This is a genomic window from Vulcanococcus sp. Clear-D1 (genome assembly GCF_014654725.1).
Taxonomy (GTDB): Bacteria; Cyanobacteriota; Cyanobacteriia; order PCC-6307; family Cyanobiaceae; genus Vulcanococcus.
Genome location: NZ_JACVZV010000024.1, coordinates 57,672 through 111,828, shown reverse-complemented (window position 1 = coordinate 111,828; position 54,157 = coordinate 57,672). Strand labels below are relative to the sequence as shown.

Below are 54,157 nucleotides of genomic sequence, written 5' to 3'. Positions count from 1 at the left end.
CAACGGCACCACCAGGCCTGCCACTGCACCGGCCACCACCAGCCGGGGCAGGTTGTGGCGCAACGGCACGCTGCCACTGGCCACGAGCATCGTGAGCGGCAACACAATCAGCCAGGCGCGCAGCAGCGGTGTGGCCAGGCCTCGATCCCCGTTGTGGGGCCACACGAAAAACCAGCTGGCCTGCAGCTCCTTGTATTGCTCCAGCGGCCGCTGCTCCCGCGGCACCGGGCACACCGTTGAGCTCAGGTCGCTGCTGCCGGCCATCGGGGCCCGGCCTCAGGCCGGCGAATCTTGCTCCGACCCTAGGTAGACCTCTTTCTCGCCGTGGCCCCAGAACGACTCGAGGTCGTAGTAGCTGCGCTCATCCGGGGTGAGGGCATGCACGATCACTTCGCCGTAATCCAGCAGGATCCAGCGCCCCTCCTTCTGTCCTTCTTTGCGTAGGGGCAGCCGTCCGCCGCTCTCCTCCTCAATCTTGTCCTCCACCGAGCGGGCGATGGCGCGCACCTGCACATCGGAGAAGCCGGTGGCGATCACAAACCAGTCGGCGATCGAGGAGATCTCCTCCACCCGCAGCAGCACGATGTCGGCCGCTTTGCGGTCATCGCAGGCATCAGCGGCCAGAAGCGCGAGCTGATGGCTGTCGTCGAGGTTGAGCCGGGGGCGGCTGGGGTCAGGACTGGGCTTCTGGGGGCTTACGGCCTCAGCCATACACGTTCTCGCTGCTCACGGATTGACGGGACCCCTGTTGCTGAGCCATCTCGGCCCGGGCCTTGCCTGCACTCTTGCGCAGCGCCTCCAGACGGTCTTCGTAGAAACCGCGTTTTTTCTTCTTGCGGGTCTGCTCCACCAGCTCCTTCAGGGCGCCGCCCAGGCTCTTGTACGCATTAGGCAGGCTGTAGCCAAAGCGGCAGGCCAGGTCGATGGCGCGCTCGTCGGCCGCGATCGCGTCCTGCAGGCGCTTTTCGGAGTTGTTTTTGAGGTAGAGGCGGTAGCCGGCGAAGCCGGAGAGGCCCAGGGCCATCAGCAGCAGCAGGCCGTCTTGCACCCACAGCTCGCCGATCGCTCCGCCGAGGCCGATCGCCAGCGCGGCCATTTCCCAGCCGTCGCGGGGTACGGCGTCGTTCTGGATCCGGCCCACTTCATGCCAGAACAGCAGGTTGCGGTGGTCGATCGCCAGGGCATCCCACTTCTGCAGATCCAGCTGGATCTCCACTTCGTCGCGGCCGATCTCCTCAATGGTGATCAGCGGCGGATCGGCCGAAGCGGCGGCTTCCACAAACACCCAGCTCTGCATCTCGGGAGGCAGCAGCCCCTTCAGGCGCTGGAGTTCGCTCATGCCGGCTTCATCGCTTGCTTGAAATCAGAGTAGCCGCGCCCGCGTGAGAGGGTAGGGAGGTTTGCCTGCCGGAAATCCGCCCATGCCCCGTCGCACGGATCTGCGTCGCATCCTGCTGCTGGGTTCGGGTCCGATCGTGATCGGGCAAGCCTGTGAATTCGATTACTCCGGCACCCAGGCCTGTAAAGCGCTGCGAGCCGAGGGATTTGAGGTGGTGCTGGTGAACAGCAACCCCGCCTCGATCATGACCGATCCGGACATGGCGGATCGCACTTATATCGAGCCGCTCACCCCGGATGTGGTGCGGCGGGTGATTGAGCAGGAGCGCCCTGATGCGCTGCTGCCCACCATGGGCGGCCAGACCGCCCTCAACCTGGCGGTGGCCCTCGCCAAGGACGGCACGCTCGAGCAGTACGGCGTGGAGCTGATCGGCGCCAACCTGCAGGCGATCGAAAAGGCCGAAGACCGCGACCTGTTCAAACAGGCGATGGAGCGCATCGGCGTGGCCGTCTGCCCCTCCGGCATTGCCACCACCCTCGAGGAAGCCGAGGCGGTGGGCGAGCAGATCGGCAGCTACCCCCGCATCATTCGCCCCGCCTTCACCCTCGGCGGAAGCGGCGGCGGCATTGCCTACAACCCCGAAGAATTCCGCGCGATCTGCCTGAGCGGCCTTGATGCCAGCCCGGTGAACCAGATCTTGATCGAGCAGTCGCTGCTCGGTTGGAAGGAGTTCGAGCTGGAAGTGATGCGCGACACCGCCGACAACGTGGTGATCGTTTGCTCGATCGAGAACCTCGATCCAATGGGTGTGCACACCGGTGACTCGATCACCGTGGCCCCGGCCCAAACCCTCACCGACCGTGAATACCAGCGCCTGCGCGACCAGGCGATCGCGATCATCCGCGAGATCGGTGTCGACACCGGCGGCAGCAACATCCAGTTCGCGATCAACCCCGCCAATGGGGACGTGATCGTGATTGAAATGAACCCGCGCGTGTCGCGTTCCTCGGCACTGGCGTCGAAGGCCACGGGCTTCCCGATCGCCAAGATCGCCGCCCGTCTGGCGGTGGGCTACACCCTCGACGAAATCCTCAACGACATCACCGGCAAGACGCCGGCCTGCTTCGAGCCCACTATTGATTACGTGGTCACGAAGGTGCCGCGCTTCGCCTTTGAAAAATTCCGCGGCAGCCCGGCGGTGCTCACCACGGCGATGAAGTCGGTGGGTGAAGCGATGGCGATCGGCCGCAACTTCGAGGAGTCGTTCCAGAAGGCGCTGCGCTCGTTGGAAACCGGCCATGCCGGCTGGGGCTGCGATCGGCCCGATCCCAGCCCCGAACGCTCGGAGCTCGATCGCACCCTGCGCACGCCCTCCCCTGATCGCATCTTTGCGGTGCGCACCGCGATGGTGAACGGCTACTCCGATGCCGACATTCACCGCATCTCGGCGATCGATCCCTGGTTCCTGGCCAAGCTGCGGCGGATCATCGAGGCGGAGCAGCGGTGGCTGAAGGGCTCGCGCCTGGAGGATCTCGATGCGGATGCGCTGCTCGCCCTCAAGCAGTTGGGCTTCTCCGACCGTCAGATCGCCTGGGCCACGGGAGCCCAGGAGCTCGCGGTGCGCAACCAGCGTCAGCGCCTGGGGGTGAATGCGGTGTTCAAAACCGTCGACACCTGCGCTGCCGAATTCGCCTCCACCACCCCGTATCACTACGCCACCTACGAGCGGCCGATTGAGCGGCTGCGCGATGACGGCTCGCTGGAGCTGATTGCCCCTGAAAGCGAGGTGCAGCCTGAAACACGCCGCAAGGTGATGATCCTGGGCGGTGGTCCCAACCGCATCGGCCAGGGCATCGAGTTCGACTACTGCTGCGTGCACGCCTCCTTCGCGTTGCAGGCCGAGGGCTTCGCCACGGTGATGGTGAACTCCAACCCCGAAACGGTGTCGACCGACTACGACACTTCCGATCGCCTCTACTTCGAGCCGCTCACCTTTGAAGACGTGCTCAACGTGATCGAGGCTGAGAAGCCCGAAGGCGTGATCGTGCAGTTTGGCGGCCAGACACCGCTCAAGCTGGCGATCCCGCTGCTGCGTTGGCTCGAATCCCCAGCCGGCCAGGCCACCGGCACCCGCATCTGGGGCACCTCCCCCGAATCGATCGACACGGCTGAAGACCGCGAGCAGTTCGAGGCGATCCTGCGCAAGCTCGACATCCGCCAGCCCCGCAATGGCCTGGCCCGCAGCGAAGCCGAAGCGCGTGTGATCGCCGAGCGCGTCGGCTATCCGGTGGTTGTGCGTCCGAGCTACGTGCTCGGCGGCCGCGCCATGGAGGTGGTCTACGGCGAAGAAGAGCTCAACCGCTACATGAGCGAGGCGGTGAACGTGGAGCCCGATCACCCGGTGTTGATCGATCAATACCTGGAAAACGCCACCGAGGTGGATGTGGATGCCCTCTGCGACGCCACCGGCCGCGTGGTGATCGGCGGCCTGATGGAACACATCGAGCCCGCCGGTGTGCACTCCGGTGATTCTGCCTGTGCCCTGCCGGCGGTGAGCCTTGAGCAGCAGGCCCTGGCCACCATCCGTCAGTGGAGCGAAGCGCTGGCGCTGGCGCTGCAGGTGAACGGCCTGATCAACCTGCAGTTCGCGATTAAAGACGGCGACGTCTACATCATTGAGGCCAACCCCCGCGCCTCCCGCACGGTGCCCTTCGTGGCCAAGGCCACCGGCGTGCCCCTGGCGAAGGTGGCCAGCCAGATCATGTCGGGCAAAACGCTCGAGCAGATCGGCCTCACCACAGAGCCCGTGCCGCCACTACAGGCCGTGAAGGAAGCGGTGTTGCCGTTCAAGCGCTTCCCCGGCGCCGATTCCATCCTGGGCCCGGAGATGCGCAGCACCGGTGAGGTGATGGGCACCGCCACGGGCTTCGGCCTCGCCTACGCCAAAGCCGAACTCGCCGCCAGCGAAGCCCTGCCCACCAGCGGCACCGTCTTCCTCTCCACCCACGACCGCGACAAGCCGGCCCTGCTGCCGGTGGCCCAGCGCCTGGCAGCTCTCGGCTTCCGCCTGGTGGCCACCGAAGGCACGGCCCGCTGGCTCTCTGATGCCGGCCTCAGCGTGGAGCCCGTGCTCAAGGTGCATGAGGGCCGCCCCAACATCGAGGACGCGATCCGCTCCGGTGAGATCCAGCTGGTGATCAACACCCCCGTTGGCCGTCAGGCCGCCCACGACGACAAATACTTGCGCCGCGCCGCCATCGACTACGCCGTCACCACCGTGACCACCCTTGCCGGTGCCCGCGCCGCCGTGGAAGGCATTGCCGCTCTTCAGGGCCAACAGCTGCAGGTGAATGCCCTCCAGGACATTCACGGCTGAAGGGGCAGCCACCGAGCTCAACCCCGTAGCCTGAATCCACCTGCCTTGTTGCCGTGACCGTTGCCCCCAGCCCTGCTGTGCTCACTGCCGGCAGCGATTGCACCGCCGCGTTCCGCGCTGCTTACGAAAACCGTTACACCTGGGCCCCGGGCTTCGCTGGTTACAGCGGCCGTTGTGTGTGGGAGCAGGGCGACCAGCGCGTGGAGGGCACTTTCAAAGTGGGTGCTGATCTGAAGGCCCAGGTGGAGGGCATCGACAACGAGGAGATTCACAAGGCAATCGCCTCCCAGCTCTGGGAGGTGTGCATCCACCGGGTGCGCCGCAGCTTTGAGCAGACCCACGGCGAGAACACCTTCACCGCCGGCGACACCGATGCGGTGGGCACTGAGGTGATCGTGGGCGGCAAAAACGCCGGTGATCGCTATCGCATCAAAGATGACGTGGTGACGATGGTGCACCGCCACATCCACGGCACCGTGGTCACGATCTTCACCGAAAGCACCACCGATACCGGCAGTGGCTATCTCAGCCACAGCTATACCAGCCAGTACGCCGATCCCGCCACTGGCGCCGCCCGCGGTGGCAAGAGCACCTTCACCGACACCTTTGTGCCCCTCGCTGGTGAAGGCCCCTGGGTGTTGAGTGAGCGTGTGGTGGAGACCGAGGCCTTTGGAGAGTCCCCGGCTGGCCGTCAGGTGTTCCGTTTCGAAGCTCTCAGCCCTAACAGCTGAGTTGCGGCGGATGTGACACGATCCCGCAAGTTTTTGCCGCGGGAGGCCCGTTGAAAGACCTGCTGGATCAAATCAATGGCGTGGTGTGGGGACCGATCACCCTCTGGTTGATCGGTCTCACCGGCCTCTATCTGATGCTGGGGCTGCGGCTGATGCCCTTGCGGCAGATCGGTTTTGCCGTTCGCCAGACCCTGCGCTCCATTCGCCACTCCGGTGGTGAAGGTGATGTGAGCGCGTTCGAGTCGTTGATGACGGCGCTGGCCGCCACCATCGGCACGGGGAATGTGGCCGGCGTCGCCGGTGCCATCGGCGTTGGTGGCCCGGGGGCGGTGTTCTGGATGTGGCTGATCGCTCTGGTGGGTATGGCCACCAAATACGCCGAGTCGCTCCTCGCCGTGCATCACCGAGAGGTCGACGAGCTCGGTGAACACGTAGGCGGGCCGATGTATGTGATCCGCAACGGCCTCGGCAAGGGCTGGAATTGGTTGGCGGTGTTGTTCGCCCTGTTTGGCACCCTCGCAGGTTTTGGCATCGGCAACGGCGTGCAGGCCCATGAGCTGGCCAAAGCGCTGAACATCTCCATGGGGATTCCGCCCCTGGCGACAGGCGTCGTGTTCGCTGCGATCACCTTTGCGGTGATCATCGGCGGCATTGAGCGCATCGGCCGCGTTGCCTCCGCGGTGGTGCCGTTCATGGCGGTGATCTACGTGGGTGGCGCGGCCACGATCCTGTTGGCTCACATCAGTGAGATTCCTGCAGCCCTTTCGCTGATCTGCCGTGATGCCTTCAGTGCCCAGGCCCTGGCTGGTGGTGCCATTGGCGTGATGATTCAGAAGGGCATCGCCCGCGGAGTGTTCTCGAACGAGGCGGGCCTCGGCACGGCCCCGATTGCTCAGGCCGCGGCCAAGCCCGGCGATCCGGTGCTGCAGGGTTCAGTCGCCATGCTCGGAACCTTCATCGACACGATCATCGTTTGCACGATGACGGCGCTCGTGATCGTGACCAGCGGCGCCTGGATGCCGATCGAGGGCGCCGATACCCCCACGGGTGTGGCCCTCACCATGGCTGCATTCGATTGGGGTCTACCCGGCGGTGCCTGGCTGGTGACCTTCGGCACGGTGTTCTTCACCGCTACCACGATCCTGGGCTGGGGCTACTACAGCGAGCGCTGCCTCGAATTCCTGGTGGGTGTGAAGGGGATCAAACCCTTCCGTCTGGTGTGGGTGGCGGTGGTGGTGATCGGCGCAGTCGCGAGTTTCGATCTGGTGTGGACCGTGGCCGACATCCTCAACGGATTGATGGCGATCCCCAACCTGATCAGCCTGCTGTTGCTCAGCGGCACCGTGTTCCAACTCACCCGCCGCTACGACTTCAGCGCTGCTCGCTTCCGCGACTAAAGCAACATCGTGCTTGTGCGGTGTGAATGGCTGTTGACCCTGCAGCAGCACGTGGCTAACCACAAGGCAGCACACCGCTACAAGGGCGATGGTTCAGTCGGTTCCGCATCGGCACCGCGCGTCACTCACCGATCGATCGATCCGGGCCGATGAGGCCACGGCCCGGATCGCACTCGGGGCGCTGCTGGGGGTGGCTCAGTTCTGTGCCGGAGGCTCGGCGATCGACCCGGCAGAACGTCGCACGATCGAAGCGATTCGCGATCACCTGGCCCACCAACCCCAGATCGATCTCGACACACTCACCCTCCTCAGTCCCGAAGACCTTGCTGATCAGCTGAGCGATCCGATCTGGCGAGCCCGCATCCTGCGGGGCATGACTGTGGTCGCCCTGATGGATGGTGAGCTCAGCGAGGAACGTCTCGCCTACCTGCGCCGTGCAGCCCGGGTTTTTGGGGAGGGTGACGAGGTGGTGAACACCTACGCCAACCTCGTGCATGAACGCATGGGCCTAGTTCGGCTGGATATGGCGCGTCGCGGCTTCATTGCAGGAGCCTTACGCGATTTTCTAGGCCGTGGCCGGCTTCAAGCCGCCATGGATTTGGCCCACTACGTGCTCAAGCAGAACGATCAGGCTGAGGCGGCCCGTTACCGCGCCCTCGGAGACTTACCGGAGGGAACACTGGGCCATGCCTACATCCAGTTCATCAACGCCAACGGTTTTTCCGTGCCCGGCGAGCCTGGTGGTCCTCCCGGCACGCTCGCCCGCCACGATTGCCTCCATGTGTTGGGCAACTACGGAACCACGCCAGCAGAAGAAGGTGGGGTGGCTGGCTTGCAGGCGGGCATGAGCCGCAACAGCGATCCCTTCTTCTCGATTCTGCTCGTCTTGGCTGAATTCCAGTTGGGGCGCTCGGTTGTGCCGATTGAAACCGGCGACCATCAAAACGATTTCGATCCTGCAGTGCTGTTTGACGGTGTGGAGCGTGGATTGCAGATGAACCACAACCTCATCGGCGACTGGGATCTGTTCGCCGATGCCGCCGTGCCGGTGCACGAGCTCCGCCAGCGCTATGGCATCCCGCCACGGCAGCACTGATCTTCCATTCCCTCGCTGATTGTTTGCTATGAACGAGCGCTTTCATCCAGCCTCGCCGTTGGGCAAGGCCATCTTCTGGCTCTGTCTGATGGCCTACGGGCTGCACGTGATCGAGGAATACGACTTGGGCTGGAAGCCCTGGGCTGAACAGGTGCTGGGCCTACCCGTGACCTGGGGCGACTTCTACATCACCAATGGCTTCGGGGTGATTCCGCTCGGTTTGTTGGCGGGCGGTGTGGGTTGGCAGGTGCCAGCGGCGGCCTTGCTGCTGCCAGGCTTGATGTTGGTGAATGCCGTGGGCTTTCACGTGCTGCCCGCCCTGCGCACCGGTCTCTATTCGCCCGGGCTGATCACGGCAATCCTGTTGTTCTTTCCTCTCGCGGGCTGGTGTGTGATCACCGCTTACCGGCACCACCGCAAGGCGCTGTTCATTGCCATGCCGCTCTCGGTGTTGTTCATGGCCTTTCCGGTGGTGATCCTCTTGCTCAAGCCGGTGCTCGGCTACAGCTGAGCGGCCGAACTCACACCTCAAGGTTGCAGCTCACCGCCAGCTCAAACGGCACGCAGCTGTTGGGCAGCTCCAGCAATTGGGTGGTGAGCGCGGCGATGTCGCCCGGTTGGCTCATCGCCTCTTTCGGCATGGCATTCACGGCGGCGGCCATGTCGGTATTCACCCAGCTGGGACAGATCGCCGTCACGCGGATCCCCTGCTCCCAGCCCTCATTGCGCATCGTTTGGCAAAGACCCATCAGGGCAAACTTGCTGGCGGTGTAACCGGCGAGGCGACCCTTGGAGCGTTTGCCGCTCATCGACACCAACACCACGATTCGCCCGGAGCCATGGGCGGCAAGCTCAGGCCACGCGGCACGGGTGAGCCACCAGGGACCCATCACATTCACATCCCAGAGCTGTTGGATGTCGTGTTCCTGGCCGCTCTCGAACAGCAGCGGAACCCTTGAGAACACACCGGCGCTGTGGACGAGTGAGTCGATCGCGCCGAAATGGCTCAGGCTCTGCGCCACCCAGGCTTCGGCCGAAGCGGGATCTTCAGCGTTGTAGGGGTGCAGCAGCACGCGGGGGAGGCCCTGCTCATCCACGCCAGCGCAGGTCGGGTCCAGTGCGGTGCCATCGAGGGCCGCCGGGTTGCGTAGTCCCAGGCTGAGCCGATGACCAGCGGCGAGCAGGTGTTCGGCGATGGCGCGGCCTATGCCACGGCTGGCGCCGCTGATCAGAATGGTGCGGGTCGATGAGACAGGCATCAGCGGCGGCACCGGCTCAGTTCGGCATGGTGACGAACTCTTCCGCCACGGTGGGATGCAGAGCCATGGTGCGATCGAAGTCGGCCTTGGTGGCTCCCATGCCGATGGCGATTGCCGCCATCTGAATGATCTCGGCGGCGTGCTCGCCAACCATGTGGCAGCCCACCACCTTGCCGCTGGCCTGATCCACCACCAGCTTCAGCAGCACCTTCGGGTCGCGTGCCGGTAGCGCCTGGCTCATCGGCCGGAAGCGGGCCCGGTGCACCTTCACCCCATCGGCCCCGTAGCGCTCGATCGCGGCTTCTTCGGTGAGCCCCACCCCGGAGAGTTCCGGCTGGGAGAACACGGCACTGGCGATCAGTTCGTGATCCACCAGACGTGGCTTGCGGCCCCAGATCGTGTCGGCCAGGGCCCGGCCTTCATCGATGGCAACAGGGGTGAGGTTCACCCGGTCGGTCACGTCTCCAACGGCGTAGATGTTGGAGACGTTGGTGGCTTGATCGGCAGTCACCGGGATGCGATGACCCTCGATCGCCACACCGGCGGCTTCCAGGTTCAGGCCCTGCAGGAAGGGGCGGCGGCCGGTGGCCAGCAGTACGCCGTTGCAGGGCAGGCGTTCGCCGCTCTGCGTGATCACACTGAGATCCCCCGGCGTTCCCTCGATCGCGGCGGGACTGTGGGCGAAGCGAATCTCGATGCCATCGGCTTCCATCGCCTCCTGCACGGCGCGGCTCGATTCGAGGTCGAAGCCGCGCAGCAGGTGGTCGCCGCGCACCAGTTGGGTCACCTGCACGCCGAGGCCGTTAAGGATGCAGGCGAACTCGCAGGCGATGAAGCCGGCGCCCACCACCACCACCCGCTCCGGCAGGCGTTCGAGGTTGAACAGGTCATCGCTCACCCAGCCCAGCTCAGCGCCGGGGATGGCGGGGCGGTGGGGGCGGCCGCCTACGGCGATCAGGATCCGCTCGCCCCGCAGGAGCTGCAGTTCAGATCCGCTTGGGTCCACCACGCTCACGCTGTTGGCATCGGCGAAACGCCCCCAGCCGCGGACAAGTTCCACTCCCGCTTTCTCTAAGAAGCCGATGTGCAGTTGATTGAGCCGGTCCACCTCGGCGCGCACCCGTTGCAGCAGCTCGGCGCTGTTATGGGAGACATCCCCCACGCTCCAGCCGTAGCTGGCGGCGTCGTGGAGGTGATGGCGCATGGCCGAGCCGTACACCATCAGCTTCTTGGGCACACAGCCGCGGATCACGCAGGTGCCGCCCACGCGATCCCCCTCCACGATCGCCACCCGGGCGCCATAACTGGCGGCGCGCTTGGCGGCGGCCAGGCCGCCGGATCCGGCGCCGATCACCACCAGGTCGAAATGCTTACTCATGCCGAAGGGTGGCGGATGGCCAACAGCGATCGCTTAAGCGTAACTGTATGGCGATTGACGCATAAGCCGGTGTTGTTGTCTCTTTGGGGTGCGCCGCGCGGGTCACTCCCCTAAGGCTTCCGCCACGGCGCTCTGGAACACGGCCTCCTCTGGGGTGATGCCTGTCCAGCGCTCGAAGATCTGCATCGCCAGCTGCACCAGCATCTCCACGCCGTCCACCACGGGGCAGCCGTGCTCGCGAGCGGCGGCCAGGAAGGGTGTGATGCGGGGGTTGGTGATCACGTCAACAGCGATGCAGCCCGGTTCCACGCTGGCCCAGTCCACGGGGACCGGTTCGAGTTCAGGAGCGCAGCCCAGGTGGGTGGCGTTCATCAGCAGATCGGTGCCGGAGGGCACCTGCAACGGCGCCTGCCAGCTCTGCCACGTGCAGGGCACGCCGCTGGCCTGCTGCACCAGCTCCGCCACCTCGCGGCCGTGGGCTTCGCGGCGGGTGATCAGCGTCAGCTGCGCGGCGCCGGCCCAGGCGATCTCCACCGCCATGGCGCGGCCCGCGCCGCCGGCGCCGAGCATCACAACCTTGCGGCCCTTTAGCGGAGCAACCTTCTCGATCGCCTTCACCACACCCTTGCCATCGTTGTTGTGGCCGATCAGGCGCCCCTGCTCGATCGTGATGTAGTTGGCGGCGCCGATGGCGTGCACGTCGTCGTCGACGGCATCGAGCATCGGAATCACAGCCACCTTGTAGGGCACGGTGATCGCCATTCCCTGGTATCCGAGGGGACGCAGGGCGGCGATCGCCTTGGCGAGATCGTGCTCAGACGCGATGTCGTTCTTCCAGAACTGCCACTGCAACCCGTAGTGGGCATAGACCGCGTCGAACATCCGATCAATCGGGTTCTCAGCCACCGGATGGCCGAGCATGCCGGTCATCTGTTTCTGGGGAGGGATCACGGCAGCGGCAGCCTTGGCCTCTCCAGGCTGCTCAGGCCTCGGGTGGCCGGCAACCCTGCGGGGGCTTTGCAGGTGTTCGAGGGTTGTGGGGGTGCCTCACCTCTTAGAGGATGGCGGCCAGGGCATTGAGCTGTTGGCGGCGCGAGGCGAGCATCAGTTTCTCGGCCTGGGCCATCAGCTTGAACACCGCCTTGTCGTTCACCTCGTAAAACACCAGGGAGCCCTGGGGTCGTCGCTGCACGACGCCGGCGATGGTGAGCAACTTCAGGTGCTTCGACACCAGCGCTTGGCTCAGGCCCGTTTTGTCCACCACCGCGGTGACGTTGAGGGGCCCGTTGCGGAGGGCCTCCAGCACGGCCAGACGATTCGGCTCTGAGAACACCTTGAAGTACTCGGCCAGGTGCTCCATAGGGGTGATCAGCGTGTGGGCAGCGTAGCCCTTGCCTGTGTTTTCAAGATCCTGTGATTGCGAGAACTGCGTCAACACGATTCCGTTGCATCGGCCTCAACGGCTCAGCCCTTCAGCGACGCATGGCGTGTTTGAGCGATGCTGGACCCATGCATCCACCCGCCCCATCGATGGCCCTGGCTGAGCCCTTGAGCTGGCAGCAGCTGGAGGAGCAGTGCGATCCCTGCAGCGAAGCAGAGCTGCAGCAGCGGCGAGTGGAAGGCCCCACGAATGCTCAGGCCCGCCTGCGTCTGTTCGGGCGGCCGGAATCCGAGGTGCGCGTCACCCTCTATCGCGATCACCACGCCTGGTGCCCTTATTGCCAGAAGGTGTGGCTGTGGCTCGAGGAGAAGCGGATCCCCTATCGGATCCGCAAGGTGACGATGTTCTGCTACGGCGAAAAGGAGCGCTGGTTCAAGCAGATCGTTCCCTCGGGGATGCTGCCCGCCCTTGAGCTCGATGGTCACCTGATCACCGAAAGCGATCTGATCCTGCAGGCACTCGAGGAGGCGTTCGGCCCCCTGGGCGAGGGGATGCAGAACCCTGATGTGTTTGCGCTGCGCCAGCTGGAGCGGCGCTTGTTCCGCGCCTGGTGCCAGTGGCTTTGCTACTGCGAGGGAGAGGGGCCGCAGACGGCGCCGGCGGAGCAGCATTTCGCGCGCATGGCCGGCCTGGTGGAGGAGGCATTGGAGGCCACCCCGGGCCCCTTCTTCCGGGAGCACTTCGGTACGGCCGATGTGATCTTCGTGCCGTACCTGGAGCGGATGAATGCTTCACTCGCCTACTACAAGGGATACGGCCTGCGCACGCAGCACCCGGCGATCGATCGCTGGTTTGCCGCCCTTGAGCAGCGCAGTACCTATCTCGGCACCCAGAGCGACATCCACACCCACGCCCACGACCTGCCGCCCCAGATGGGTTGCTGCCTGGCCAGCGGCAGCGCCGAGCAGCAGCGCGTGGCGCGCCTGATCGATCAGGGCCCCTGGCCCACTGATCACGCCGCCCACCCCGCTGTGGTGGAGACCCGCCAGAGCCCGCCGTCCACGGCTGTTCAGGAAGCTCTGGCCCGCATGCTCCGCCACAAGCAACGGTTGCTGGAGGTGAACCCCGAAGGTGCGCGCCGCAGCGCCGCTGCCGGCCTTGCCCTTGATCAGGCCCTGCGCTGCGCGCTCACCAATCTGCTGCGCGATGCTTCGCTCCCCCCGCTGGCCCCGCCGCCGGGTACGGCCGCGGGGCTGCGCTACTGGCGTGATCGCATCAGCGTGCCGCGCGACATGAGCCTGCACGCCGCCCGGCGGATGCGCAGTGCCCTGGAGGCCACAGCTGCGTTGGCCGGTGATCAGCAGGGGCCTGAACTGCCACGGCAACACCGCCGTGATCAGAACCCACAGCCGTTTTTGCAGGCGGTCTGAGGATCAGCGCAGGTTGTGGCCTTCGCGTTTCGCCATTAGATAGCGCACCAGCTCCTCTTGGAGGGTGAGCAGCTCACGGGTGCAGCCGCGGAAGGCGGCGCGATGGCGGATCTCGTCGTGGCGCGTGTTCAGGTCGCGCAGCATCAGGTCGATGGCGTCGAGTTCAGCTCGGTTCATCGATCCGGCAGACAAGCTTCCTGACCCTATCAACGGCCTGAACCGCCGCTACCTTGCGCCCAGCTGATGCTGGCCGGATGGCAAACCCCTGGATCGTGCCCGCCCTGGTGGCTGCGCCCCTCGTGGCCGTGCAGGTGGTGTCCGCACCTGTTCAAGCCCTCGAGCTTGATGGTCAGACCTGGTTTGCGCGCCCCCCTTGGAAGGTGACGTTCACCAACTACTACGCCTATGTGGGGCAGACGGCCGCCATCTATTACTTCACGATCACGTTGCCGGATGAGGCCGGTGCGGGGTTGGGCGCTCTGGTTATCCAGCAGACCCGCGGTGTGGACCGCAGCTTCCAGTTCGCTCCGGCGCGCACCCAGGCGTTCGTGGGGTTGCCGCGCCGGGAGGGAGCGGCGATTCCTGTGCAGGCCAGCTTTGATCCGCAGGCCCGCCGCATCACGGTGCAGTTCCCTCAGCCGCCGCAGCCGGGGCAGACGATCACGGTGGCGCTCAAACCCTGGAACAACCCGTTCCAGGCCGACACCTACATGTTCTCAGTCCAGGCCTTGCCGGCAGGCCCCAACCCCGTGCCCGCCTCCCTGGGTTTTGCCACGATGCCGATCTTCGATGGCATCAGGCTCTGAACTGTGCCTGCTCGGTTGTGCAGGCTCTGGTGATTGATGCAGATTCGGTATAACGCGCAATCTTGTGTTGTGCCTTACCACTTCAGGCTCAGCTGTTGCGTAGGTTTCCACTAACGCACTAATGCCCCGGCGGTGGAATGGCGCCTCACTCCCTCATGCTTGCGGCCTCGACGGCGGATGCAGGGGTGATGGCCGAGCTGGCGGCCTACGTGGCTGAGCATTACGCCAGCCCGCTACGCATGGCGGATCTGGCCCGCCATTGCCATGTGAGTGCGCGCACGCTGCAAAACCTCTGCCATGCCCACTGCGGTGAAGCGCCCCTGAAGGCTCTGCGCCGCTTTCGCTTGCAGAAATTGCATGGCCAAATACACAGCAGGCCTTGGACTCCGCTGCGCCAGCACTACCTCAATTGTGGTCTCACCGGATCGCTGGCAGATCGCGATCTGTTCCTCGAGATGTATGGCTGCACGGTGCGTGAGCACCAGGATGCCTGCCGCTACAAGAGCTCCAGCGAACCGCGTGTTGCTGAGCTCAGCCAGAGCGCTTAAACGCTGGGCATCAGCGAGGAATGGTGGTGCTGAATCAGCCAGCGGCCATCGCTGAACACATACACAAACGTGTAGCGGGCTTGCACCTGATGGCCATCGGCGAAACGAAAGCTGTAGGTGCCGGCTGCCATCGCTTCGTTGCAGCCCAGCTGAATGCTGCGGCTGTCGATGTGCCCCTGCGGCTCGCCGGCCAGGAAGCCTGTGAAGTAGTCGCGGATGCCGGCGGGGCTCGTGCGGGGCTGGCTCGAGAGGGTGGGCAGCAGCAGGGCGTCGTTGCTGTACAGCGCCTCCACCTGATCGGGATCGCCGCTGCGCAGGGCTCCGTTCCACTGATCAAACAGCTGCGCCACTCCCCGGGCATCCATCGGCGCGCAGGCTTCGGCGGCCCGAACCGGCAGCGCCCAGCCCAGCCAGAGCAGCACGGCCAGGCAGGCGCTGAGCCACGCCCTGGCAAATCGGCTTAAGGTCAGCCGATGGCGTTGCGGTTGCCCCCCTACCAACCGTTGCCGGCTCCCACCGGTGATGAGGCTGATCTGCTGGAGGTGCCGTTGCAGGCGCTGCAGCCCACCCAGCTGTGTGTGGGCATGGCTGAGATCCGCAGCCGCCAGCTCGATTTCGCCGCCGACGATGCCAAGCAGCGGCGCCGCTACCTCAAGCGCAAGCCCACGCCGCTGGTGCGCAGTGCCGCCGGCGAGTTGTGGATGGTGGATCGCCATCACCGGCTGCGGGCCTTGCTCGAGCTCGATCCCAACGCCACCGCCTTCGGTTATGTGGTGCTGCAGCTGGAGGTGTCGGAGCGCCACGCGGTGCTCGAGCAGTTGCATCAACGCGGCTGGCTCTACCTCTATGACGGCCGCGGCCTGGGGCCGCTCCACCCCACGGCTCTGCCATCCAGCCTCAGCGGCACCCAGGACGATCCCTACCGCAGCCTCGTCTGGAAGCTCAAGCGCGAGGGCCTGGTGGCCGCTGCTCCGCTGATCCCCTTCCATGAATTCCGCTGGGGCGCCTGGCTGCGCAGCCGCAATCTGCCACCGTTCAGCTCGGAGCGCTTGGATCCCGCCCTGCCGGCGGCGCGGGCGCTGGTGCGCTCCCAAGCGGCTTCCCATCTGGCTGGTTGGATCGCTGCTTAGTACCTAGCGTTTTGGTGAAGGCCGCGCTGGGGTTGCCATGGTTCGTCATCTCCTGGTGCCGATCGACGGCTCCGATCTCTCCGATACAGCGGTGCGTGCGGCATTGGCGTTGGCGAAGCAGAGCGGCGCGCGGGTGAGTTTCTTCCATGTGCAGCCGAGCTACTACGGCCGGCCGGATGTGGCGATCTACGGCGAGGGTTTGGTGCTCGATCCAGCCCTCAGTGAGCAGTTCAGCCAAGCCAATGCCCGCTTCGCCGCCACGATTTTGGACAAGGCGCTCGAGCAGGCCCGGGCCGAAGGGGTGGAGGCCAGCAGCGACACCTGCGTGAGCCCGCTGGTGCATGAGGCGATCCTCGAGGCCGCTGAACGGTTGGGCTGCGACCTGATCGCCATGGCTTCCCATGGCCGCCGCGGTTTGGCCGGCTTGTTGATCGGCAGTGAAACCCAGCGGGTGCTCACCAAGGCGCGGCTGCCGGTGTTGGTGATTCCGGCTCAGAGCTGAGCCTGCAGCTGGCTGGCCCGGGCGATCAGGCCATCGGCGGTGGCGCGATACACCGCTTCGGCTTCCTCGGCGCTTCTGCCGATGCAAGTCATCCCGAGCTTGCCGTATTCCGACAGGCAGCCCAATAGATGAAACACGCTGCCCCGCAGCCGAGCCGGGTCGTAGTGCAGATCGGCCTCAGCCACGATGTCGATCAGATCAGCGGGCAATAACCCCCGCAGTTGCGGAGCGGTGAGGTTGTCGGTGGCGGTGTAGTACACCGCCTGGCCGGTGGGTGCCATGAACAGGCCCGTGGCTGGATCCAGCCGCCCGGTGGTGATCGCCCGCAGGGCCATGGTGGGGTGGGTGGTGCCCCCCTGGCGCAGGTTCACCTCGATCGCCTGCAGGTCCCAGTTGCCGTTGATGCGGCGGGCGATGAAATCCACGGCGTAGCGCTCCAACGCCCCTTCCGCGGCGAGCGCCTCCCCTACGGCCTGGCCGTGGCGCATGAGCTCCAGCCGGTAAGGCTCCTCGGCAGGGAAGCGGCAGCCGAGATAGGTCTGCCCGCCAGTACCCCCCAGGATCTGCTCATGGGTGGAGAGCAGCTCCACCCGGCCACCGGGGTGGATGGTGCCCTGCACGCTGGGGGAACTCAGCGAGTCGCCGCCCTCCAACCAGGCCTCCACCAGCGCCCCTTGGTGGGTCAGCAGCTCCTGCCAGAGCGCCGCTGGCATTGGCAACTGATCCAAGGCCGCCAGGATCCGCAGGCGACGCTCGCGACTGTTCAGCTCCGCCAACTGCAACGGCGCCAGCTCCAGGCAGGCATTGCCTTCGCCGCTGATGCCCTCATTCAGCTTCACCACACAGCGGCGCAGCTCGGGATGTGCTTCCCACAGCTCGGCGGTGGCTTCCGCCAGGTCGGAGAGGTTGAAGGCGAGGTCGCTGCCGGGGGGATGGGGCACGCCGCAGCGCGAAAACAGGGCGCGGCTGCCGGCTTTGCTGCCCCAGTAGCCCAGGGCGGGATCGGTGCCGAGCAGCGGCACCTGCAACACCTCGGAGAGCCGTTTCTCCAGTTCAGTGACCACAAAACAGCTGATGAAGCTGCGGCCGGGACGCAACAAATCGCGGATGCGGCCGAGCAGGGCGGGGCGCTCCAGCAGTTTGGCGGTGAGGGGGCGGTTGGAGGCGTCGTCGGTGTCGAACAGGTGCAGGCGCCGGCGGGCGTGGGAGGTGGGCACGCCCGGCATCAGCTCGAGCACCGCATCCACCACCAATTCCGGCAGCAGCTTGCTGGTCACGTAGATGGCGCGCACACCGGGATCGCGCAGGCGCATCAGCGAGAACAGTTGCCGTTCCTCGTAGTGATGCGCTCCGGTCACCAGGGCCATCAGGGCCTGCTCCATCGAGAGCGATGGCACCACCAGCACATCGAACTGGCTGCCGTCGCCGTTGTGCTCACAGCCCCAGTCGGGTTGGAGCTGCGCCTGAAGCTCCTGGAATGACAGGGCCATGAAGAAGTCAGTGCGGATTCACCACCGCCTCAATCTGCCTGCTATTCGGTGAACAGGGAGCCGTGTGGCGCAGCAGATGGCAAGCGTGGAGGCCTGTCTTGAAACCTGGCAGGCCTGTGCCGAGCGGCCGGATCCGATCGATCTGCTCGAGCAGCAAAATGCCAACCGTCTGCCCTGGTTGATTGCCGAGCGACACCGGCGCATGGCCAAGAGCCCGTTCGCCTGGTTCCGCGGCACGGCAGCCGTGATGGCCCGTGACTTGGGCTCGATGCCCAACAGTGGGCTGACCGTGCAGCTCTGCGGCGATGCCCATCTGCTCAATTTCGGGTTCTACGCCTCACCGGAGCGCACGTTGGTGTTCGACATCAACGACTTCGATGAGACGTTCCCGGGCCCGTGGGAATGGGATCTCAAGCGCCTGCTGGTGAGCCTGGTGTTAGTGGCCCGGCCGTTGGGGCTGGATCGCGATGAGCAGGGCTGGCTGGTTCGCAAGGTGGCTTCGAGCTATCGCAAGGCGATTGCGGGGTATGCGGCCATGCCCACGCTTGAGCTGTGGAGCACCCTGCTGCACGTGGAGCAGTTTGTGGAGGAGCAGCGCAGCGGCCCCTTTCGCCAGCACCTGCGCGCGGCGGCCGCCTCGGCGCGTCGCCGCAGCGGCAGCCAGGCGGTGGCGCGCTACGGCGAATGCCGGGCCGATGGCGGCTGGCAGCTGCGCCACGAGCCGCCCCTGCTCTGGCGCCACCGGCAGATGGATCCAAGCTTCTTCGCCCAGCCTGATCACGACCACGCCCTGGCTGTGTTGCTGGAGGGGTATCTGAGCACGATTCAGGCGCACCGGCGTCACCTGATCAGCGGCTTCCGCATTCTCGACACCGCCTACAAGGCGGTGGGCGTGGGATCGGTGGGCACCCGTTGCAGCATCGCCCTGTTGCAGGGCCCCCATCCCGATGACCTGCTGTTGCTGCAGAGCAAGCAGGCGCTGGCCTCGGCCCTGGCAGAGCCCCTTGGACAACGGCAGGCCAGTGCCGACGTTCACCAGGGCCAACGGGTGGTGCAGGGTCAGCGCCTGCTCCAGTGCGTGAGTGATCCCTTCCTGGGCTGGACCACCACTCCTGGCCACCACAACATGTACTGGCGCCAGCTGCGGGATTGGAAAGCTTCGCTGGCGGTGGAGGCGATGAAACCCGATGCCCTGAAGGCCTATGGCCGTCTTTGCGCTTCGGTGCTGGCGCGGGCCCATGCCCGCTCCGGCGATCGCTTCACCCTGGCCGCGGCGCTGGAGGGGCAAAAGGCGACCGATCGCGCCCTCAGTGTGGATGCCATCGCCTACGCCGATCAGGTGGAACACGATCACGGTCGCCTGCTGCAGGCCATGGCCTCCGGGCGGCTCAACAGTTAGAAGTTCAGCTGAATCTGCACCCCGGCCGCCAGGATCCCCGGCACGGGTTGCAGTGTGCCGCTGGGGTTGAAGATCCACTGCAGCGTGGGCTGCAGATTGAGGCTTTGGTTGATCTGAATGCGGTAGCCCAGCTCGAGCATGCCTTCGTAGGCGCTGCTGCTCAGTTGGTTGCTCAGCCCGCCTCGGCCAAGGCCCAGCAGGGCCACATCCAGAGGGCGACCAGGTAGGGGACCCTGCACCACCAGGCCGCCCCCTACAAAGGTGGGGGCGATCACCTGAGAGGCATCCGGCGCATAGGAGGCGCCGAGCCAGAGGCGGTCTGCGAGCCCCAGCGGTAGCCCGCTGGGCAGCGTGAGGCTGCCGTAAACGCCGTTGCCGTTCTCGCTGGTGAGAAATCCACCGAGGCTGAGCAGGCCGTCCGGCAGCTGGTTCTCCACGCTCACCGGGGCCGGGCAAACGCCGCGCCGCTGGCTCCAGCGCACGATTCCCCGCTCCGTGCGGCAGGCCGGCACGGGCTGGGCGTTCATCGCGCTGGGCATGAGATCGACCTGCAGAAACTGCGCGACACCGCTGTTGGGCCCGATACCGCCATCGGAGAGGCCGAGCCAGCGGGAGAGGGTGTCGGTGCTGCTGAGATCGAACAGGCCATAGCGCAGGCTCAGCTCGGGGCTGGCATGGGCCGTCACTACACCGCCGAAGGCGGTGTAGGGATTGATCGGCAGGCCCGCCACGGTGATGTTGAGCGTGTTGTTGAATGCTGAGTGCACGTAGTTGCCGAGCACCGGCACTTCCACGAAATCCGGATTGATCGGCAGGATGCCGGCTTTCACGTTCAGCCAGCCATCGCCGTGCTGCCTTTGGATCGCGATTTCCGAGAGGTAGAAGCCAGCCGGGTAGGCCACCTGCTGCAGCGGAAACAGCGCCCCAATGGCGGTGTTGTAGTAGGCGTCTCCGGCGTCGTGATTCACGGTGACGCTCAGCTGCCAGTGGTCCAGTTCATGCCAGTTGGCGCTGGCTTTGTTGAGGCCTGAACTGATGTCGAGGTTGAGCGTTCCCTGTTGAATCCAACTGCCCGCAGAGCGCTCCCCACCCAGGGGATTGAACAGCGGCTCGGCCGTCACGCTCAGCGCCAGCTGCATCCAGTCGGGCAGCTGAAGCAGCTCCTGCACGCTGGGCCAGGGAGCGCTTAGGGAGATCGGCTCAGGCGGCTGCTCCGCAAGCGGCTCGGCTTCAGCGCAGCGAGCCGGGCTGGCCAGAGCCAGAGCTGTGATCAGGCCCAGCAGCCCATGCGCCCGCCTGGGAAGGCGGCGTTGCTGGCGCATCACTGGGGCCTCAATCCGGCGACAGGATCTGCCCTGCGGCCGGATTTGGCAACCACCAGGGAGGGATGATCAGCCCTTCTTGGCGCGGCCTTTGCCCTTGGCAGGGGCTGCCTCCGCTTGGGCGGCGGCCAGCGGCAGCGGCGCGAGTTCGCCTTCGCCGCTCACCACCACGCTCACCACGCGGCCGCCCTGGCGGATCACGCGCTGCAACGCCTCATTCATGCGGCTGAAGGGCACGCGGGTGGTGTAAGCGCCATGGCGGAGGAAGCGATTGTTGGCGATGCCCGTGGCGGTGATCGTGACCACGCGGCTGCCTTCGCCGGCGGCACCGGCGCTCGGGCTCGACACCAGCAGTTCCTGGCTGCGGAAGCCGTAGGCCGGGGTGCCATCGATGCGGCGGGCGTTGCTCAGCTCGGCCACCGGCAGCTCGCTGCTGTCCGAAGTGGCGGCGCGGAACGGGCCATCGGTGCTGATGTGGGCGTAGCGGCTGGCGGCCGACACAGCCACGGGCACCGGCCGGTTCTGGTGGAGGGCACGGCCGAGCTTGAACTGGGTGCCACTGCCATCACCTTTCGCTGAGGCGGCAGCACCCCGGGCCAGCTGCATCAGCCAGCTGAATTGGCGACCTTCATGGCCAGCGGTGTAGGTCCAGCCGTGGAGGTGAGGAACCGTGTCGTTGCCGAAGTTGCGGTTGTACTCAGCGCTGTCGAGATAGGAATCGATCTCGGCGTCGTAGCCCTGCTCCTGCAGGATCGTGAAGTGGTGGAGCATCTCCTCCTTGTTCTGAGGAGCGCGGCCCAGCAGGTGTTTGTGGTTGAGCTCAATGAAGCGATAGGGGTTGCAGTTCTCGAAGAAGCGCGAGCGATACAGCGCGCTCTTGGCCACGGTGCGCACCAGCTCGCGCACATTCAGGTAGCCATTGCGGAACAGCGATTCAGCGCCGGTCAGGCGCTCATTGCTCATCAGATATTGGCCGCCCAGCACCTGCTGATACACCGCGCGGATGATCGCGTTCAGATCATTGTTGGAGGCATGAGGCCGGTGCTCTTTGCGTTGTCCGGCGGCAAAACGCTCAATGCCCAGGGCAGGTGCTTGAACGAGAGACATAACGTTCGGGCTGGCAGGGTTGAACCAGCCGGACCGTAGGGGCGTTGTTCGCCGTTGTCTGCCAAACGTTGCGAGCTCTTTACGCCGCCTGATCGCGGCTGCAGAGACCACCCTGCCGCGTTGATTCAGGCCTGTGAGGGTGCATCAGTGGGGATGAATCTCATCGAGCACCTGACCGCTGGAGCACACTGTGCGGCAGGTGCGCTGTTGCTGCCGGCTCAGTTTGCGGGCGGCGATGTAGGCGAGGAGGGGATTGGGGTAGGTCTTGCTGGTGTTCCAGCTGCCATCGGTGGCCTGCATCAGAACCTGGGTTTGCATGGAGCTCGGCCTCCTGAAATCCGTTGGGCCGGACCCTATGGAGCGATGCAGCCCGTTTAGGTAACAGCGGCTACCGATTTAGGAATCTCTTCCGATTTGCGCCTGACCCGGCTTGGCCCGTTGCAGTTGTTCAGCGATCTGCTGGCAGCGGGTGCCGGCACGCAGTTGCGGCTCAGAGCTGCGCACCTCGAGTTGGGCTTCTCGGGAGCGGCTGCAATTCCAGGAGGCCAGCACTGTGACCCGCTGGGACATGGGGAGTCCGCAGTTGGGACGATCCGCCGCCAAAACCTGGCTGGCGCTGCTCACGTGCGGATCGATCACCAATCCCAGCTGCTGCAGCGGTTCAGCCAGAGCATCGAGGAGAGCGTCGCTGTCCACGCTGGTGATCCAGGAAAACAGGGCCATCCCGAGCGTTGAGCTTGCTCGCCAGTTAACGATGTGCGGCAGGGTGCATCAAGTGCTTTTCGGCACCAAATGATTAAGAGAACGTAAAGCGCCTAAGCGTTGTTGTCTTCGATGTGCCAGTCCAGCTGTTCTCCGGCATGGAACGGCACGAGCCGGCTGGGCTCCGTGGTGCCATTGGGCAGTTCCAGAATCGCGGGCAGGCCAGGCTCATCCGGATCGGGGGCGCGCCGCTCCAGGGTGACGCTGCCGGCATTCAGCGGTAGGCCGTAGAAGCGGGGTCCGTTCAGGCTCGCGAAGGCCTCGAGTTGCTCGAGGGCGTTCTCGTCGCTGAACACCTGGGCGTAGCTCTCCAGGGCATAGGGCGCGTTGTAGATGCCGGCGCAGCCGCAGCTGCTCTCCTTGGCATGGCGCAGGTGCGGGGCTGAATCGGTGCCCAGGAAAAACTTCGGGTTGCCGGAGGTGGCCGCCGCTCGCAGCGCCAGGCGGTGCTGCTCGCGCTTGGCCACCGGCAGGCAATACAGATCCGGCCGCAATCCGCCCTGGAACAGGGCATTGCGGTTGATGTGCAGGTGGTGGGGGGTGATGGTGGCCGCCAGATTGCTGGGGCCCGCTTCCACAAACTGCACGGCGTCAGCGGTGGTGATGTGTTCGAGCACCACCTTCAGAGCCGGGTGCCGCTCCAGCAGGGGCTTGAGGTGGCGCTCGATGAACACGGCTTCGCGATCAAAGATGTCCACCGCTGGATCGGTCACCTCCCCGTGGATCAGCAGCGGCATGCCGATGCGCTCCATGCAGGTGAGCACCGGGGTGATGTGGGCGAGATCGCGCACGCCGGCATCGGAGTTGGTGGTGGCTCCAGCCGGGTAGAGCTTCGCCGCGGTGAACACCCCAGCCGCAAAGCCTGTTTCCAGCTCCGCCGGCGCGATCGTTTCCGTGAGGTAGGCCGTCATCAAGGGTGTGAACCCCGCCGCCGCCTCGGGGCCTGCGCTGCGCTCAAGGGCCGTCAGGATTCGATCGCGGTAAGCGCTGGCCTGCTCTGTGGTGGTGATCGGCGGTTTGAGGTTGGGCATCACGATCGCCCGGGCAAATTGGGCGGCGGTGTGGCCCACCACGGCCTGCAGCAACGCCCCATCGCGCAGGTGCACGTGCCAGTCGTCGGGCTTGCGGAAGGTGAGGGTCTGTCGGGGCGAAGTGCCGGCCATCGCAGTGAAGCCCTGCTGCTGTGCTCTTAGTTTCGTTGTTGATGGAGCCTGCAGCCCCGGAGCAATTGGTGGCAATCCGGGTGCAGCCCCGGGCCAGCCGCGAGCGGGTGCTGGGTCTGCGCGGCGAGGCCATCGCCATTGCCCTGAAGGCGCCGCCAGTGGATGGGGCGGCGAATGAGGCGCTGCTCAAGCTGATCGCCCGCCAGCTGAAGGTGTCTGCCGCGGCGGTGGAGCTGGTGCGCGGCGCCACTGGCCGCAGCAAATGGATTCGGGTGGCGGGCTGGAGCGCAGATCAGGTCAGAGCGGCACTGCTGCGCCCTGGTGCGTGAGCAGCAGGTTGAGGGTCTCCTGCAGGGGCATGGGCTTGGCCAGCAGGTAGCCCTGGCCCCAGTGGAAACCCTGGCGCTGCAGCCACTGGCGCTGGGCTTCTGTCTCCACGCCTTCTGCGGTGGTGTGCAGCTCGAGCGCTTCGGCCATGGCCTGGATCACCTCCAGGATGCGGTTGCTGGGTTGATCGGGGGCATCGAGGAGCTTCACGAAGCTCATGTCGACCTTCAGGCTGTGGAAGGGGAAGCGATTCAGGCGGCTGAGGGAGGAGTAGCCGGTGCCGAAGTCGTCGATGGCGAGCAGCACGCCGCGTTGGTGGAGCTGATCGAGGGTGTGGGCAATGTCGGCTTCCGGTTGCTGCAGGTTCACCTCCAGCATCTCCAGTTGCAGTTGCCAGTTCGGCGGGAGTGGCTCCGCATCAATCAAGGCAAACAGCTCATCGAGGAGCGTGGGGCTCTCCAGTAAGGCGCCTGAGAGGTTGAGGCTCAGGACCATCGCTTGCTGCGGATGCACCCGCGCCATCGCATGACTGGCCGCGATCGATTGGCGGATCATCTGCAGATCCAGCTCCCCCAACAGTTCGGCGCGCTCAGCGGCTGCCAGAAACAGGCTGGGCATCAACAGATCGCCATTCACACTGCGCCAGCGGGCCAGGGCTTCCACGCCCATCAAACGTTTGGTTTGGAGGTCGAAGAGGGGTTGGAAGTGGGGCTCGAGCTGGCCGGTGCTGAGTCCACGGCGCAGTTCGGATTCGAGTTGGAGGTCTTGTTGGGCCTGGATGCGGCTCGCCAGATCAATGCAGCTGTAGTGGCTGCCAGGGCGCCGTGCCGCATTGCGCAGGGCAATGGCGGCATCACTGAGCAGGTCGTTGGCGCTGCTGTAGTTGCCTTGGAAGAGCGCAGCTCCCACAGCCACTTGTGAGCTCAGCAACTGCTGCGCAACGCCTACGGGTTGTTGGAGTTGTTGGGTGATCGCCGCGGCTAGCGCGCCGAGTTGCTCATCGGTGGCGGTGAAGGGGGTGAGCACCAGCCACTCTTGATCGTTGAGTTCGCAGCAGCTGGCGTTATCCGGGAGCAGTGCGGCGAGGCGCTCCTGCAGCTCTTGGCGGAGCACCATGGCGGTGGCTTCGCCGAGGGCATTGGCAATGCGGCGCAACTCTTTGAACTCCAGCCGCATCACCCCGAAGAAGGCCTGGCTGCTCTGGCTGAGCATCAGCTCCACCATGCTGAGCAACTGCTCTTTGCTGGTGAGCAGTTGGTTGAGGCGTGGTGTGCTGGTGGGCGCTAGGCCCTCTTGGGCTTCTGGCGCTGCCTGGGCAGCCTGCTCCAGCAGCCGGCTCTGCCGTTTGAGCTCCATTTGGCGAACCGCGAGCCGTGCCAGGCGTTCCAAGGCCTGGATCTGGTGGGCCTCCAGGTGGCGGGGTTGCTGATCCACCGCGCAGAGGCTGCCGAGGGCCAGGCCATTGCTGGAGATCAGTGGAAACCCGGCGTAGAAGCGGATGTGGGGCTCCTGCAGCACCAGGGGGTTGTCGCAGAAGCGCGGATCCTCGAGGGCGTCTTCGATGATCAGCGGCGTGCGCTGCAGGATCGTGTGGCCGCAGAAGGAGATATTGCGCGGCGTTTCTTTGGCATCGAGCCCGATGCAGCTTTTGAACCATTGCCGGTTCTCATCCACCAGCGAGATGATCCCGATCGGCGTGTTGGCGATGTCGCGCACCAAGGCGCCGATGTCATCGAACGACGGCTCATCCGGGCTGTCGAGCACGCCGTAACTACGCAGCTCCTGAAGGCGTGCGGTGTCGTCCGGAGGGATCGGGGCCTGCAGCATCGGTGCAGGTTCAGCTCTGGTGGTACGGGAAACCTAACCAGCCTGCGACGTGTTGTCAGTTCCCATTTGAGGACATTGCTGTTTGTGCGGTCATCAGCTCCTGCAGCTGTGCAGCGGGCATCGGTTTGCCGAGGAGGTAACCCTGAAAACTGTCGCAGCCTAGGTCCAGTAACTGTTGCCGTTGCTCCTCTGTTTCCACCCCTTCAGCCAGACAACTCAGCCCCAGCTCGTGGGCCATCAGGATCGTGGCTTTCACGATGCTGCGATCGGAGGGGGTGTTCGGTAGATCGCTCACAAAGCAGCGGTCAATCTTGAGCCGTTGCAGCGGCAGACGCTGCAAGCTCGCCAGGGATGAAAAACCGGTGCCGAAGTCGTCAATCGCCAGGCTGACGCCTGCTGCTGCGAGTTGTTTGAGCGTGGCGGCGGCGGCCGAGGGATTGCTGATCAAGGCCGTTTCCGTGACTTCCACCTCCAATTGATTGGGCTCCACCTTCCAGTGATCACAAAGGCTGAGCAGTCGCTGATCGAGGGGGTGCTGATCGGGATCGAGTTGATGGCCAGACACGTTGATCGCCAGCCGCCCCAAGTGGAGTCCTTGCTGCTGCCATTGGCTCAGTTGGGCAACCGCCTGCTCCAAGACCCAATGCCCAATGCTTGCGATCAAGCCGCTCTGTTCGGCCAGGGGGATGAAGCGGTTCGGCGGGATGGTTTCGCCGCGACGGGTATGCCAGCGCAGGAGAGCTTCCGCACCGATCAGACGCTGCTGCCGGTCCCATTGGGGTTGATAGTGCAGCAGCAACTCCTGGCGATCCATGGCGCGCGCCAAGCGCTGCTCCAGGTCGAGGGTTTCGCGAATTTTCTGGCTGATGGCCGTGGAGTACACCTTGCATCCGCCCTTGCCCTGGCGTTTGGATTCGGTGAGGGCTGTGTTGGCCCACTGCAACAGGCTGGAGGCATCGCTGCCATGGTCGGGCGCGATGCTCACCCCCACGCAGGCGCTGAGCTTGATCGGTAGCGGTGTGTCGAGCCGAGGCACCACCTGCCGCAGCGATTCCTGCAGTTGCTGGGCCAGATCAATGGCCTGAGAAATGTTGCCCAGGTTGTCGCTGCGCACCACCAGGAACGTGTCGCTATCCAGGCGGGCCAACCAGTCGCTTGGTTGCAGCTGTTGGCGCAGGTGTTCGCCAGTCCAGTGCAGCAGTCGATTGCCGATCTCAACGCCAAAGCTGTCATTGATGCCCTGGAAGTTGTCGAGATCGAGGCAGAGAATGGCGATCTGGCGGTTGTAGGGCAGTTCGCGAATGCGCTGCTCCAAGTAACTGATGGATGCCAGGCGGTTAGGAAGCCCGGTGATCGCATCGGTGTGGGTGGCCTGCTCCAGCTCCAGTTGCAGATTGCGTTGCTGCGAGAGGCGTTGCAGCGTGCTGACGGTGTACAGCGCTTTGCCGTTGTCGTCGCAGATGGTTTCACCGCGATGCAACACCTGCACGATTTGATCGTTGGCGAGTGCAAGCCGATGCTCCAGCCGGAACGGCCTGCCGCTCAACCACGATTGCCGCACACTGGCGGCGAGTAGGTCACGGTCCTCGGGGTGGACTTGCTCCAGGAGCAGTTCAAGGCTGGCCGGCAGGTTGGGATCAACGTTCAACAAGCGGTAAGTCTCAGGTGACCAGAGCACTTCGCCGCTGCCGTGCTGAATCCGCCAGCTGCCGCAGCGCTGCATGCGCTCCGCTTCCGCCAGGAGCTCACTCACCCCGCCACACAACCGTGGGTTGGCCTGCTCAACCAGGGCGGGATCGAGCACAGATCACCTCAAGGTGAGTGGAGCTTAGGAAGGCCCGCTGTGCTGGCATCGGCGTTGCCAGATCGCCTTCCCTGACTAGCCTGGGACATGATTCCTGCCCCAGTGCGCTCCGTTCACCGCCGGATCTGCCGTGGATCCCTGGCAGCGTTCAGCGCTGCCGCAGCGCTTGGGGTTTTGACCGGGTGCCAAGGCCAGCGCCCAAGCATTGAAGTGCCGGTGTCGAACTGGCCGGGGTACGAATACATGTATCTGGCCCACAAGCTGGGCTTGGATCGGCGCGAGGGGCTTGAGCTGAAGCCTCTGCAGTTCCCGGATCCGCAAACGATCGTGCATGCCTACCTGCGCGGTGATGTGCCCTTGGCCCAGCTCACCACGGTGGAGGCGGTGGATTTGTGCAGCCGTGCACCGCGCCGCTGCCCGGTGGTCGTGTTGATCCTCGATGAGTCGAGGGGCGGCGATCAGATCGCTGTGGCCCGCTCGATCCCCAACCTCGCCGCCTTGAAGGGCGAACCCGTGGCGGTGACCTTCTCCACCTTGGGCCCTTATGTGCTGAGTCGCGCCCTGGACCAGGTGGGCTTGGAGCTCTCCGATGTGCGGTTGCAGAACATTCCCTTGGCGCAGATGCCTGATGCTTTGCGCAAGGGTGAGGTGAAGGCGGCGGTGTTCTTCCCGCCGTTCAGTGATTACGCCGCCCGTGATGGGGTGTCGCGTCCGCTCTTCGATAGCCGCGCCATCCCCGGTGAGGTGTTTGATGTGTTGGCGGTGGATCCGCAGTATCTGGCCCGCCATGGCGACACGATCACCAGGTTGATTCGGGCTTGGGCGGCAGCCCACCAGGCGGCGCGCCAAAACCCTGCTAAGGCCCTTGCCTTGGCAGCCCAGCGCGAGCAACTCAGCCCCGAGGAATACCGCCAGGCGGAGCAGGGGTTGGTGTATTTCAGCCTGGATCAACAAGGGCCGATGTTGCAGCCCGGTGGTGTGTTGGCCCGCAATCTCAAAGCGGTGCAGGCCGTGCAGGAGCGCCTGAAGATCATGGGGTCTGGGGCGCCGGTGCCAACAGTGACCCCCCGCTTTGTGGAGGCCGCCCGATGAAGCGGCGTGGCTTGCTCGCAGCGGTTGTGGGCTCGGCTGGCCTGGCTTTGGGTTTGGTGTCGTGTTTGGCGCCGTGGCGAGAGCGCCAGGTGCGGCTGGCCATTGTGGATTGGCCGGCCTACGAATACTTCTATCTCGCCAGCCGCAAAGGCTTGGATCGTGAGCAAGGCTTCAGCCTGCAGGTGGATCAGTTCGGCTCCCTGCAGGATCAGCGCCGCGCCTTCAGCCGTGGTGATGTCGATGCCATCGCCACCACCCTGCCCGAGGCGATCGCGATTTGCCGCGAGGTGCCGGCCCGCTGTCCGGTGATTGTGCTGGTGTTGGACGACTCCAACGGTGCCGATCAATTGATCGCTGCTGCCCCGCTGCGCTCACCTGCCGATCTCAAAGGCAAACGGGTTGGGCTCGAGCGCAGCGTGCTCGGTGAATTCATGCTCCTGAGCGCTGTGCGCCCCCACGGCTTCGGGCTTGCGGATGTTCAGCTCCGCTACGACAGCCCGAAAGCCTTGGTCGCTCAGCTCAAGCGTGGGGCGCTGGAGGCGGTGGTGACCTACGTGCCCCACAGCGATGCGCTGCTGGCTGATCCTCGTTGGCGCGTGTTGTTCAGCTCCAGCGAGATTCCCGGAGAGGTGGTGGATGTGTTGGCGGTGAGCCCGGAGCTGCAGCGCTCGAACCAGCCGTTGGTGGCGGCCCTGGTGCGCTCCTGGTGGGCGTCTCGCCAGTTGGCCCAGCAAGAGCCGCAGCAATCCACGGCCTTAATGGCCCAGCGCCAGGGGGTGACATCCGAGCAATTTCTGCTCTCCCAGCGCTTGATCCGCTACCCCGATCAAGCGCAACAGGCTGAGCTGCTCGCCCCCTCTGGACCGGTGCAGCGCACCTTGTTGCAGTTGCAGGCTCAGATGCGCCAGGCCAATCGCTTGCCGCAGGGTGTGCCACTGCCCCAGATCGCTCCGGAGTTGGTGCGATGAAGGGGCCGCTTCGGCAACGGGTGAATCGGCGTCTGCTGGGGATTGCCCTGGCGGCGGCAGCGTTTGGATCCACGGCCTTGGGCACGGTGAGTGGTGCCCTGGTGTTGCGAACCACACTCCAGGAATTGGAGAACCATGCCCGCACGCTTGAGCGTGATCTCGCGGGCAATCTCACCAGTTTTCAGCCGATGTATGAGGTGCAGCGGCAGCTGCAGCTGGCAGCGGCATCGCGTGAATTGCGCTCGGCGTTGTTGCTTGACCAACGGGGCCTGATCCTGGCCGCCAGCGACAACGCTCTGGTGGGGAAGCGCGTGCAGGATCTCAGTTTGTCGGATGGTTTGGGCGATCTGGGAGCTCATCTGAGAGCCTGTTTTGTGGAGAGTCAGACCGGTTTTTGCGCACCCGACCGTGCCTCGTCGCTGCTCGATGGCCCCATCCCCTGGGTTGGGGGCGACCACATGGTGCGTGTGTTGCCCACCCCCCTGGCGCTTGAGGGGTTGCCGGCCTTTGGCCAGCAAGGGCTGTTGGTGATCGATCTCGACCTCCAGCCCCTGGTGGGCCGGGCCCTGCAGCTCACGGGGCTGGTGTTTCTGCTTGGTTTGGTGCCTCTCTTCCTCACCACAGGTGCATTGGTGCTTGTGGTGCGGCGCCAGCTGCTGCCGGAGTTGATCAGCCTGGCCCAGACCGACAGCCTCTCCGGTGTGCTCAATCGTGGAGCCTTTCTCGAAGCCGCTGATGAACGGTTGGAACTGCCTGGCTTAGATCAGCCGATGGTGGTGGCCTTGATCGACATTGATCACTTCAAAACAATCAACGACACCTATGGCCATGCTGCTGGTGATGAGGTGATTCGTCGCATGGCGGATTTTCTCAACGGAGCTGTTCGGCGGGGCGATTTGGTGGGGCGCCTCGGAGGTGATGAATTCGCTCTGCTGGTGGCTGCGGCAGCGCCGCAAGCCCATGATTTGTTGGAGCGCTTGCGCCAGCGGGTGGCCTCCCAGCGCTGGACGTTGGCCGACGGCAGTGAGCCGCAACTCACCCTCTCCATCGGCATGGTGGAGAAGGGCAGTGAAGGCCGCCAACACTTGACGGAATTGCTCCAGGCGGCGGATGCCGCGCTGTATGTCGCTAAGGATCAGGGCCGCAATCAGGTGATGGATCTGCAACGCCTCCACCCGATGGGATGGACCGTGCAGACCGCTTAGGGGCTGTTGCGCTGCTGGAGCCGCAGTTCCATGGAACGTTGCACGATGTACACCAGCAACGCGGTGCTCCACCCAGCCATCAGCACCCCGTTCACGGCCAGCCCCACGCTGAGGAGGCGCCAGCAGGTGGGCAAGATCTCATCGCCGTAGCCAACCGTGGTGAAGGTGATGCCACTGAAATAAAAACTGGTTTCCAGGTCTGGCAGCAAACCAAGACCCGCAAACAGCAGCGCCCACATCAGGATGTAACCCAAGAGCGTTAGCACCACCAGCTTGGCTCCGATCAACACCGCAAGGGCTCGGTGATAGGCCTTGGCTGCGCACCAGTGCATCAAGCCCGGGTGGTGGGTCCATTCCGTAATCAGGGTGGTCAGCCCCAGTTGCACCACACAGGCGATCACCAACATGGCGCTGCAGATCAGCAGTTGGATGGCAATACCTGGACTCGTGCAGCCCGCCATCGTTGTTGCAGCCTTGGCCTGGCCACTCAGGGGCACGAGAAGCCCCACGGCACCGAGAAGCAGGGTGCGCTGGCGTGGTGTCATGGGTTGGACCAGGCGGGGAGTTGTGGTTTGGGTAGGCCCAGCCAGCGGGCCTCCTCCGTGGCGGCTGGAAGCAACTGCTTCAGCTCGCCCGCCACACTCGGATTCCTGGCGCCAGCGGTGAGCTGATTGAAGCGGCGCAGGGCCGAATTGGGGAAGAGCAGCAGCCCAACGGCCAGGGCCAGTCCGCAGCCCATCAGGTAGTCGATCCAGCGGTGGGGGATGTACCAGGCCACCAGCGGCCCGTAACCAACGAAGGCCACACCGCTCGAGATCAGGGCTGTGCGCAAATGGCTTTGGCGGTTCAGGGCTGTCATCAGGGCAGCGGTGCCGCCCATCACCAACCCGATTGCGACCTCACTCATCCCGATGGTGTTGAACACCAGCAACGGCATCAGGATGCCGAGGCTCACCCCCACCATGCGATCGCGGACGCGGGCCAGGGTGTCACCGATGCTGTCGTTCAGCAATAACACCACCCCGAAGTAGAGGTATTTCGGGGTGACGGCTCCCAGGCCGACGCCAATCGTGTAGGCCAGGCTGGCGAACACAAGCTTGCGCCAGAAAAACGGAGTGCGCAGCCCTGCTGCCACACGCTCCGCCAAGGGGGGATCGCCCGGAGTAGCGCCAGGGTTTTTGCTGTGCTTGGGTTCAGTTTCGGACGGGCTTGCTGCTGACTCGGGCGTGAAGATCAGCTGCACCAGCGTGCCGATGGTGAGTCCGATCACCAGGGCCAGCATCTGGTCGCGCCAGCCTTCCCAGCTGGGGGTGCCCAGCAGGGGCAACACTCCCGCAACGGCAACCACGCCACTCAGGATCCGTAATGAGCTGGGCAGCAGCAAGGTGATCAGTTGCATCAGCGCCGCCACCAGCCCGAAGGAGAACAGCTCCGGCACGTTGGAGAGCCCGAGCCCAAGGCTCACCCCGATGGCCAGACACACGCCAAAGAGGATCACCAGCACCGGGTAGATCTTCAGGGGCCAACGGCTGAAGTCGGGCCGGATCACCAAGGCAGCAATCACTGCCCCGTAGGCCACCGAACCGCCGCTGAGGCCCACGCCTTTGCAGGCGGCATCGCTGATGGCGGTGGCGAGGCCGATCACCAGGGCTGCCCGCAGGTCTAGCCCCAGCCCGGGCCGGCCTGCTTCAGCCGCCATCGGCGGGGGGGCGTTTGAGCGCTTGGAGCCAGCCCACCAGCACCACGATCAACAGCAATGCCAGCCAGAACCACAGCCGCGGGGGCTGGCTCGCGGCTGTGATCGCCAGCAGGATCAAGGCCAGCCAGGGGGCAGGTTGGCGCCAGGGTTTGAGCCAGCGCTGCAGGGCGTGGTTCATCGTTCCGTGCCTCCCAGCCAACGCAGGAACGGCAGCACGAAACTCACGGGGCTGCGCCGTTCCACAACCACTTCACTTTTGGCGGGCGTTCCATTCTCGAGGCTGAGGTTGGGCCCGCTGCCACCGCCGCTCCAGCGCAAGCCCGAAGGGGTGTCAGCCCGCTCGAGGCTCACCGTGACGATGCGCACCGGGGCGGTGGCCTTATCGGGCAGGGTGGCCAAAGGATCGCCTCCTTCGCCAAATGCCGCCTGACGGCTGCGGGCGATCAGGCTCGTGGCGAGATCGGCGTCACCCACAGCGCGAGACACTTCGGCCAGATCGGCGCTGGCTGGGGCGATGCTTGCGATCCGGCCCTCCACCAGGCCATAGCGTTGTGAGCTGCCGCCATAGCGATCCCGCGTTTGCAGTTGCAAATCCAGCTCGATGGCCATACCGGGTTTGAGGCGGGCCACATCGGCATCGCTGAACAAGGCGATCGCCGTGCGCTCGCCATCGCCTGTGTTGGGCTCGGGGCCCAGGCCAACGGAAGCGAGCCTTTGGCCTGGAACCACCGCCTGGCCAGGGTCCACGCTCAGGCCCAGCAACATGCCGCTGCGCGGGGCGAACACCGATTGGCTCTGGCGCTGGGCCACTAGGGCAGCGCGGGTGGCCTCCAACTGCGCCAGTTGAGCCTGCAGTTCTTTGATGGAGCTTTGGTTGCGCAGGTAGAGGTCCTGCGCTCCCACCCAGAGGGGGCTGTAACGAGGGATCACCTCATCACGGCGCAGGTTCTCCAGGGCTTGAAGCTGCAACCCAACCGGTTGGTTGGCGGTGCGGAGGGTTCCGATCCGCGAAACGATGGTTTGCTTCTGTTGATCGACTGCTTTGATTTGATCGATCAGGGCATTGCTGGCGGGGCCAATCACACCACCACCTGCCGCTTGTTGATCGATGCGATTGATGCTCATCAAGAGCTCCCCCTGTTGCACCGGATCGCCAATGCGGCGGAATACCTCCTGCACCTGACCGGCCGATCGGGCGTAGACACCAACGCGGCTCTCGGGAGAGAGAAGCACGGCACTGCCCTCCACCTTCACCGGCACCGATGGTGCAAGCCCCCATGCTGCGCAGGCAGCACTCACGGCGGCCATAGGCATCAGCTGGGGGATGCGCTCGCTCAGCACCGCCATCGCATCTCGCCGCCGTAGGTGCTGCAATCTGCGGTTACGGTACCTGGCGTTTGCAGCCAAAAGGCTTGCGCCGCCGTTTTCGCCGCAGCTTGTTTTGTTTGCCGTTGCTGTTGCACAGCGCGGCACCCGTGGCTGCTCAATCCATCAACACGGCTGCTCAACCGGAGCCGCCATCAGCCAACGCCAGGCCAAAGCCCGTCGCTGAACAGCCCCCGCTCAGCTTGAGCCTCCAGCAAGCGATTGATTTGGGGATGGGGCGATCGCTCGCCATGCGCAACAGCAGCCTGGCTTTGGCTGAAAGCCGGGCTTTGCAGGGGCTGGCGCGGGCGCGCTTCATGCCGAAGCTCGATTTGGTGGGTCTGGGCACCTATGCCCAGGTGGGCACCGATGTGGGCTTCATCTCCAACCTGCCCGCCATCGGCGACCTCAACTTCGATCTCGGCGGCGATGGCTACGCCGTGGTGCAGAACACCTTTGTGAATGTGGGCCTGGCCCTCACGATGCCGCTGATCGATTTCGGCCGTGGCCCGTTGCAGCAGGCTGCTCGCGCTGGCGTTCAAGCCGCCCAGGCGGAGCAGAGCGAGCAGCAACGGCGCACCCGCTTCGCTATTCAGAGCGCCTACCTCAATGCCCAGCTCGCTGAAGCACTGATTCCGGTGTGGGAGAGCGCGCTGGAGGTGTCCACTCGGCTGCTCAGCGATGCGCGGGCGATTCGGCGTGAGGGCCTGGCGGCTCGGATCGACACGCTGCAGGCCGAAGCCTTGGTGGAGACCGACCGCCAAGGGCTGGCCGAAGCCCGAAGCCAAAGGGAGGTGGCGCTGAGCGCCTTGGCCCGCAACCTCAACCTGCCGGCTGAGCAAGCCGTCAGCGTTGCTGAGCCGCTGCGGCCGCTGCCGGCCTGGACTTTGAGCCTCAGCGCCAGCCTGGCGAAGGCTCTTGCGGAGGATCGCCCGGCCCTCGAAGCGCTGGAGCAGCAGCGCCGCGCTCAGCAGGCCCAGGTGCAGGTGGCCCGCGCTGGAGCCCTGCCCCAGGTGGGGTTGTTGCTCGGCGGCGGCATCAACGGTGATTGGCTGAACGTGCCGGTGCTCAACAACACCCCCCGCGTTGGCGTGAATGGCAACCAGGGCCCCGATCTACCCACCCTCAGCAGCAGTGGCAGTGCCTCCGGCAGTTTTTATGACTGGGGTGCCGTGATCTCGCTGCGTCAGCCCCTCTTCGATGGCGGCCTCACCCGTGAATCGGTGGCCCTCGCTCGCCGCCGTGCCGAGCAGGGTGAGGTGGCCCTGGAGCTCGCTCGCCAAACGATCACCCAACAGGTGGAAACCTTCTATGCCACCCATCAAGCCTCCGGGCCCCAGATGAGGGCTTCTGCTGCTGCCGCTGCCGCGGGCGCTGAGGCGGTGCGCGATGCCCTACTCCGCTACCGCGCCGGTGTGGCACCGATCACGGAGCTGTTGATTGCGCAGCGCAATCTGCAGGCGGCCCGTTCAGCCGAGGCCGCAGCCATCCATCGCTGGAACATCAGCCGCGCTGGACTGGAGCTGGAAACCGGCTCTGGGCTGGCCCAGGAGCGTGCGCCTGCATCTCTTTAAAGTGATGGCATGACCGACCAGGCCCCACGTTCTGAAACGCCCGCCAGCGAGCGCATCACCGAGCAGCTCGGCCGGTTGATCCCGCTGGTGAACGGCCGTTCGCGCGTGGCCCGGGTGGGCTCATCCCACGGCCGTGATGGTCTGCCGTCGCTGCTCAGCTGGGATGACGACGGTCAGCTGAACGTGGACTGACCTTGCATCCTGCGGGGCTGTTGGTGTTGGCCGGTGGCGGCCACACCCACGCACTGCTGCTGCGCCGCTGGATCATGCGGCCCGCCAGCCGCCCTGCAAATCTGGCGGTGTTGCTGCTGAACCGCACCAGTACAGCGCTCTATTCGGGCATGGTGCCTGGCTTGTTGGCCGGGCTGTATCCGCGGGAGGCCTGCGCCATCGATCTGCGCGATCTCTGCCGGCGTGCGGCTGTGGGCTTTGTAAAGTCGGATATCACCGGGGTCGACCTCGCTCGCCGTGAGCTGCAGCTACAGGGGCGCCCGCCGCTGCGGTTTCACACCCTGAGCCTGAATGTGGGCTGTGAAACCCTCTGGCCCGCTGGGGCCTCCGCGGACACCGGCGCGCTGCAAATGGTGAAGCCGCTTGAGCCCTTCCTCGCTTGGTTGGAGCGGCGGCTCAACGATCCCGCCGCGGATTCACACGTGCGGATCCGCGGCGGTGGGGCTGCTGCTGTGGAGGTTGCTTTGGCGCTGCGGAGCCGCGGTCTGCGGCCTGAGCTGCTGTTGCGTGGCGATCGCTTGCAGTTGGGTTGTGCTGCGGCCCATCAGGCGGCTGAACGGTTGCTGGCTGAAGCCGGGATCCCCGTGCAGCGCGGGGTGGAGGATCAGGCCGCCGCCGATCTGGCCTGCACGGGCAGCAGGGCGCCCGCTTGGCTCGCCGCCAGTGGTTTGCCCGTGCAGCCGGGAACCGGCCGGGTGCTCACCGATGCCAGCCTGATCGTGCAGGGGTTTGAGCGGCTGTTTGCCAGCGGTGATTGCGCGCTGATCGCCTCCGATCCGAGGCCCCCGGCGGGGGTGTGGGCGGTGCGGGCGGCGCCGCTGTTGGCGGAGAACCTGAGGCGCCTGCAGGCAGAGCCGCCCTTGGCGCTGCGCCGCTGGCGGCCGCAGCGCTGGGCCCTGCAGCTGCTGGGTGATGGGGGCATGCACGGACAGCCATCGCCGCGGGCGCTGGCGGTGTACGGGCCGTTGTGTTGGGGCCCTTCGCGGGCGTTATGGCGCTGGAAAGACTGGATTGATCGCCGCTTCATGCGGGGTTTTGCGCCTGCAGCCGCGATGGCGGCTGGGGCAGCCCCCATGGCCTGCCGCGGATGCGCCGCCAAATTAGCGGCTGCTCCTTTGGCTGCGGCCCTGGGGCGCCTGTCGCCCACGGGCGATGCGCCTCCTGCGGAAGATGCTGCCCGCTTGGATGTGAACGATCGCGGTGAGCTGCTGCTGCAGAGCGTGGATGGCTTTCCCGCTCTCCTCGACGACCCCTGGCTCAATGCCCGCCTCACCACCCTCCACGCCTGCAGTGATCTCTGGGCCTGCGGCGCTCAGGTGCGAAGCCTGCAGGCGGTGGTGACCCTGCCGGAAGCCGCACCCGCTTTGCAGGAGGAGTGGCTGCTCCACAGCCTGGCTGGCGTGCGTTCGGTGCTCGATCCGCTGGGGGCAACGCTGCTGGGGGGGCACACCCTGGAGGGCCGTGATGGGGCTGGCCTCGGGCTGAGCCTCGCGGTGAATGGAGCAGTGCTGCCGCAGCGTTTCTGGCCCAAGGGCCCGCTCGCGGCAGGCCAGGTGTTGCTGCTCACCCGCCCGATTGGCACGGGCGTGCTGTTTGCCGCGGCGATGGCTGGTGCGGCCAAGCCAGGCTGGCTGGATGCGGCCTTGGCCGTGATGCAGCAGAGCCAGGCCCCCCTGGTGGAGCAACTGGCGACCCATGGCTGCCAGGCCTGCACGGATATCACGGGTTTTGGTCTGCTGGGGCACCTGGGTGAAATGCTCGGGCCCGGCCAGCGGGTCGCCCTCGATCCCGATGCGATCCCAGCCCTCCCTGGTGCCCTCGAGCTGCTGGAGCAGGGGCTGAGCAGCAGCCTGGCGCCGGCCAATGCCCGTGCCCTGGCTTTGCTGGATGGCCCGGGCTCGATCACGCTCCATCGCGCGGCCAGTGGAGCCGAGCAGCAGCTCTGGATCGACCCTCAGACCTGCGGTCCGCTGTTGGCGGCCCTGCCTGCAGCGGCGGCCCAGGGGGCACTGGAGGCGATCAGGGCCGCGGGTTTCCCTCAGGCGGCCCTGATCGGCCGGGTGCTCTAGTCGCGCACCAGCCAGCCGGCGGTGAGATCGTCAAGGTCGCTCTGGAGGTAGTAGTAGCCCCGTGCACCGGAGCGACCCTTCACCAACAGGGTGCGGTAGCGATAGCTGACACCGAGTGCATCACGCTCATTCAGGGTGCCCCAGCAGCTGTTCGGATCCAGCTTGAGCTCGCCGCTGTAGCCGGCTGTTTCGCCCATGCCGCTGTAGCTCGAGAGGGCTACACCGCTGACGCGGCCATCGCTCCACTGCTCTCGTTGCACCACGGCGTTGGGGCTCCAGCCGCCGTTGCGCCAGCTGAGGCCCACCTGGCTGCTCAGCACCAGGCCATTGAGATCGGCAACCTGGCAACTGCCCGGTGCCATCGGTAGCCAGCGGCTGGTGATCACGCTGCCGGCGTTGCGGTTGAGGCTGTAGAGCGGGCGGCCTTTGCCATCGAGCACCGCCTCACTGCGCTCAGTCCCCCAGGGCAGCTTGCGCTCCAGTTGCAGCACGCAGCTCGGCCCCATGCGGGCCACACCGGTGTAGGTGGCCTGGCGCTCGCTGCGGCCCACCCGCTCCACCAGCGTGCCCTGCAGCTTGCCGCCGGTAAGCCAGCGCTCCTCGAGCACGTGGGCCGTGGGTGTGTTGCGGCCACTACCGCTCTGCACGCCCATCCCCATCACGGCGTAGCGCCCCAGCACAGGGGTTGGGCAGGTGTTTTGGGCTGCTTGCGCTGGGGCGCTCAGGCTGGCAAGAGGCAGGCTGATCCCCATGGCTGCGATGGAGATCAGAGCCGACAGACGATGGACCATGGACTGGTCGCTGCACACATAGCCACCGCAGTATGGGCGGGTTGCGCGGCGCTGACTTCAGGCTTCGGTTCAGATCTGAACCATGCCGCAGCGCATGCCTTTGAGCACGGCCTGCACGCGGTTGTTCACCTCGAGGGTTTTCAGCAGGCGTTTGGTGTAGGTGCGTGCTGTTTCTTCACTTACCACCAGCTGCTCGGCGATTTCACGGTCGGTGAGGCCACTGGCGAGCAGATCGAGCACCTCGTATTCACGGGGCGTCAGCCTTGGGCAGCTCAGGTAGGGCAGCTGGCCGGAGCGGAGCGATGGACTGCGGTAGGAGTGATGTCCCATCACAGCCATCACAGCTGCTTCGAGGGGTTTCTGATCTTCGATGAAATCGGCTTCGGCGACCACTGCCTCCAGCCAGCTGGCTTCGGCGTATTCCACCGGGATCGCATCGCCCAGGGCCAGCACCACCACCTTGAGCTGCGGTTGCAACTGGCGTGCTTTACGAGCCAGTTCGAAGCCGTTGCCATTCTCGAGAAAGTCGGTGCAGATCAGCAGCTCGTAGGGCTCGTTCTGTAAGTAGGTGAGACAGCTCTCCTCATCGGTGACCGCGCAACCGATGTGGGTGGATGTGCTGAAGCTCTCGCAGAGGCAGCGCAGGAAGAATCGCCCTTTCAGAGCAAGCGCAACCTTGCCCTGAACGGCTACCGATAGGAGCACCTCGTCGAGGTTGCCGGCGCTGAGGCTTTCGAGATAAGGCGTGAAGTCCATCGCTCAGCCCCAGGCAAGTGCCAATCATCGCGCCCGGCTGCGCAGGGGCGGCTCAGATCGCAACCTTTTGTTCGTCGCGTGTGAGTTGGGCGTACAGATACTGCGGCGACTTGTAATGCCGTGGCAGGCAGTGATGCAGTGTTTCAAGCCGACCCCAGCACACCGTGCGTTGAATCTTGTTGAGGGTTCGCTTTTCAGCGATCAACATCTTCAGCGCTTTGCAATACAGCTGGTAATTGGCTTCGAGTTCGCCGATCGTGATGCTGGCGTCCTGGCTCATGGTTCAGTCGTCGTAGACGAGGCACTCAGGGGCAGTGGGGTTGAGGTCGCAATAAACCTCAAGCGGTGATGGATCCTTCTGCTCACCGGGATGGTGCTGCTGATAGGCCTCGAGATCCTTGAGCTCGCCTTCGAGGTGGTTGATCTTGCCGGCGTCGCCGCTCTGGCGGGCCTGATCAAGCTCAGCCTTCAGCTTGGCCAGGTGGGCTTCGATGTTCTCCAAGGATCGGGTGTGATCGGCTGGGTACAGCTACGAACGCTCCGCTGGCCATCGCTACCCCCATTTGGGGGCAACCCGTCAGAGTTGCGCCTCTCCTGTCAGAGTGGCCTCAGCCCCCAGGGTTCGTGTGATCCGCCGTTTCAGGCTGCTGGCTCTGCTGGCCGTGGTGGTTGTGACCGGTTGCCGTTCCACGGCTCCATCACCCCAGGAGCGGGAGCGCCTGGCCGAACAGCAGCGCTTGCTCAGCCTGTGCACCAGGAATCAGCAGCGGCTGCCCGGCTTGCTGGAGCGTTTTGATGCAGCGCAGAGCCGCTTGGCTTCGGTGCGCCAAACCGTTTACACACCCAGCCCCGGGCCAAAGCCCCTGGATCCGGAGGAACATCGCCGGCTCACCATTTACGACCAGCAAACCGAGCAGGACCTCTACGAACAGGCTGTGGATGCCTGGCGGCAGCAGGAGGCTGAACGGCGAGAGCGCTGGGAGCGCGCCCAGGCTGAGAAGGAGGCTGCGGCCGGCGAGGCCCTCAAGGCCGCAGCCTCCGCCTTGCGGCAGGTGCATCCCGAGCTGCTGCTGGATGGTGCTTCGCCGCGCTTGAACCCTGAGGAGGTGGAGCGTTTTCGCAGCTGCCAACCGGAGCAGTTTCGGTGACTGCCGGCTGGAGGCGATGGGGCTTCAGCCTGGCACTCTTCACTGGGCTGGAGTTTCCCGTTCTGGCTCAGATCCCGGTGCCCCCACCCTTGCCGTCGGTGCCCGAAACCGTGATCAGCCCCGAGCTTGAGGGCTGCGTTCGCCGTTTCGGCCACACCGGTTGTGCTGCTCGGCTCTACGCCCAGCTGCTCTGCGCATCGATGGGCGCCGCGAGCGGAGTCAGCGGTGAAGGTGAGCTGGAGCGCTTGGAAACGCAGCTCGCGGATCAATACGACCAGGCCGCGATCGACTTCCGAGGGATCACCCCGGAGCAGGTGGAGACGGCAGCTGTTCGCTACTACGCCCCCATGCTCTGCCCGGAGAGGAGCCCCCAGATTCGTCAGCTGTTCAACCCCTCGTGAGGGCTGCCCTGGCTCAGAGCATGCCCAGATTGAAGCTGAAGGCATCGAGCGTGCCGCTCACTTCATTGGCAACCAGCAGGTGGCCGCCACGGTTGCCGCCGGCCACCCAGGTGAGCCCTTCGGGTGAGAGCGACTGTGCTGCGCTGAACGCGCCCACATAGGTGGGGCTCTTGGGTTGGGTGATGTCAAACACCGGGATGAAGGTGCCCAGCTCGTCAGCGTCGCTCTGGTTGTAAGGACGCTCGAGGCCGACAAAGGCAAAGCGACGTTTGCCGATCAAGGCTGTGACCACGGATTCAGGTTCAACACTTTTGTCGTCGCTACGGCCATCGTCGTAGAAGCCAGCGGCGTTGGTGATCTGATCCAGCAGGTTGCCGGAGTCGTATACCAGAGTGCCCTTGGTGTCGTAGATGCTGAAGCTGCGGCCACCGAATCCTTTGAGTCCGGTGATCGGATCATTGGCATCTTTGACGGTTTTGAGGCGACCTTCCTTGATCAGAAAGCTATTACCCGTTTTCAGATCTTCAGAGCGAACTTCGTCGCTGTAAAAATCATCATCGCTGACAGCTCCGTATTTTAGTGTGATGAATAATTCATCGCCTTCGTCTGCTTCGAAGTTGCCACGGTTGCCGATATCCGCCTCGCTGTACACATAGATGCTCCCGCCAGTCAGTTCGTCTTCGATTTCCGCTAACACCCCGTCCGTCAGGTTGTCGCCGTAGGAATAGGTGGTTCCGTCAGCCAGAGTGGCTTCAAAATTCACGTCATCGGGGCGAACACGGCCATCCCCTTCGTTAGCGGTGATCAGGTAGGTCTGCCCCCTGTGCTTAAAGGTGTCGATGCCATCGGCCATGCGTAGACCGAAGAAATTACGCAGACCTGGGGCATAGACGCCATCTCCGTCAGTGGTGTCAGTGTCAGTGCCGGACCAATCTTTGAGCCCCTGGCTGAAAATGTCCCGGATTTTGCGCTTCTTTAGATTAACCCTGGCGATGGCGTTGTTCTCCTGCAGGGTGATGTAGGCGTCTCGGCCGTTGGGGCTGATGCTCACATACTCCGGTTCAATATCTTGTAAGGGGTTGGGATTCTCGCCGCTGATGCGGATGCCCTGGCTGCGGAGGTCATTGGTGTCGTAATGAGCGAAGTCGAGGGTGGTCACCTTTGAGCGCCCTGGCTTGTCTGGATTGATACGCACCACCGAGATGCTTCCGTTGGGATCAAGGCCATCTTCGGTGCCATAGAACTTATTAGGTTCTCCTTCATTGGCGCTCACCACTGTTTTGCCATCTGGTGTGAAGCTCACGGAGTCGGGCAGATTGCCGACGGCCACACTCCCTTTGGCAATGGGTTCATTCTGATTGTTGAGCTTATAAAAGTAAATGCGGCCATCGTTGAGCTCGTTGACCGCCACGGCGACGGCGATCAGGCCAGCCTCGTTGATATCCACGCTCTGTGCGTTGCCGGGTAATTCCAGCTCGCTGATCGCCTTGGGGTTGTCGAATCCTTTCTTGTAGCTCACCAGCGAGAGACTGGATCCGCCCGTAATCACCGCAGCAATCTTGCGGTCGTCGTGATAGGCAACGATCTCGGCTCCACCGAGGTCCACGCTCGATTGAGGGGCGCGTAGAAAGGCCATCGCTTGGTCACTCAATGTCTTGGGTAATCCTCTTTGGATTCCTTGCGTGGTGATTAGGTTGCGGTTAAGGGATCGCGGCAATCCGTTTAAGGCGTTTGTTGCGCGACATGGCGATGTTCTCTGGCCTGCGTGCTTGTGCGAAGGCGGAGATCCGCACCGGCCATCAGCTCTGGGGATTGGTCTGGTTTGTCTTGAATTGAGATCTCACGTTGGAGATCGGGGCGCGTGCGTCCACCCCTGGTTTTGGTGCATGGCCTGCTGGACACCCCCGAGGTGTTTCGCTCTCTGCGCAGGCACCTGGACGGGCGGAGGCCCGATTTGTTGATCCCGGCCCTGCCGATGCGCTTCGGGTTGACCCCGGTGCGGGAGGCGGCCTTGCACTTGCAGCAGCAGATCGAAGCGGTTGCACAGGGTGCGGGCCCCTTGGATGTGCTGGGTTTTTCGATGGGTGGGGTGATTGCCCGTAGCTGGATTCAGCAGCTGGGCGGTCAGCGGCGGGTGCGCCGCTTCATCAGCCTGGGCAGTCCGCAGCAGGGCACCTGGACGGCTCAGCCCTGGCCGCGCCATGTGTTTCGCGGTTTGGCCGATCTCCGATGCGGCAGTGCGCTACTGCAGGAGCTCAACAGTGATCTCGAAGGGTTGCGTGGGGTGGAGTGCCACAGCTTTTATTCGGCCCTCGATCTGGCGGTGTTGCCGGGGTGGCGTGCCGTGTTGCCCGTTGGCACAGCCCGCGAGCTGCCCGTGGCAACCCACCCGCAATTGCTGCGGGATCCCGCAGCCTTGCGGCCGCTGGCTCAGGAATTGCTGCGCATCTGAGTCAAGGCTGATTCAGCTCGCTCTCGCGGCATAGCTTGCGGATACGGTTCGGTGCTCACCGCAGTGGATTGGCTGGGTGTCTCTGTGGTGGTGCGCTGGTTGCTGGGCTGGTGGTTAGCGCGCCATCTCATCCCATTGCCCCAGGCGCGCCTGCAGCACAAACCAGCTGTGTCGGTGTTAATCCCGGCCCGTAATGAAGAAGCCACCTTGAATCATCTGTTGGAGGGTTTGCGCACCCAAACCCTCCAACCGCTTGAGGTGATCGTGATTGACGATCACTCCAGCGATCACACCGCTGACATCGCGCAAGCAGCGGCCCAGCTGTTGCCCCTGCAGCTGCTGCAGCCACCTCCCCTTCCCCAGGGTTGGTGCGGCAAAACCTGGGCTTTGCACAACGGCGTGCAGCGCAGCGCGGGAGAGGTGTTGGTGTTTCTCGATGCCGATACCGAGCCGGCGCCGGGGTTGTTGGAGAGCCTGGTGGCGCAGCAGCAGCGGCTGGGGGGGCTGGTGTCGGTGCAGCCGTTTCACCGCACCGAACGCCTCTATGAGCAGTTGTCGCTGCTGTTCAATCTGGTGGGGTTGATGGCGGTTCCGTTGGGGCCCCGTTGCGGCGTTGCCTTCGGACCAGCGATGGCCACCAGCCGTGAGCACTACCTGCGCAGCGGTGGCCACCAGGCGGTGGCCAACAAGGTGGTGGAGGATTGGTTCCTGGCCCATCGCTATGAGCAGGCGGGTCTCCCGGTGAGCGCTTTCGTCGGTGATCACCAGATCGCCTACCGCATGTACCCGGGCGGGCTGGGTGATCTCGTGGTGGGGTTCGACAAGAACTTCGCCACGGCCGCTGGCGAGGTGCGTTGGCCTTGGATGCTGGCGGTGGTGTTGTGGCTTTCCGGGCTGTTCTGGGCGGCCTGGTGTTTGCCGGCGTCGCTCCTGGGTTGGCCCCTGGTGGGCGACCCTCAGCCTTGGCGCCATGCCGTGATCTACGGGGCCTATGCGCTGCAGCTTTTGGTGATCACCCAGCGGGTGGGTCGTTTCCGCTGGAGTCCGCTGGTGTTTTCGATTCCGGTGCTCTTTTTTCTGGGTGTGTTTCTGATGGCGATCGTGAATCTCGAGCGGGGATCGGTGCAATGGAAGGGGCGCCGTGTGAGCACGCGTTGATGGCCATGGCGGCCCCTGAATTCCTGCTGCCGGTGTTCAGTTCAGCGCTTCTTTGGCTCGGTGGCTCGCTGGTGGTGGGAGCCCTGGCCAATCAGCTGCCACTGGCTTTGTTGAGCGCAAGGCCGGCGGCCGGCTCGCCTGACGTGTTGGCCGCGCGGCTGGATGGCGTCCAGCGGCGCCTCAAGATTCGCCGGTGGAAGCACTGGATTCCCGATGCGGGCAATGCCCTCCCCGGCGGCATCACCAAAGCCAGCCTGGCGCGGCGCGATCAGCCGGCGCTGTTGCGGTTGATGGCCGAAACCCGCCGGGCTGAGCTGGTGCACTGGGTTCTCTGGCCGCTGTGGCTGCTCACCTTGCTCTGGCTGCCGGGCCCGGGGGTGGCCCTCAACGCCGTGTTCGCCACGCTGTTCAACCTGCCCTGTTTGCTGCTGCAGCGCTACAACCGGCTGCGCCTGCAGCTGTTGCTGGCCCGAAGAACGCCAGCTCTCAGGGCTCCAGCCAACCGCCCTCCAGCGTGATCCCGCCCGAGAGGGCGGTGTGCTCGCTGTGATCGGCCACCACCAGGCGATGGTCGCCGTGCTCGAGCACCCAGCCATCCTGGGCGGGATCAAACACCGCCAGTTGGCGCAGGGGGATCTCCAGCTCCAAGCGGCGTTGTTCGCCGCGCTCCAGCTCCACCCGCTGGAAGGCCACCAGCGTGCGCGGTGGACGCTCCATCAGCAGCCCTGGCGCTTCGAGATACACCTGCACCACCGAGGCAGCCCGCATCGCACCGGTGTTGTGCAGCGTCAGCGCCAGCTTTACGGCGCTCTTGCCAAGTTTCAGGCTCAGCTCAGACCAGGCAAAACGGCTGTACGACAGTCCAAAGCCGAAAGGATAGGCGGCGTGCTGCCCCTCGCGTTGCAGGCGCCGGTAGCCGTGCCAGAGGTCATAGCTCACCTGCAGAGCCCTGGGTTCGATGCTGGGTAGATGGGCTTGCTCCGCTGGCATGGCGAAGGGCAATCGCCCCGAGGGTGAGAAATGCCCCAGCAGCACATCCGCCAAGGCGTGGCCGCCTTCCTGGCCGGGATACCAAAGCAGTAGCAACCCCGCCAGCTGCTGATCCCATGGGCGGGTGAGGATCGCGCCGCCGCCCATCAACGCCACCACGGTGCGTGGGTTGGCTGCCGCAACAGCCTCAATCAAGGCGATCTGATCCGGCGGGAGACGCAGATCGCTGCGATCGCCGCTGGCGAAGTTGCCGCCGGGGGTGGGTGAGGCGTGGCTGGTGATCCAGGCCATGCCGCGGGCCAGCACGGGCCACCAGGGCTGCAAGCGCTGGCGGCCCAACAGCTGCAGCAGCCATTGCGGTGGTGGCACGAGCGCCAGCACCGGAGCGATGTCGCCGGGGTGGATGTGCTCGCCCTCCAGGCGCCAATCCAGGCCGGCCACCACCAAAGCAGCCTCACACTGCGCTGCGATGGCAGCCGCTTCCGCAGGGTTGCGGCCGTTGTGGCTCTGGATCAAGAGCTCAGGCGCCCCCTGGCGGAGCCCCTCCAGGGGGGTGATCACCTGGTCGGCTTGGGGGCGCGTATCGGAAGAGCCGTGATCGCCGAGGTTCGGCTTCTGGGCGAGCTGGCCGATCACCGCCAGCGATTGCAACGCTCGCCAGGGCAGCTCCTCGGCCTGGTTGCGCAGCAGCACGATCGATTCGGTGGCCGCCTGGCGTGCCAAGCGGCGATGGGCTGGGCAACCCCGCACGGCGCTCGGCTCTTCGCCCGGTGGCACCGCCAGTTGCAGCTTCAGCTGCCGGCGCACGGCGTCGTTGAGGCGCTGCTGCGGCAAGCGGCCATCGGTCAGCGCTTCCTCCAGGCAGCCCTCCCACACCATCTGAAAGGGCATCTCCAGATCCTGGCCGGCTTGCAAAGCCTTCACGCCATCGCGGATCCCGAAGATGAAATCGCTCACCACCACGCCCTCAAATCCCCAGCGCTGCTTGAGGATCTGCTGCAGGAGCTGGGGGTGCTGGCCGCACCATTCGCCGTTCACGCGGTTGTAAGCGCTCATCACCGATCCGGCGCCGGCTTCCACGCAGGCTCTGAATTGCGGCAGGTAGAGCTCGTGCAGGGCCCGCGAACTGATCTGCACATCCACCACAAAGCGGGTGTGATCGATGGAATTCAGCGCGAGGTGTTTCACGCAGGCCACGGCGCGGCGCTGCAGACCTCGGGTGATCGCGGCCCCCATGGCGCTCACATGCACCGGGTCTTCGCCGTAGGTTTCCTGGGCCCGGCCCCAGCCGGGAAAGCGCAGCAGGTTCACGCACACGGCCGCGACCCAGTTGGCTCCGAAGCTGCGCGCTTCGCGGCCGATCGCCTCACCGATTCGCTCCTCCAGCTCTGGATCCCAGCTGGCACCACGGGCCATCGCCACGGGAAAGGTGGTGGCTCCCCCATGCAGCACCACACCGCGGGGTCCATCCACAAACCACAACCCTTTGAGTCCCCGCCTGGGCAGCACACCGGCGGGCCAGGGATGGCGATGGGGCGCATCCCGCAGGGCAATGGAGGCCATGCCGGGCCAGAACGCTGTGGATCCGCTGATCAAGGCCAGCTTTTCCTCCAGCGTGAGCTGATCGAGCAGAGCCTCTGCGTGGGTTTGAGAGGTGGGGCTGACGCTGCTCACCACCGGAACCTATGGCGATCGCACCACCCCACGGCTTTTTGGTGAGCCGTTGCAGCAGGACTGCCGCGCCTGGCTTCGGCGCACTGTTCAGATCAGCAGCAGGTCAAGCCAACTCCACGTCAAACCAAACGCAGCTGGATAGGACAGGCTGAGTGGTACTTGCCTGCATGGCGGAATTGGCGCGCAAAGGCCTGCATGTGCTGCCGGCGATTGTGTTGTTGCCCTATGTGGCTTGCGCCTTCAGGCGACTGCAGCGGGGTGATGCGTTGCACGAGCCGATGCTTGGCCAGGGCCTCTAGGGTGATGGAACATCCGGCAGACAGGTCGCGTTGACCAGCTGCGAAACCTGTCTGCACTTTGTTCCACCAATGGGGCCGCAAGGTGTCTGTCAGATCTGGCACAAAACGATGACAGCCGCTGAAGCTGCCACCCACACCTGCCCGCTCTGGGATCGACGGCAGGCGAACCCTTCAGGACGTGGGAAACAGCCTCGCGGCATTCGCTAAACCAGGCTTCGGTGCCGTTTTATTGGCCTTCGGGCGCTAGCGGAGGCAGCGATTTCTCTAACAGATACGCAGCAAGATTGCTGAGCGATCGGCCCTCTTCGGCGCTTCGCGTCTCCAGGGCACGAAAGACGGTGTAAGGAATGGTGATGGTCAGGCGCTTGGGTGAGCGACTGCGGAAGGCCTTCAGGCTGTTTCTAGTGCCATTTGCATAAACCACGGATCCCTCTCGTGTTGGGCGTCTTCAGTATGTCTTCCGATTTGCCCGTTGGCCATAGGGAGACCGTCAAGTTCTGTGATGGTTTGAGTGGAAAGATGTTGTTTTCTCTGGGCTGGCAACCCTGGCAATCAGGGTGATTCACTCTCAGGGCTGTTTTGACCTGGGTTTCGGCTCTGCAGGGCTCGATCGAGGATCTCCAGGATCAACTCCTCTTCGCAGCGACCGGTTTGCTGCGCTGTTGTTAGCAGCCACTCCATGGCTTCTGCGGAAAGCTCCAGATCCAGCGTTCTGGGGAGTTTGGTTGGATCCATCTCCCAGCCCTGCTCATTCGCCATCCTTTGTTGGGGTTTGATGGTGTGAATCCGCGGCCGCATCGCTGATGCGGAGCCCATAGCCACCAGAGCTCGAGAGATAGAACTTGATGGCATCGTCGATCACCTCGCTCAAGCGCCGATTCTCACGCAACGACAGCAATTTCAGGGCCAGATGATCTTTCTCGTCCAGGGCGATGGTGAGGCGAGGCATCGCATGAACAAAGGAGGAATGCGGATCCTTTGAATCTCCATTGTACGCAAGATGCCTCGCATTGATTCACTGTAGTGCCGCTGCACTTCAGTGCGATGGCACGGGTGGGAGCCGGGTGCTCGCGCCGAAGGCGAGGGCCACCAGCAGGCACGACATCCACAGGCAGGCCTGCATCCCACCCAGTAGGAACAGGCCTCCAGAGAGCAGCGTTCCCAGCAGCCGCCCGGCTGCATTCGCCATGTAATAGAAGCCCACATTCAGGCTCACCGATTCGGCATCGGTGTAAGCCAGCACCATGTAGCTGTGGATCGAGGAATTCATGGCGAACACCACGCCGAAGGCCGCCAAGCCCACCACGATCGCCACACCCGGGTGAGCCACCTCCCGCCAAAGCGCGATCGCGATCAGCGCCGGGATGGCGGTGAGCACACCGCTCCAGAATTCCACCGCCGAAACGCCTGGTGGTTTGTGTTGGCCCCAGCTGCGGCGCAGAGCAGGCGCCGAGGCCTGCACGATCCCGTAGCCGATCACCCAGAGGCCCATGAAGCCGCCCACCTCCCAGAAGCGCCAGCCCAGGGCCGCCTGCAAGAACACCGGCAAGGCCACCACAAACCACACATCGCGGGCGCCGAACAGGAAGAAGCGCGCCAGGGAGAGCACATTGATCCCCCTCGATTTGGAGAACAGCGCCGTGAAGCTTGGCTTCTCCTTCATCCGGCCGAGATCGGCCGGTAGCACCAGGGTGAGCAGGAAGGCGGCGAACAGGCCGGCTGCCATCGCTCCCACGGCGGCGTTGAAACCGATCGTGGCGAGCAGCAGGCCCCCCAGAAAAAAGCCCACACCCTTGAGCGCGTTTTTGGAGCCGGTGAGGATGGCCACCCACTTGAACAGCTGCGCCTCGCCCCGGCTCTGATCGTCTGGGGTTTGCGGCACCACGGTTTTGATGGCGCTCTTGGCGCTCATCTTGTTGAGGTCTTTCGCGATCCCGCTGATCGCCTGGGCCACCATTACGTAGGCCACGCTCCACCACTTCGGCCAGCTGTCGGCCACCGGGATGAGCATCAGCAGCGCTGCCACCTGCATCAAGGTGCCGCTCCAGAGGGTGAGTCTCAGGCCGAAGCGGGCCCCCAACCAACCGCCGTAGAGGTTGGTGATGATGCCGAAGAATTCGTAGAAGAGAAACAGAAAGGCGATCTCAAGCGTGGTGTAACCCAGCGCGTGGAAATGAAACACCACCAGCATGCGCAGGGCGCCGTCGGTGAGGGTGAAGGCCCAGTAGTTGGCCGTCACGATCGCGTATTGCTGCAGCGCTGAGAGGGAGCGCTGGCCCGTGGAGAGCAGGCCCATCAGCGTGCGTCGAGCTGGGCGATGTGGCAGGCCAGATCCGCCATGCGGGAGCTATAGCCCCACTCGTTGTCGTACCAGGCGTAGACCTTCAGCTGCGTGCCATTCACCACCATCGTGGAGAGGGCATCCACAACGGTGCTGCGGTTGTCGTTGACATAATCGATCGAGACCAGCGGTCGGGTTTCGTAGCCGAGGATGCCCTGCAAGGCTCCATTGGCAGCCGCTTCAAAGGCGCGATTCACCTCCTCCACGCTCACCGCCCGCTCCAGTTCAAACACCGCATCGGTGAGGGAGGCGTTGAGCAGCGGCACCCGCACCGCATGGCCGTTCAGCTTGCCCTGCAGCTCCGGAAAGATCATGCCGATCGCCTTGGCTGATCCGGTGGTGGTTGGGATCAGGCTCTGCTGGCAGGAGCGGGCCCGTCGCAGGTCGCTCTTGAACGCATCCACCACCACTTGGGTGTTGGTGACATCGTGGAGGGTGGTGATCGAGCCGTGCTTGATGCCAAAGGTTTCGTGCACCACCTTCACCACCGGCGCGAGGCAGTTGGTGGTGCATGAGGCCGCGGTGATCAGGCGGTGCTGATTGGGGTCGTAGAGCTGATGGTTGATGCCGTAAACGATGTTGAGCGCTTCGGCTCCGGCGATCGTGCCCTTCACCGGGCAGGCCACCAGCACCCGATTCATGCCCACCACATCGAAATAGGGCTGCAGGGTTTCGGGGCTTTTGAATTTGCCGCTGCACTCGAGCACGAGCTCCACGCCTGCCTGTTTCCAGGGCACGGCCGTGGGATCGGATGTCTGGCTGTAGCTCACGACTTGGCCGTCTACCTCAAAGCCGCTGGCCTTGGCCTGCACGTTTTGATTCCAGCGGCCATGCACGGAATCGAAGGCCAGTAGGTGGGCGGCGGTGGTGGCATCACCAGCGCTGTCGTTCACGTGCACCAGCTCGATGCCGGGCCGGCCCCAGAGGGCACGAAACACCAGGCGGCCGATGCGGCCGAAGCCGTTGATGCCGATCTTCATCGCTGCTGCAGCCTGGAGCCGGGGGAAAGGGTCAGCAGAGCATAAATCAACTAGAGTTGATGAAACCTGTGTTCTCCGTCACGTGCTCACAGCCCCAGCGCCACTCAGCGCAGAGCGCGCGCGCCTGATGCTCAAAGCTCTTGCCGAGCCCATCCGCCTTCAATTGATTGAGGTGCTTGGCAATGGGGAGCGCTGCGTGTGTGAGCTCACCTCCGAGCTAGGGATGGCCCAATCAAAGCTGTCGTTTCATCTCAGGGTGCTTAAGGAGGCCGGTCTGCTCAACGCCCGCGAAGAAGGGCGCTGGGTCTACTACAGCCTGAAGCCGGAGGCCCTCCAGGAGTTGCGCACCTGGCTGGGCGATTTGGCCAGCCGTTGCACCGTTCCAGCTTCTCCCTGCTGCTGACCATCGTGGGTATCTTTGAGCGTTTTCTCAGCCTGTGGGTGGCCCTGGCCATTGCAGCAGGTGTGACCTTGGGGGCGCTGTTTCCCCAGGCCGCTGAGGCCGTGGCCTCTCTGGAACTGGCACGGATCAACCTGCCAATCGCCCTGCTGATCTGGGGGATGATCTACCCCATGATGTTGGCGGTGGATTTCAGCTCCATCGGAGCCCTGCGGCATCAGCCCAAAGGGTTGGTGGTCACCGTGGTGGTGAACTGGTTGATCAAGCCGCTCACGATGACGGCCATCGCTTGGCTGTTTATCCGCGGTCTCTTTTCCGCCTGGATTCCAGTGGCGATGGCCGATCAGTACATCGCCGGCATGATTTTGCTCGGCGTGGCCCCTTGCACCGCGATGGTGTTTGTCTGGAGCCGGCTTTGTTCCGGTGACGCCAACTACACGTTGGTGCAGGTGGCCATCAACGATCTGATCATGGTGATTGCCTTTGCCCCGATTGCCGCGATTCTCTTGGGTGTGAGTCAGGTGCTCGTTCCTTGGGACACGCTGCTCACGGCGGTGGGTCTGTTTGTGGTGGTCCCCCTCGTGGCTGGGTGGCTTACCCGGGTTCTCCTGCGATCACCGGTACGGATCGCGCGGATCGAAGCGAGGCTTAAACCCCTTGCCATCGTCAGTCTGATCGTCACTGTGCTGGTGCTGTTCATGGTCCAAGCTCAGGCGATTCTTGCCAATCCGTTGGCGATTGCCCTCATCGCAATCCCTTTGATTCTCCAGACCTACCTAATCTTCTGGATCACCGCCCAGTGGATGCGGCATTGGGGGCAACCGCGAGCGATCGCTGCTCCCGGCGCCATAATCGGTGCCTCTAATTTCTTTGAGCTTGCCGTGGCTGTTGCGATCAGCCTCTTTGGGCTGAACTCTGGCGCTGCGCTGGCCACCGTCGTGGGAGTGCTTGTGGAAGTACCGGTGATGCTGTCTTTGGTGGCTGTCGCGAACCGCGACCAGCGCTTGTTCCCCGATCAGCTGGCTCCATCGCGCTGACGACACCAGTGCTGCGCTGCCATTTGCACGGGATCCCAGGGGCTTGAAATCGGCGGTGTGTAGCAAAGATCAAGATCGTTGATGTCTTCTACGGTTTGTTGGTGGTAGAGGGCATTGGCAAAGGTGTCGAGCCGTTTGGCTACCTCGGCCCCAGCTGGTCCTGTGATTTGAGCGCCAAGCAGCCGTCCGCTGCGCCGGTCTCCAGTCACCCTGAATTGCAACGTTTCTGCGCCGGGAACATAGGACTTATGGCTTTGGCAGCAGAAACCCTCACTCATGGGCTCCCATCCTTCATCCACGGCTTCCTGACTGCGTAGACCTGTTCGGGCCGCCACCTGATCGAACACCTTCACCACCTGGCTACCCAGGGTTCCGGCGTACTGACGCGATCCCCCAAGGGCGTTCTCGCCGGCGATGCGCCCCTGCTTATGGGCATTGGTGCCGAGAGGTTGATATGTGTTCCGCTGCAACAGCCTGTGGTAAGTCTCCACTCCATCGCCTGCAGCCCAGATCCGATCAATCCCTGTGCGCAGTTGCCGATCCACCACCATCGCGCCCCCAACACCGACCGAGATTCCTGCACTCCCCGCCAGCTCTGTGGATGGCACGGCGCCAACGGCGAGTAACACCATTTCGGTGTGAATCAAGGTTCCATCACTGAGCTCCACGGCCAGAGCGGTGCCTTCGCCGTGGATTTCCACCAAGCGTTTTTGGAAGTGCAGGCGGTGGCCTTGTTGCTGTAGTGCCTCTTGAAGGCGCGCTGTAAGGCTGGGGTGGATGGTGTGGAGCAGCGAATCTCTGTGCTCAACCAAGGCCAGCTCCAAGCCGCGGCGGTGCAGCGCATCAGCCATCTCGATGCCGATGTAGCCACCGCCCACAATCACCGCATGGCGCGGTTGACGCACGTTCAGGTAGTGCTGGAGTTGCAGCCCATCGCCCATCCAGCGGAGGGTGAACACGCCGGGTTGATCGATTCCAGCAAGCCTCGGGCGTCGCGCCCGGGCTCCCGTGGCCAAGATCAGTCGGTCGTAGGCGATCTGTGTTCCATTCTGAATGGCAACGGTTTTGTTGCGGGCATCGACCGTTTCGGCGGTGGTGTTGGCTTGGATGTTGAGGCCAGCGCCTTCCAGCTCAGCAAGGCTGCGATGGGCCAGGTGGTGGAGGTTGGCTGTTTCTCCACTGATCCAAAAGGGCAGGCCGCAAATGCTGTAGTAGGGATAGTGATCCTTCAGCAGCACAGACACTTCAGCTGCCGCATCGAGCTCGCGTATGCGCAGTGCTGCGCTGATCCCGGCATCACTGCCACCGATGATCAGCACGTGCATGGCCGAGGGAGAGCGCTGATTCCTTGCTAATGAGGCGTTGGCGCTCTCACAGTGATGGCCGGCACACCCGCGGGTAACCGTGCCTCAATGCACTCAGGTGGCGAGCGGGTCTCGCGCCTGTTCGCTCAGGTTTGGTGGCGTTTCTCGGAGAAAGCTGTGAAGGCTGTGGTGCTCGGCTTCCAACGTTTGAATCAGCGCGTGGCAGGCCCGCTCCGGCATGGTGTGATCCCCGCAGGTGAACACATCCACCGCCGCATAGCCCGATTCCGGCCAGGTATGGATCGAAAGGTGTGATTCAGCCAGGAGCACGAGCCCCGTTACGCCCTGGGGCTGGAAGTGATGACTGATCAGATGCAGCACCGTGGCACCGGCGTCTCGAGCGGCGGTGGCGATGGTGGTTCGGATGAAGGCTTCGTCGTTGAGCTTGCCTGGATCGCAGTTGTAGAGCTCAAGGATGCAGTGCTTGCCAACAGGCTGAGCGGAGCTGGTGCTGGCCCATCCAGGATTGGGATGGAGGCTCGTGAGGGAATTGTTCATCAAGACGGTGTGAACCGTATTCAACCTAGACCCTTTGGATGCGGCAAAATCACATGGAGGATTTGTCTTTAGAAATTAAAAATAAGCTGAT

60 protein-coding genes (1 of these 60 running past the window's edge) are annotated in these 54,157 nt (G+C 64.4%); 26 read left to right on the top strand and 34 right to left on the bottom strand.

What is annotated here, in order from left to right:
- The 3 genes in view from H9532_RS09860 to H9532_RS09850 are tightly spaced (at most 12 nt apart) and all read right to left on the bottom strand, a layout consistent with a single transcriptional unit that may run on beyond the window.
- Positions 1-264 carry the 5' portion of a CGLD27 family protein gene (locus H9532_RS09860; RefSeq protein WP_296367907.1) on the bottom strand. 246 nt of this gene lie to the left of the window's left edge, so only the first 264 of its 510 coding nucleotides appear in the window; the start codon lies at positions 262-264; its stop codon lies beyond the left edge, outside the window.
- A gap of 12 nt (positions 265-276) precedes the next feature.
- The gene (gene rsfS / locus H9532_RS09855) at positions 277-711 is read right to left on the bottom strand and encodes a ribosome silencing factor (protein ID WP_296367905.1); all 435 of its coding nucleotides are present in this window, start codon (positions 709-711) and stop codon (positions 277-279) included.
- Entirely contained in the window at positions 704-1,339 is a 636-nt protein-coding gene (locus tag H9532_RS09850; RefSeq protein ID WP_010309735.1) for a DUF3318 domain-containing protein, read from the bottom strand. Before H9532_RS09850 ends, rsfS begins: the two co-directional genes overlap by 8 nt.
- Positions 1,340-1,421: 82 nt before the next feature.
- On the opposite strand from H9532_RS09850, the gene carB reads away from it, so the two are divergent.
- The 5 genes from carB (at position 1,422) to H9532_RS09825 (ending at position 8,450) form a co-directional block, all read left to right on the top strand.
- Positions 1,422-4,715 (top strand): carbamoyl-phosphate synthase large subunit, encoded by a 3,294-nt coding sequence (gene carB / locus H9532_RS09845; protein ID WP_296367900.1) that lies wholly within the window; start codon positions 1,422-1,424, stop codon positions 4,713-4,715.
- Positions 4,716-4,768: 53 nt separating this feature from the next.
- Complete coding sequence (locus H9532_RS09840; RefSeq protein WP_296367898.1) at positions 4,769-5,446, top strand: DUF3386 domain-containing protein; 678 nt, start codon at positions 4,769-4,771, stop codon at positions 5,444-5,446.
- Between the two features lie 50 nt (positions 5,447-5,496).
- Positions 5,497-6,843, top strand: a complete 1,347-nt coding sequence (locus H9532_RS09835) for a sodium:alanine symporter family protein (RefSeq protein ID WP_296367897.1) — start codon at positions 5,497-5,499, stop codon at positions 6,841-6,843.
- 88 nt (positions 6,844-6,931) lie between these two features.
- Positions 6,932-7,939 (top strand): hypothetical protein, encoded by a 1,008-nt coding sequence (locus tag H9532_RS09830; protein ID WP_296367895.1) that lies wholly within the window; start codon positions 6,932-6,934, stop codon positions 7,937-7,939.
- Between the two features lie 28 nt (positions 7,940-7,967).
- Positions 7,968-8,450, top strand: coding sequence for an HXXEE domain-containing protein (locus H9532_RS09825; protein WP_296367892.1), 483 nt, complete (start codon positions 7,968-7,970; stop codon positions 8,448-8,450).
- Positions 8,451-8,460: 10 nt separating this feature from the next.
- Here H9532_RS09825 and H9532_RS09820 read toward each other — a convergent pair whose 3' ends face one another.
- From H9532_RS09820 to H9532_RS09805, 4 genes are all read right to left on the bottom strand, one after another.
- Positions 8,461-9,198 carry an SDR family NAD(P)-dependent oxidoreductase gene (locus H9532_RS09820; RefSeq protein WP_296367890.1) on the bottom strand — a complete coding sequence of 246 codons (738 nt, stop codon included), beginning with the start codon at positions 9,196-9,198 and terminating at the stop codon, positions 8,461-8,463.
- A 16-nt stretch (positions 9,199-9,214) separates the two neighbouring features.
- Positions 9,215-10,576, bottom strand: coding sequence for a glutathione-disulfide reductase (gene gorA / locus H9532_RS09815; protein WP_296367888.1), 1,362 nt, complete (start codon positions 10,574-10,576; stop codon positions 9,215-9,217).
- A 102-nt stretch (positions 10,577-10,678) separates the two neighbouring features.
- Positions 10,679-11,527 carry a shikimate dehydrogenase gene (locus tag H9532_RS09810; protein ID WP_296367885.1) on the bottom strand — a complete coding sequence of 283 codons (849 nt, stop codon included), beginning with the start codon at positions 11,525-11,527 and terminating at the stop codon, positions 10,679-10,681.
- A gap of 103 nt (positions 11,528-11,630) precedes the next feature.
- Positions 11,631-11,936, bottom strand: a complete 306-nt coding sequence (locus H9532_RS09805; RefSeq protein WP_296367883.1) for a metalloregulator ArsR/SmtB family transcription factor — start codon at positions 11,934-11,936, stop codon at positions 11,631-11,633.
- 170 nt (positions 11,937-12,106) lie between these two features.
- Between H9532_RS09805 and H9532_RS09800 the strand changes: the two genes are divergently transcribed.
- Positions 12,107-13,387: a glutathione S-transferase family protein gene (locus tag H9532_RS09800; RefSeq protein ID WP_296367881.1), complete on the top strand. Its 1,281-nt coding sequence runs from the start codon at positions 12,107-12,109 to the stop codon at positions 13,385-13,387.
- Positions 13,388-13,390: 3 nt separating this feature from the next.
- On the opposite strand, the gene H9532_RS09795 is transcribed toward H9532_RS09800, so the two are convergent.
- Entirely contained in the window at positions 13,391-13,564 is a 174-nt protein-coding gene (locus H9532_RS09795; protein WP_296367879.1) for a hypothetical protein, read from the bottom strand.
- A gap of 77 nt (positions 13,565-13,641) precedes the next feature.
- Between H9532_RS09795 and H9532_RS09790 the strand changes: the two genes are divergently transcribed.
- Both H9532_RS09790 and H9532_RS09785 read left to right on the top strand, forming a co-directional pair.
- A complete protein-coding gene (locus tag H9532_RS09790) occupies positions 13,642-14,193 on the top strand; it encodes a DUF2808 domain-containing protein (protein WP_296367877.1) in 552 nt (183 codons plus the stop codon).
- A 137-nt stretch (positions 14,194-14,330) separates the two neighbouring features.
- Entirely contained in the window at positions 14,331-14,741 is a 411-nt protein-coding gene (locus H9532_RS09785) for an AraC family transcriptional regulator (protein WP_296367875.1), read from the top strand.
- On the opposite strand, the gene H9532_RS09780 is transcribed toward H9532_RS09785, so the two are convergent.
- Entirely contained in the window at positions 14,738-15,163 is a 426-nt protein-coding gene (locus H9532_RS09780) for an SgcJ/EcaC family oxidoreductase (RefSeq protein WP_296367873.1), read from the bottom strand. The genes H9532_RS09785 and H9532_RS09780 overlap by 4 nt on opposite strands.
- A gap of 51 nt (positions 15,164-15,214) precedes the next feature.
- Between H9532_RS09780 and H9532_RS09775 the strand changes: the two genes are divergently transcribed.
- Positions 15,215-15,871 carry a ParB-like protein gene (locus H9532_RS09775; protein WP_296367871.1) on the top strand — a complete coding sequence of 219 codons (657 nt, stop codon included), beginning with the start codon at positions 15,215-15,217 and terminating at the stop codon, positions 15,869-15,871.
- Between the two features lie 37 nt (positions 15,872-15,908).
- On the top strand, positions 15,909-16,373 hold the full coding sequence (locus tag H9532_RS09770) for a universal stress protein (RefSeq protein ID WP_296367869.1): 465 nt from the start codon (positions 15,909-15,911) through the stop codon (positions 16,371-16,373).
- Here H9532_RS09770 and H9532_RS09765 read toward each other — a convergent pair.
- The gene (locus tag H9532_RS09765) at positions 16,364-17,863 is read right to left on the bottom strand and encodes a peptide ligase PGM1-related protein (protein WP_296367866.1); all 1,500 of its coding nucleotides are present in this window, start codon (positions 17,861-17,863) and stop codon (positions 16,364-16,366) included. The genes H9532_RS09770 and H9532_RS09765 overlap by 10 nt on opposite strands.
- Positions 17,864-17,939: 76 nt before the next feature.
- On the opposite strand from H9532_RS09765, the gene H9532_RS09760 reads away from it, so the two are divergent.
- Positions 17,940-19,262 carry a DUF2252 domain-containing protein gene (locus H9532_RS09760; RefSeq protein ID WP_296367863.1) on the top strand — a complete coding sequence of 441 codons (1,323 nt, stop codon included), beginning with the start codon at positions 17,940-17,942 and terminating at the stop codon, positions 19,260-19,262.
- On the opposite strand, the gene H9532_RS09755 is transcribed toward H9532_RS09760, so the two are convergent.
- From H9532_RS09755 to pyrC, 5 genes are all read right to left on the bottom strand, one after another.
- Positions 19,259-20,584, bottom strand: a complete 1,326-nt coding sequence (locus tag H9532_RS09755) for a carbohydrate porin (protein ID WP_296367860.1) — start codon at positions 20,582-20,584, stop codon at positions 19,259-19,261. The genes H9532_RS09760 and H9532_RS09755 overlap by 4 nt on opposite strands.
- Before the next feature lie 69 nt (positions 20,585-20,653).
- Positions 20,654-21,691 carry a phycobilisome rod-core linker polypeptide gene (locus tag H9532_RS09750; RefSeq protein WP_296367857.1) on the bottom strand — a complete coding sequence of 346 codons (1,038 nt, stop codon included), beginning with the start codon at positions 21,689-21,691 and terminating at the stop codon, positions 20,654-20,656.
- A 144-nt stretch (positions 21,692-21,835) separates the two neighbouring features.
- Positions 21,836-22,009, bottom strand: coding sequence for a hypothetical protein (locus H9532_RS09745; protein WP_296367854.1), 174 nt, complete (start codon positions 22,007-22,009; stop codon positions 21,836-21,838).
- Positions 22,010-22,087: 78 nt separating this feature from the next.
- Positions 22,088-22,414 carry a hypothetical protein gene (locus H9532_RS09740; RefSeq protein WP_296367851.1) on the bottom strand — a complete coding sequence of 109 codons (327 nt, stop codon included), beginning with the start codon at positions 22,412-22,414 and terminating at the stop codon, positions 22,088-22,090.
- A 92-nt stretch (positions 22,415-22,506) separates the two neighbouring features.
- The gene (pyrC, locus tag H9532_RS09735; protein ID WP_296367849.1) at positions 22,507-23,616 is read right to left on the bottom strand and encodes a dihydroorotase; all 1,110 of its coding nucleotides are present in this window, start codon (positions 23,614-23,616) and stop codon (positions 22,507-22,509) included.
- Between the two features lie 41 nt (positions 23,617-23,657).
- Between pyrC and H9532_RS09730 the strand changes: the two genes are divergently transcribed.
- A complete protein-coding gene (locus tag H9532_RS09730) occupies positions 23,658-23,945 on the top strand; it encodes a DUF167 domain-containing protein (protein ID WP_296367847.1) in 288 nt (95 codons plus the stop codon).
- On the opposite strand, the gene H9532_RS09725 is transcribed toward H9532_RS09730, so the two are convergent.
- Together H9532_RS09725 and H9532_RS09720 are read right to left on the bottom strand one after the other, a co-directional pair.
- Positions 23,914-25,770: a sensor domain-containing phosphodiesterase gene (locus tag H9532_RS09725; protein WP_296367844.1), complete on the bottom strand. Its 1,857-nt coding sequence runs from the start codon at positions 25,768-25,770 to the stop codon at positions 23,914-23,916. The genes H9532_RS09730 and H9532_RS09725 overlap by 32 nt on opposite strands.
- Before the next feature lie 55 nt (positions 25,771-25,825).
- Positions 25,826-27,574, bottom strand: coding sequence for a GGDEF and EAL domain-containing protein (locus tag H9532_RS09720; protein WP_296367843.1), 1,749 nt, complete (start codon positions 27,572-27,574; stop codon positions 25,826-25,828).
- Positions 27,575-27,790: 216 nt separating this feature from the next.
- Here H9532_RS09720 and H9532_RS09715 point away from each other — a divergent pair, with 216 nt between their 5' ends.
- From H9532_RS09715 to H9532_RS09705, 3 genes are read left to right on the top strand one after another with little or no spacing between them, the layout of a single operon-like run.
- Positions 27,791-28,666 carry an ABC transporter substrate-binding protein gene (locus H9532_RS09715; RefSeq protein ID WP_296367841.1) on the top strand — a complete coding sequence of 292 codons (876 nt, stop codon included), beginning with the start codon at positions 27,791-27,793 and terminating at the stop codon, positions 28,664-28,666.
- Positions 28,663-29,634, top strand: a complete 972-nt coding sequence (locus H9532_RS09710; protein WP_296367840.1) for an ABC transporter substrate-binding protein — start codon at positions 28,663-28,665, stop codon at positions 29,632-29,634. The genes H9532_RS09715 and H9532_RS09710 overlap by 4 nt, the downstream gene beginning before the upstream one ends.
- Positions 29,631-30,839 carry a GGDEF domain-containing protein gene (locus H9532_RS09705; RefSeq protein ID WP_296367837.1) on the top strand — a complete coding sequence of 403 codons (1,209 nt, stop codon included), beginning with the start codon at positions 29,631-29,633 and terminating at the stop codon, positions 30,837-30,839. Before H9532_RS09710 ends, H9532_RS09705 begins: the two co-directional genes overlap by 4 nt.
- Here the strand turns inward: H9532_RS09705 and H9532_RS09700 are convergent.
- The 4 genes from H9532_RS09700 to H9532_RS09685 are packed head-to-tail and all read right to left on the bottom strand — an operon-like array spanning position 30,836 to position 33,885.
- Positions 30,836-31,384, bottom strand: a complete 549-nt coding sequence (locus tag H9532_RS09700; RefSeq protein WP_296367835.1) for a potassium channel family protein — start codon at positions 31,382-31,384, stop codon at positions 30,836-30,838. The genes H9532_RS09705 and H9532_RS09700 overlap by 4 nt on opposite strands.
- A complete protein-coding gene (locus H9532_RS09695) occupies positions 31,381-32,538 on the bottom strand; it encodes an FUSC family protein (protein ID WP_296367834.1) in 1,158 nt (385 codons plus the stop codon). The genes H9532_RS09700 and H9532_RS09695 overlap by 4 nt, the downstream gene beginning before the upstream one ends.
- Positions 32,528-32,716 (bottom strand): hypothetical protein, encoded by a 189-nt coding sequence (locus H9532_RS09690; RefSeq protein WP_296367832.1) that lies wholly within the window; start codon positions 32,714-32,716, stop codon positions 32,528-32,530. The genes H9532_RS09695 and H9532_RS09690 overlap by 11 nt, the downstream gene beginning before the upstream one ends.
- Positions 32,713-33,885 (bottom strand): hypothetical protein, encoded by a 1,173-nt coding sequence (locus tag H9532_RS09685; protein ID WP_296367830.1) that lies wholly within the window; start codon positions 33,883-33,885, stop codon positions 32,713-32,715. The genes H9532_RS09690 and H9532_RS09685 overlap by 4 nt, the downstream gene beginning before the upstream one ends.
- Before the next feature lie 128 nt (positions 33,886-34,013).
- Here H9532_RS09685 and H9532_RS09680 point away from each other — a divergent pair, with 128 nt between their 5' ends.
- The 3 genes from H9532_RS09680 to selD are packed head-to-tail and all read left to right on the top strand — an operon-like array spanning position 34,014 to position 37,777.
- Entirely contained in the window at positions 34,014-35,477 is a 1,464-nt protein-coding gene (locus tag H9532_RS09680) for a TolC family protein (RefSeq protein ID WP_296367829.1), read from the top strand.
- A 9-nt stretch (positions 35,478-35,486) separates the two neighbouring features.
- Positions 35,487-35,669 (top strand): hypothetical protein, encoded by a 183-nt coding sequence (locus H9532_RS09675; protein WP_296367828.1) that lies wholly within the window; start codon positions 35,487-35,489, stop codon positions 35,667-35,669.
- A gap of 2 nt (positions 35,670-35,671) precedes the next feature.
- The gene (gene selD, locus H9532_RS09670) at positions 35,672-37,777 is read left to right on the top strand and encodes a selenide, water dikinase SelD (RefSeq protein ID WP_296367827.1); all 2,106 of its coding nucleotides are present in this window, start codon (positions 35,672-35,674) and stop codon (positions 37,775-37,777) included.
- Here selD and H9532_RS09665 read toward each other — a convergent pair.
- From H9532_RS09665 to H9532_RS09650, 4 genes are all read right to left on the bottom strand, one after another.
- Positions 37,774-38,568, bottom strand: a complete 795-nt coding sequence (locus H9532_RS09665) for a hypothetical protein (RefSeq protein ID WP_296367826.1) — start codon at positions 38,566-38,568, stop codon at positions 37,774-37,776. The two genes, selD and H9532_RS09665, sit on opposite strands and share 4 nt — an antisense overlap.
- 69 nt (positions 38,569-38,637) lie before the next feature.
- On the bottom strand, positions 38,638-39,324 hold the full coding sequence (locus tag H9532_RS09660) for a response regulator transcription factor (RefSeq protein ID WP_296367825.1): 687 nt from the start codon (positions 39,322-39,324) through the stop codon (positions 38,638-38,640).
- Between the two features lie 52 nt (positions 39,325-39,376).
- On the bottom strand, positions 39,377-39,604 hold the full coding sequence (locus H9532_RS09655; RefSeq protein WP_296367824.1) for a DUF3136 domain-containing protein: 228 nt from the start codon (positions 39,602-39,604) through the stop codon (positions 39,377-39,379).
- A gap of 3 nt (positions 39,605-39,607) precedes the next feature.
- Positions 39,608-39,826, bottom strand: a complete 219-nt coding sequence (locus H9532_RS09650) for a CP12 domain-containing protein (RefSeq protein ID WP_296367823.1) — start codon at positions 39,824-39,826, stop codon at positions 39,608-39,610.
- A 124-nt stretch (positions 39,827-39,950) separates the two neighbouring features.
- On the opposite strand from H9532_RS09650, the gene H9532_RS09645 reads away from it, so the two are divergent.
- A complete protein-coding gene (locus H9532_RS09645) occupies positions 39,951-40,472 on the top strand; it encodes a hypothetical protein (protein ID WP_296367822.1) in 522 nt (173 codons plus the stop codon).
- Entirely contained in the window at positions 40,469-40,873 is a 405-nt protein-coding gene (locus tag H9532_RS09640) for a hypothetical protein (RefSeq protein WP_296367821.1), read from the top strand. The genes H9532_RS09645 and H9532_RS09640 overlap by 4 nt, the downstream gene beginning before the upstream one ends.
- A 13-nt stretch (positions 40,874-40,886) precedes the next feature.
- Here H9532_RS09640 and H9532_RS09635 read toward each other — a convergent pair whose 3' ends face one another.
- Complete coding sequence (locus H9532_RS09635) at positions 40,887-42,509, bottom strand: choice-of-anchor I family protein (RefSeq protein ID WP_296367820.1); 1,623 nt, start codon at positions 42,507-42,509, stop codon at positions 40,887-40,889.
- Positions 42,510-42,734: 225 nt separating this feature from the next.
- On the opposite strand from H9532_RS09635, the gene H9532_RS09630 reads away from it, so the two are divergent.
- The 3 genes from H9532_RS09630 to H9532_RS09620 are packed head-to-tail and all read left to right on the top strand — an operon-like array spanning position 42,735 to position 45,001.
- Positions 42,735-43,325, top strand: coding sequence for a thioesterase domain-containing protein (locus tag H9532_RS09630; RefSeq protein ID WP_296367819.1), 591 nt, complete (start codon positions 42,735-42,737; stop codon positions 43,323-43,325).
- Between the two features lie 51 nt (positions 43,326-43,376).
- Positions 43,377-44,483, top strand: a complete 1,107-nt coding sequence (locus H9532_RS09625) for a glycosyltransferase family 2 protein (protein WP_296367818.1) — start codon at positions 43,377-43,379, stop codon at positions 44,481-44,483.
- Positions 44,484-44,488: 5 nt separating this feature from the next.
- On the top strand, positions 44,489-45,001 hold the full coding sequence (locus H9532_RS09620) for a hypothetical protein (protein WP_296367816.1): 513 nt from the start codon (positions 44,489-44,491) through the stop codon (positions 44,999-45,001).
- On the opposite strand, the gene H9532_RS09615 is transcribed toward H9532_RS09620, so the two are convergent.
- Positions 44,970-47,147: a glycoside hydrolase family 3 N-terminal domain-containing protein gene (locus tag H9532_RS09615; RefSeq protein WP_296367814.1), complete on the bottom strand. Its 2,178-nt coding sequence runs from the start codon at positions 47,145-47,147 to the stop codon at positions 44,970-44,972. The two genes, H9532_RS09620 and H9532_RS09615, sit on opposite strands and share 32 nt — an antisense overlap.
- Before the next feature lie 167 nt (positions 47,148-47,314).
- Here H9532_RS09615 and H9532_RS09610 point away from each other — a divergent pair, with 167 nt between their 5' ends.
- The gene (locus H9532_RS09610) at positions 47,315-47,446 is read left to right on the top strand and encodes a hypothetical protein (RefSeq protein ID WP_296367812.1); all 132 of its coding nucleotides are present in this window, start codon (positions 47,315-47,317) and stop codon (positions 47,444-47,446) included.
- 226 nt (positions 47,447-47,672) lie between these two features.
- Here the strand turns inward: H9532_RS09610 and H9532_RS09605 are convergent, their stop codons facing one another.
- From H9532_RS09605 to H9532_RS09585, 5 genes are all read right to left on the bottom strand, one after another.
- Positions 47,673-47,870 carry a hypothetical protein gene (locus H9532_RS09605; RefSeq protein ID WP_296367809.1) on the bottom strand — a complete coding sequence of 66 codons (198 nt, stop codon included), beginning with the start codon at positions 47,868-47,870 and terminating at the stop codon, positions 47,673-47,675.
- Between the two features lie 128 nt (positions 47,871-47,998).
- Entirely contained in the window at positions 47,999-48,181 is a 183-nt protein-coding gene (locus H9532_RS09600) for a ribbon-helix-helix protein, CopG family (protein ID WP_296367805.1), read from the bottom strand.
- Positions 48,182-48,194: 13 nt separating this feature from the next.
- Positions 48,195-48,395 carry a hypothetical protein gene (locus H9532_RS09595; RefSeq protein WP_296367803.1) on the bottom strand — a complete coding sequence of 67 codons (201 nt, stop codon included), beginning with the start codon at positions 48,393-48,395 and terminating at the stop codon, positions 48,195-48,197.
- Between the two features lie 87 nt (positions 48,396-48,482).
- The gene (gene arsJ, locus H9532_RS09590) at positions 48,483-49,742 is read right to left on the bottom strand and encodes an organoarsenical effux MFS transporter ArsJ (RefSeq protein ID WP_296367801.1); all 1,260 of its coding nucleotides are present in this window, start codon (positions 49,740-49,742) and stop codon (positions 48,483-48,485) included.
- Complete coding sequence (locus tag H9532_RS09585) at positions 49,742-50,767, bottom strand: ArsJ-associated glyceraldehyde-3-phosphate dehydrogenase (RefSeq protein WP_296367799.1); 1,026 nt, start codon at positions 50,765-50,767, stop codon at positions 49,742-49,744. Before H9532_RS09585 ends, arsJ begins: the two co-directional genes overlap by 1 nt.
- Before the next feature lie 127 nt (positions 50,768-50,894).
- Between H9532_RS09585 and H9532_RS09580 the strand changes: the two genes are divergently transcribed.
- Both H9532_RS09580 and arsB read left to right on the top strand, forming a co-directional pair.
- Positions 50,895-51,170 carry a metalloregulator ArsR/SmtB family transcription factor gene (locus tag H9532_RS09580; protein WP_296367797.1) on the top strand — a complete coding sequence of 92 codons (276 nt, stop codon included), beginning with the start codon at positions 50,895-50,897 and terminating at the stop codon, positions 51,168-51,170.
- A 5-nt stretch (positions 51,171-51,175) separates the two neighbouring features.
- A complete protein-coding gene (gene arsB / locus H9532_RS09575; RefSeq protein WP_296368250.1) occupies positions 51,176-52,204 on the top strand; it encodes an ACR3 family arsenite efflux transporter in 1,029 nt (342 codons plus the stop codon).
- Here the strand turns inward: arsB and H9532_RS09570 are convergent.
- Both H9532_RS09570 and speD read right to left on the bottom strand, forming a co-directional pair.
- Entirely contained in the window at positions 52,183-53,529 is a 1,347-nt protein-coding gene (locus H9532_RS09570) for an FAD-dependent oxidoreductase (RefSeq protein WP_296367795.1), read from the bottom strand. The two genes, arsB and H9532_RS09570, sit on opposite strands and share 22 nt — an antisense overlap.
- A gap of 93 nt (positions 53,530-53,622) precedes the next feature.
- Positions 53,623-54,066, bottom strand: a complete 444-nt coding sequence (gene speD, locus H9532_RS09565; protein ID WP_296367793.1) for an adenosylmethionine decarboxylase — start codon at positions 54,064-54,066, stop codon at positions 53,623-53,625.
- Positions 54,067-54,157 lie beyond the last annotated feature (91 nt).

Excerpts from the sequence above, each read along its gene's own strand:
- rsfS (WP_296367905.1), bottom strand. The coding sequence starts at position 711 with ATGGCTGAGGCCGTAAGCCCCCAGAAGCCCAGTCCTGACCCCAGCCGC.
- H9532_RS09850 (WP_010309735.1), bottom strand. The coding sequence starts at position 1,339 with ATGAGCGAACTCCAGCGCCTGAAGGGGCTGCTGCCTCCCGAGATGCAG.
- carB (WP_296367900.1), top strand. The coding sequence starts at position 1,422 with ATGCCCCGTCGCACGGATCTGCGTCGCATCCTGCTGCTGGGTTCGGGT.
- H9532_RS09830 (WP_296367895.1), top strand. The coding sequence starts at position 6,932 with ATGGTTCAGTCGGTTCCGCATCGGCACCGCGCGTCACTCACCGATCGA.
- H9532_RS09825 (WP_296367892.1), top strand. The coding sequence starts at position 7,968 with ATGAACGAGCGCTTTCATCCAGCCTCGCCGTTGGGCAAGGCCATCTTC.
- H9532_RS09820 (WP_296367890.1), bottom strand. The coding sequence starts at position 9,198 with ATGCCTGTCTCATCGACCCGCACCATTCTGATCAGCGGCGCCAGCCGT.
- gorA (WP_296367888.1), bottom strand. The coding sequence starts at position 10,576 with ATGAGTAAGCATTTCGACCTGGTGGTGATCGGCGCCGGATCCGGCGGC.
- H9532_RS09805 (WP_296367883.1), bottom strand. The coding sequence starts at position 11,936 with ATGGAGCACCTGGCCGAGTACTTCAAGGTGTTCTCAGAGCCGAATCGT.
- H9532_RS09800 (WP_296367881.1), top strand. The coding sequence starts at position 12,107 with ATGGCCCTGGCTGAGCCCTTGAGCTGGCAGCAGCTGGAGGAGCAGTGC.
- H9532_RS09795 (WP_296367879.1), bottom strand. The coding sequence starts at position 13,564 with ATGAACCGAGCTGAACTCGACGCCATCGACCTGATGCTGCGCGACCTG.
- H9532_RS09790 (WP_296367877.1), top strand. The coding sequence starts at position 13,642 with ATGGCAAACCCCTGGATCGTGCCCGCCCTGGTGGCTGCGCCCCTCGTG.
- H9532_RS09785 (WP_296367875.1), top strand. The coding sequence starts at position 14,331 with ATGGCGCCTCACTCCCTCATGCTTGCGGCCTCGACGGCGGATGCAGGG.
- H9532_RS09775 (WP_296367871.1), top strand. The coding sequence starts at position 15,215 with ATGGCGTTGCGGTTGCCCCCCTACCAACCGTTGCCGGCTCCCACCGGT.
- H9532_RS09770 (WP_296367869.1), top strand. The coding sequence starts at position 15,909 with ATGGTTCGTCATCTCCTGGTGCCGATCGACGGCTCCGATCTCTCCGAT.
- H9532_RS09765 (WP_296367866.1), bottom strand. The coding sequence starts at position 17,863 with ATGGCCCTGTCATTCCAGGAGCTTCAGGCGCAGCTCCAACCCGACTGG.
- H9532_RS09760 (WP_296367863.1), top strand. The coding sequence starts at position 17,940 with ATGGCAAGCGTGGAGGCCTGTCTTGAAACCTGGCAGGCCTGTGCCGAG.
- H9532_RS09755 (WP_296367860.1), bottom strand. The coding sequence starts at position 20,584 with ATGCGCCAGCAACGCCGCCTTCCCAGGCGGGCGCATGGGCTGCTGGGC.
- H9532_RS09750 (WP_296367857.1), bottom strand. The coding sequence starts at position 21,691 with ATGTCTCTCGTTCAAGCACCTGCCCTGGGCATTGAGCGTTTTGCCGCC.
- H9532_RS09745 (WP_296367854.1), bottom strand. The coding sequence starts at position 22,009 with ATGCAAACCCAGGTTCTGATGCAGGCCACCGATGGCAGCTGGAACACC.
- H9532_RS09740 (WP_296367851.1), bottom strand. The coding sequence starts at position 22,414 with ATGGCCCTGTTTTCCTGGATCACCAGCGTGGACAGCGACGCTCTCCTC.
- pyrC (WP_296367849.1), bottom strand. The coding sequence starts at position 23,616 with ATGGCCGGCACTTCGCCCCGACAGACCCTCACCTTCCGCAAGCCCGAC.
- H9532_RS09730 (WP_296367847.1), top strand. The coding sequence starts at position 23,658 with ATGGAGCCTGCAGCCCCGGAGCAATTGGTGGCAATCCGGGTGCAGCCC.
- H9532_RS09725 (WP_296367844.1), bottom strand. The coding sequence starts at position 25,770 with ATGCTGCAGGCCCCGATCCCTCCGGACGACACCGCACGCCTTCAGGAG.
- H9532_RS09710 (WP_296367840.1), top strand. The coding sequence starts at position 28,663 with ATGAAGCGGCGTGGCTTGCTCGCAGCGGTTGTGGGCTCGGCTGGCCTG.
- H9532_RS09705 (WP_296367837.1), top strand. The coding sequence starts at position 29,631 with ATGAAGGGGCCGCTTCGGCAACGGGTGAATCGGCGTCTGCTGGGGATT.
- H9532_RS09700 (WP_296367835.1), bottom strand. The coding sequence starts at position 31,384 with ATGACACCACGCCAGCGCACCCTGCTTCTCGGTGCCGTGGGGCTTCTC.
- H9532_RS09695 (WP_296367834.1), bottom strand. The coding sequence starts at position 32,538 with ATGGCGGCTGAAGCAGGCCGGCCCGGGCTGGGGCTAGACCTGCGGGCA.
- H9532_RS09690 (WP_296367832.1), bottom strand. The coding sequence starts at position 32,716 with ATGAACCACGCCCTGCAGCGCTGGCTCAAACCCTGGCGCCAACCTGCC.
- H9532_RS09685 (WP_296367830.1), bottom strand. The coding sequence starts at position 33,885 with ATGGCGGTGCTGAGCGAGCGCATCCCCCAGCTGATGCCTATGGCCGCC.
- H9532_RS09675 (WP_296367828.1), top strand. The coding sequence starts at position 35,487 with ATGACCGACCAGGCCCCACGTTCTGAAACGCCCGCCAGCGAGCGCATC.
- H9532_RS09665 (WP_296367826.1), bottom strand. The coding sequence starts at position 38,568 with ATGGTCCATCGTCTGTCGGCTCTGATCTCCATCGCAGCCATGGGGATC.
- H9532_RS09660 (WP_296367825.1), bottom strand. The coding sequence starts at position 39,324 with ATGGACTTCACGCCTTATCTCGAAAGCCTCAGCGCCGGCAACCTCGAC.
- H9532_RS09655 (WP_296367824.1), bottom strand. The coding sequence starts at position 39,604 with ATGAGCCAGGACGCCAGCATCACGATCGGCGAACTCGAAGCCAATTAC.
- H9532_RS09635 (WP_296367820.1), bottom strand. The coding sequence starts at position 42,509 with ATGGCCTTTCTACGCGCCCCTCAATCGAGCGTGGACCTCGGTGGAGCC.
- H9532_RS09620 (WP_296367816.1), top strand. The coding sequence starts at position 44,489 with ATGGCGGCCCCTGAATTCCTGCTGCCGGTGTTCAGTTCAGCGCTTCTT.
- H9532_RS09610 (WP_296367812.1), top strand. The coding sequence starts at position 47,315 with ATGGCGGAATTGGCGCGCAAAGGCCTGCATGTGCTGCCGGCGATTGTG.
- H9532_RS09600 (WP_296367805.1), bottom strand. The coding sequence starts at position 48,181 with ATGGATCCAACCAAACTCCCCAGAACGCTGGATCTGGAGCTTTCCGCA.
- H9532_RS09595 (WP_296367803.1), bottom strand. The coding sequence starts at position 48,395 with ATGCCTCGCCTCACCATCGCCCTGGACGAGAAAGATCATCTGGCCCTG.
- arsJ (WP_296367801.1), bottom strand. The coding sequence starts at position 49,742 with ATGGGCCTGCTCTCCACGGGCCAGCGCTCCCTCTCAGCGCTGCAGCAA.
- H9532_RS09585 (WP_296367799.1), bottom strand. The coding sequence starts at position 50,767 with ATGAAGATCGGCATCAACGGCTTCGGCCGCATCGGCCGCCTGGTGTTT.
- H9532_RS09580 (WP_296367797.1), top strand. The coding sequence starts at position 50,895 with ATGCTCAAAGCTCTTGCCGAGCCCATCCGCCTTCAATTGATTGAGGTG.
- H9532_RS09570 (WP_296367795.1), bottom strand. The coding sequence starts at position 53,529 with ATGCACGTGCTGATCATCGGTGGCAGTGATGCCGGGATCAGCGCAGCA.
- speD (WP_296367793.1), bottom strand. The coding sequence starts at position 54,066 with ATGAACAATTCCCTCACGAGCCTCCATCCCAATCCTGGATGGGCCAGC.